We start from the raw sequence: 43,952 nt of genomic DNA on the forward strand, positions 1-43,952 counted from the left end.
GTCATCGAGCTGCTCCAACCAGGTGTACCTAGCCCGCTGATCTTTCCAGTGCGTAACCCGCTCGGAGAAATTGTCACCATCAACCTGGGCCTCGTCCCTTACCTGCCAGGCTGGTCCGTCCAGCTGTCCCAGACTGCCCTGACAGATATGGCTCCCTTCGAAACCCGGCTTGTCACGCTGACGGTCACCCCACCCGCTGGACAGCCCTTGCCCCCCGACAATACACCAGTCGTCGATGTGGAGGGATATATTAAAGGTAACCTTCTGGGTGGCATCGAATTGCTAAAACTAACCTCAAAAAACCATACTTTTTTAGCGGTTGTCTTAAAATGATATCAGGATATACCCAGGTGAAGATGGTGCATGGGTCTCTCGAACGAGTAGGTCTGAGAAAATTTTTCTAAGGTGTAGCTGACCTCCTCTTCTTCTTTTTTTTGCTCATTGGTTTCCTTATCCTTTATCGAGCTTTAATCACCCACATCTTGACACAACCAGGATAAGCCCCTAAAATACTACTATTCGGATGAAATACATCTACATAAGTCCGTTGTTGAAGATGCAAGTGCAGTCCAATTATTTGACATGTAGGAGTTATTTATGAACCAAACCGGAGCCACCACAAGTAAAAAGTCCTCCTCAGGATTCACCGCCGATGAAAAAGCTGCAATGAAGGCACGCGCCAGGGAGCAGAAAGCCCAGGCAGATGAAACGCAAGCGGAAACAGATGCGTTGGAGGCAATCGCCGCGTTGCTAGAACCGGATCGCAGCTTGGCCAGGCGCCTGCATGAGCTCATTAAGGCCAACACACCAGAACTTAAAGCGCGGACCTGGTATGGCATGCCCGCCTACGCCAAGGACGGCAACGTGGTATGCTTCTTCCAGAGTGCACAGAAATTTAAGACCAGGTACGCCACCCTCGGCTTTAGCGACAAGGCCAATTTCGACGAAGGGAACATGTGGCCGGTTGCCTACGCGCTGCACGAGCTGACCCCAGCTGAAGAGGCCAAGATAAGTGCCCTTGTAAGGAAAGCAGTAAGCTGAGTTGTGTAGGTGGGAAGTTGAATCCGCCTGCTTAATTAATTCCTCCACAGCGAGTAAGGCGGCTTCCGTGGTGAAACCCGTTCCCACCCTCCAATAAAATTCCCTAATAATTGTGAATAGCCGGATGAGTTTCGTGTAAACCGATAAGCTAGACCAGCTAGGATTCGAGGACGGTCTGCACATAGCGGATTACTAACCCCATCACGAACGCCACCGCTAATTTCAGCTGCTTGGTTCATACACCTAAAACTTTGCTGGCTTATCTCTGAGTATAAACCACTCACAATAATGTGTAATTTAGTTTATAATCCTTTCTGATAATTATTATTTTCACAAACTGGCTGTGATTGGATGGGATTAATTTATGCATCAGAGACATATATATAGAAAAATATTATTGTTGACTTTCCTGGCAATCGATTTTCTTATCCTATTTTCTGATTCTCACTTTATTTTAGCGAAAACAAATCCAGCATCTAATAACCTCATATACCTACCTCTCTTGTCAAAGCCTTATCCCACTGCACCTGCGAACGGGTTGCTGATTGCATATTCCTCGCAAATGACGGGAGAGCTCAAACAATACAATGTGGATACGGGTGCAGTGACTCAACTATTACCCGATCATTTTATGAGTGAGGGCTGTAATAAATTCTCACCAGACATAATCCATCCAAAGCTTCTCTACCTGCTCCAAAATCCTGCCAGTGGAGACCTGGAGGTAAAAATAAAGGATCTGTTTGGCGGCAACAATATTATCACCTTGCCGAACTCCTATCGCAATTCTTGCTCCATGTATTGGTATCCGAACGGTTCGGCGTTTGCGATCCGTAATCTTAATACGGATGTCTATGATTTGCTTTCCCCGGATGGCACTAAGCTCACATCTTTCTGGGGAGACTTAGGATGGAAGTTAGCATTCTCCCCGGATGGCAATCGGGCAGTGTTTGTTTCACCATTTCGCAGTAATGTACTACGCTTTTTCACTATCCTAAAAGATGGCAATGGCAATATCATTGGGCTAAATCAGGACCCTTCTGATTTTGTTACTGTTGATATTGGTGATCACTTTATTGCAGATATCGAATGGTCCCCGGAAGGTACTACTCTGGCCATTCTTATTGAGAACAATTGGGACTTAGAAGATGCAGATCTTCTTCTCATCGAACCAAATGGCACAGTCGTGGCCAACTTGACAAATGGATTTAACAGACAGGCTGGCAAACAACAAAACTACTGGGAGATTCAATGGTCACCCGCAGGAAAAAATATCGCTTTTTGGGTATACAACTTAGTGGGTGACACCTATGTGAACCCACAGGTGTATGTGATTAATATCTACACCAAACGTATCATCGAGCTGACCGGAGATGAATTTCAAACCGGTGAAACCCCGGCTTTCTCTCCGGATGGCAATAAGCTAATTTTCACTGCTGGACCTCAATTTGGCCGCACTATTGTGATGTGCAATCCAGATGGTTCCGATAAAATTTCGCTACCCATCGAGAATTCTGCATTCAATGCGATTTTTCGTCCATAATTTGCAGGTAGCTTAGTCAGGTTGAGAAATCTAGTTATTTTGACTATTTTTCTAATAATTTGTTGACCAAACTAACTCTACAGCCAAAGATAATCAATATCTACCCCCTATCGATAAACTCCCATCGATTGTTAGGTTAAAACTGGACACACCTCTTCACGCGCCGAATCGTAGCCTCGGTAAGTTTTATCAGCTCTTACATGAAGTCTTCAGATACCGTCTCATTCGTATTGCCGTGGACACTATTTACTTTACCTAGGCATTTACTGTGGTTAGTTTCTGTAATAAAACGTCAAGTCAGTCGGAAGCCTATGCCTGTCAAGTCAACGCGATGAGGAGATTGAATTACAAGGTCTTCGTAGCCAAACTCGACACCAACCCAACCTCCCCCATTAAAAAATGGGGGAGGTTGGGTCACTTAGTCACCTGCCGTATTAGGCGGCACTGTTTTTATGCGAAGGGGGTCAGCGAAATCCAATCCACAACGGTCTAAATCGTTGACCAATTCACGTAAATGGGCTTACGCTGCAAGCAATCGGTTGCGATGGAAGCTTCGGCTTCCCAGCCAGATGAATAAAATGCTGATGAGCCAGACGATCAACCCGATGAGAAGCATGATGCCTATATTGAGGAATATTGCTCCCGCCATCTGGGCATAGAAGAGTGCCACGATGGGCAGCACCACCACTCCAGCCGCCTGGTTGGCGTCCTGGAACCCTTGGGCCCGAGCCGAGGCCACCACCATGATACTCACCCCTAATGCAGATAGGGCTGGTACCACCCAGATGACCATCACCAACCACAAGGCATTGGGGAAGAATAAGCGCTGCATTTGAGACCAGGCTGCCACATTCACGGTAATGGCGTATATCACAAATCCGCCCAGGGCAATCGCATTGGCTGCCAGCCAACCCGAGAGCATCTTGGCGATAAGTAATTCCCGGTCGGTGGTGGGTGTATACAGCAGGGCTTCAAGCGTCTTGCGCTCCTTCTCGCCCGCAAAACTATCCGCAGCAATCATCGAGGCAACCATCAGGGGCAGAAGCAAGAAGAAGGGCAGCAGCATAATCTCAAGGGAAAATACGATGAACTTCTGGATGGTGGTATACCTGGCAAATTCCAGTTGCATTCCAGCGGGCATCTTCGCCAGGAAGGCCTCGGTGATGGGTAATTTCGTGACCAGCTCAGGGAATAATGAAAAGATCAGGCCGATCCCTAGTGGGACGAGGATAAAGAAGGTCACAAATATGATGATGATCGGGATAAGCACATTCTTATTCTGTCTGACTACTTTCAGATCCTTACGGACGATCGCCATGATTGCGCGTGTATTCATTTCATGCCTTCACTTTCTTCGTGAATCGTAAAGTACACCTGTTCAAGGTCGGCTTCCTGTGGGGCAATCCGGTACACCTTCACCTGGTTCTGGATCATGCAAGCCAGGACTTCGGGGATGGATTCGCGCTGGTTAACTGTCACCACCAGGGCACCGTTGGGTTTGGACGGTTCGCCCACTACCAGCTGTGGCATATTCCGCAGGACCTTCAGCGCTACTTCGGTCTGTGACTCCTCCACCTCGAGTTCAACTTCCAGACGCCGGACGTACTGGCGGGTCAACTCGGCAGGTGTGCCCAATGCCACCAGGCGGCCGTGCTCCAGGATGGCCACCCGGTCACACAGGCGCTGAGCCTCAACCAGGTTGTGCGTGCACATAAAGACTGTGCAGCCTTCCCGGCGAGCCATCCGCTCGATCAGCTCGTTCACATGGTGGGCAGATACCGGGTCGAGCCCGGAAGTAGCTTCATCCAGGAAGATCAGCTCAGGCTTGTGTAGCAGAGCGCGTGCCAGGGCCAGGCGTTGTTTCATACCCTTGCTGTAGCCACCCACTTTTTCATTCGCCCGCTCGGCCAGATCGAATTCATCCAGCAGGTCAAAGATTCGCTGCTTTACTTCCATGCGAGGTACAGCATACAGGTCTGCATAGATGCCGAGGATATCCTGGGCGGTTAAGCGCTCGTCCAGGGATGGTGTTTCAGTTAAGACACCCGTGCAAGCACGCAAGGCGGTACCTTCGACCTGTGGATCGAGGCCGAGCACGCGCATGCTGCCGGAGGTTGGCTCGATCACCCCATTCAGCAGGCGCACGGTGGTCGTTTTCCCGGCGCCATTATGACCCAGGAAACCGAAGATCTCACCCGCTTGCACTTCCAGCGAAAGCTGGTTTACCGCGATGGTATCCTTGAAATGTCGGGTGAGCTGGTTGATACTGATGACGGCGTTCATATTTTCCTCCTAGGCTCCTCGCCCTCAGCAGTCATGAGGGCGGGGATTGTGAGAAGAAGTCCATTATCCCGGGTTTAAAACTCCCTGCGCTGAAAGCGCCAGAGTGCTACCACGATGAATACGATGCTTAAGATAGCGGCGGAGATGATTTCCGAGATGAACATTGCCGGTAGGGTTATGCCCAAAACGACCAGCTGGGCAACCTTATCCATGGTCACCGGCAAGATATAGCTGATCTGTGGGATCATACCGCCGATAGCCAGCCCAGCCAGCACAAGCCCAAAGGATATCCCCAACACCGGCCCGCGTGTCTCAAACAAGACACCCAGCATGATCACCAGGCTGATGTAGAACAGCATGGTCAGCATGAACACCCCCAGACCAGCCAGGAATGACAGAATAGGCACTCCCTGATGGGTATCCAGGTAAACCTCGCTTACAAAGATCACTGCGGGTATGGCAATAATAAAGACCAGTGCACCGATGACATTCGATAGTAGCTTGGTGATGATAAAAGACTGGCGTGCCGAAGGCTTGGAAAGGATCCAGGCCGCCGTCCCCGTTTGAACCTCTTGAATGATCTCATCCTGTGCCAGGATGATCACACCAATCGCGCCAGCCATCACAGCAAAAGCGAAGTAATAATAGGAGCCCTTGGCGGAAGGCGGCATCCCTACGAAAGCCTGATTGATCGAAGCATTAAGCCCAGGAAGTATTCGTTCCAGCCGCGGTACAACAAACAGGATTAAAGCAACCATCCCGTCCAGGATACCAATCCAGATCAACATCTGCCCCAGCCAGCGGCGGGTGTGGAACCATTCGCCCATCTCTTTACTGAGCATGTTGCCAAAGCCGGCCAGCCAGCCACCACCCCTGCTGGGTAACAAGCCCTGGCGGGCTGCCAGGCGCAGATCGGTGGATACTTGTGTACTCGTTTGTGCGGTCATTTCGAATTCTCCTTTTCAACAAGACTTATGAATACTTCTTCGAGGTTGTATGACTTACGGCCGTAGTGGGTCACCTTTAGGCTGCGGTCATCAAGGATCAAGCGTAGAAGCAGGTCTTCCGCTGCGGCTTCATCGGTCACACTGATTTGCCAGCTCATATGGCCATTTTCCGGTGCCATGCTCAGGTTTTTGACCCATGGCTGGTCAGCTACGCGAACGCGTGCCTGTGCCATGGCTTCGGTTTGCTCACCCTTTACGGAAATGCTAAAAATGGTAGAACCGCCATCGCCAGCAAGCAGCTCATTAATCGGAGCTTCAGCGATCAGGCTACCCCGATTGAGAATGGCAACGGTATCACTCACCCGCTGCACATCCTCAAGAATGTGTGTTGAATAAAAGATGGTGGTGTATTTGCGTAGCCTTTCCATGACGTCCAGGACATCATGCCGGCCCATGGGGTCAAGCGAAGCAGCTGGCTCATCGAGAATAAGCAGGTCAGGGTAGTTCACCTGGGCCTGGGCAATCCCCAGGCGCTGGCGCTCACCGCCTGAAAAGCCGCGCACCGGTCGATCGGCTTTGTCGTCTATGCCAACCAGCTCGAGCATTTCCTGTACACGTGCTTCGAGAAGATCTTTTGGCCCGCGGTAGAAGAAGCGGGCAGTATAGTCGACAATCTGGCGAGCGGTCATGTGCTCGTAGTAGCGCGGGTCCTGGGCCAGATAGCCAACCCGCTTACGGATCTCCACACTCTCGCGCTGTATATCATGCCCGAAGATAGTCGCCTGCCCCCCACTGGGCTGGATCAACCCGAGCAGAAGCTTGATGGTGGTGCTCTTGCCAGCCCCATTAGGTCCAAGGAAGCCAAAGATCGAATTCTGTTTTACCGTCAGGCTTAGGTCTTTGAGGGCTTGCGTATCCTTATAGATCTTGCTCAGGTGGTGGGTTTCGATTACCAGAGAATTGTTAGTTGACATGTTGCCTCCTTTTTATTTATGGCTTCTAATTATTGCAACATCCCAGACGTAAGGACACTGAACGCCTGGAATGCAATCCAATCCGATTGACCTTTGATTTCATCCAAGTCCAGGTGGATCATTCCGATCTTTTGAGCACACTCAAACTCAACCAGCAACACCTGCTTTTTTGTGCACCAGTACATGAACTGTGCTTCAGTCAGCTGCAGCTTGGGCTGCATCTCTTTAAGTTGGTGTGATATATCCTCAGCTGATCCGCTTGAAACAACCTGGATGCTTTTTATCGTAGCTTTTACACGAATATCCCTTTCAGCATTGTTTCGAAGGAAATACAGGTTGTCGCCCAGCAATAAAGGCATACCCGAGGTATCTGCTGATTTACTCTCTTTGATAACCATGCTTTTTACTCCGCTAAGGATCTTCTCAAGCTCGCCTGCATCTGCATCTAAAATAACAAGATAATTCATGGAACCAGTCCTCTGATCAATGTGTTGTTGCTTGCATCCAATATATAAAAAATACTCCCCGGGCACATCCATCGGCCGAGGAGTTATTGATTATGCTTTAGATTGAATTTTATACTTATACTAAAGGAGTTACATCCTTATACCAAAGTATTAGGTCGACTCAAATTGAGACTAGTTTATGTTTAATGGCGAATGCGATCGCCTCTGACCGGCTGGATACCTGCAGCTTGGAGAGGATGTTGCTGATGTGGGCTTTAACGGTCGCCAGGGTGATTACCAGCGCATCAGCGATCTGCTGGTTGCTGTAGCCTTTAACCACCAGCGCCAACACTTCATGCTCGCGCTCCGTTAGGTCGAAGTTGGCGTGCGGCGCAGGTCGAGTAGCCTGGACCAGCACCCGGGCGGCTTCAGGAGAAAGGGTCGACCTGCCTGAGGTTGCATCGCGGATGGCCTTCGCCAGCTCATCTGAAGTGACATTTTTGATCAAATAGCTGATCGCCCCAGCGGCCAGAACGCCCTGTACCAGCTGCTCATCCTCGAAGCTGGTCATGGCGATGATCTTGATCTCCGGGTGTTCTGCTAGGATCGCCTTTGTGGCTGCAATGCCGTCCATCTCCGGCATCATCAAGTCCATCAAGATCACGTCTGGAGTTTTGTGCTGGCAGGCCATGATCGCCTCCCGCCCATTACTTGCTTCAGCGACCAGCTCCAGGTCATCATAGGCGCGGAGAAAGGTAGCCAGGCCGCTGCGGACCACATTGTGGTCATCGACCAACATCACGCGGATGATATGTGTGTCACACAGGTCATTCATTGTTGATTACCCTCCGGGTTAAGCTTCCAGCTAAGAGTCACAGATGTCCCCTGGCTTACCACACTTTCAATTTTAAGAATGGCGCCGATCGAATTAGCCCTTTCGCGCATAATGGCGATTCCCAGGTGTTCTGCTGTGATCGCGCCTGGATCAAAGCCAAGCCCATCATCCTTGATCAACAAGTTCAGCTGCCATGGCTGACACTCCAAGCGCATGCTAACCTGACGGGCTCCGGCATGTTTGGCGATGTTATTCATCGCTTCCTGAGCCACACGGTAGAACACCAGCTTAACCTCATGGGTCAGCTTGCAATCCCCCTGGATATCCAACGCAACTGGAACCCGAACCCGGCCGATAAATGCATCCGCCAGCTGGGTGAGCAGGGTTCTGATATCTGCACGTTCCAAAGATTCAGGGCGCATCTCTAAGAGCATTGTACGCATCTCAGCCAGGGCACCGCGCGTGAGCTGGCGCAGTTCCTCCAGGTTTTTCATGCCTTCTTCAGGGTCGCGCTTCCAAATGCGGGGGAGCACATCAGCAATAAGATTGGCAGAGAATAGGGTTTGGGTGACGGCATCATGCAGCTCGCGCGCCAGGCGGCTGCGTTCAGCCGTGATGGCTGCCTGTTCCGCTTGTTCATACAAACGGGCATTTTCAACCGCCACGCCAATCTGCTGCCCAACAGTTTTCAAGAGCGCGATCTGCTCCGGAGGATAGGTTCGGCTCTGGTTCGTGCTGAGATTAAGCGATCCAACAAAGCGTCCTTTGGCCATCAGTGGAATCGCAATCACTTGCTCGACTCCTAGGGTCACCAATCTCTGTTTAACTGTGCCATCCGTCGGCAATTCCTCGAGAGTCCAGATCACTGGCTCGCCGCGGCGGCCAGCCACGCCAGCAGCACTGTGTTTCAGGGGTAGCTTTTCGCCCAGGTCAGCATAGGTAGATGGCATTCCACGGAGTGCCATCACCCGTAGATAAGCTTTCTCCACCTCTGTTCCGTTATTCACTGCCCTGTCATCGCCACTCTCAACTCGATAAGCAATGCCATACTCCATCCCAGTCAGGTCCATAATTCGGTCCAGAGCGTCCGACATGATCTCGTTGAGATTGAGCGAGCTGCTCACCTGGACCGCAATGGCGTTGAGGGTAGCTAATTCTTTGGTTCGGGCAGTAACTTTTTTCTCAAGCGAGGAATATGAGTCATCTAATTCAACCGACATCGTGTTGAACTGGTCGGCCAGTGTCTCAATTTCATCCCCCGTGTTCACCTCGATGCGGTGCTTAAAGTCACCTGCAGTCACCTGCTCGGACGCATGGATCAGCTCCTGGATCGGGTTGGTGATGTGCCTGACCCCATAAGCAGTCACCAACATCGGCACGATCACACCCAGTGCCAGCAGGCCATACAGAAGATACCGGTAGGGTAGCGTTGGACGCATAATCTCGGACCAGCTCTCCTCTTTTATGACATTCCATTGCACATAATTCCCTGCATAAGGGTAAAAAGGAGCATAGGAGACCAGCAAGTCCTCGGCTCCTTTGCGGAACCGCCCACTCATACTCTGCCCTTGAAGAAGCTGTTGGATGTACGCTTCTCCTGATAAATCCTTACCCATTTCGGATGGATCCGTGGAGAATATGATGTGTTGGTTCCCATCTACGATGTATATATTCGCATCCAAAGCGTTTTTGGAATATGCATTGCTAAATGATTCATAAAAGGTATTTTGAGTGGCCGGGAAGATCGTAAAGCAATAATAATCCGCGCCGATAAATTCGCCCTGTGATCCATTCATTGAGGCAGATATACAAAGGATTTCCTTCCCGCTCGGCTCAATGGTCCTGAGATTGCTATATGCAGCTTTGCCTGGATGATCAACCATATAGCGAAACTGGGCATCTGACCAATCCTGGCCTAGAACTTCAGGCTGGTCGGGGTATGTTTTTACAACCTTTCCCTGCGCATCCACAAAATAGATACCGCCATCAAAAATATCTATACCTTCAGCATGGTCAATGATATTCTGAGCTCTGTCCTCCAGTGGCGCTCCTCTTTGAGTATCAACTTGCAGGATGATCTTGACGATAAGGGGATTGGTGATGTCGAAGAATGCCTGGAAGAGAGGTGGGGTTTTCGATTGGACAATCCCCCAATCTTGCTTAATCGCCAGGTCTCCGATCACCTTCTGGTATGAATAGAAAGTGAACCAGGCTACCGCAGAAAGGATGATCACTGTTGGCACGAATGACCAGCCGATAATTTTAATCCGCAGGCTTTTCCACCAGTGTGTTTTCATATGGATCCCTTTCCAGTCAATAAAAATGAGAAAGGAAGGTGTGAGGTTAAGCCAATATCGATGAAGATCGTTAATTAATAATAGCACAAATTGGAGTTCAGGCAACTTTATAATTCTTCCCCTGCTCTGCCTGGTTTTCCTAACCATAATTTTGTCCGATCGGTGAATAATGATTGAGGGATTTCTAGTATTGTTTATTGTAAACCTGACCCTGGTAGCTTACAGACAGCCATGAATAAGCCATCAAGTTGCCATCTTATTCGTGATACTCCTGACCGACTTCCATGCTGCTAGCGGAAATGAGCTCCAGGCCCAAATCGCGCAGATGGGAGATAATGCCATATAAAGCAGCTTGATCGGTTACAAAGCCAGTAAGAATGGTCTCATTACCATTGAGGTTCAGAATGGTTAAATTATCAAACCAGCCTGACCATTGCTGGTCAATTCTACCTTTTAGATGGATTTCTATTTGTTGCATTGTATGCTTTCCGTGAATCACACGATATGAATTCTTGGATGGGTGCTGAGCGTATCACACAGTGCGCCCAGCACCCATTAGTATAGTAGCAGATCTACGCCCTTGGCTTCCGATATTTAATAGTGCGGAAGATCGCCCATCCTGCCATGCCGATGAAACCGATTACCATCAACCAGCCGAACCAGTCACCCAGGCTCCCAAACAGGGTTTGAATATGATGAATGGGAACTTGAGCTACCATCACGCGGTCATTGGTATTGTAATAATCCAAAGAAGCCAGGGTACGGCCATACGGATCGGTGGCAAGTGACACACCTTCCATCGCCGAGCGCACCAGTGAAAATCCATTCTCAACTGCCCTGAAAGCAGCCAGCCGAAAATGCCAGAAACTGTTCTCTGGACCATCAGCGGCAGGAACCAGCATGATATCGACACCTTTACGCCCAGCTTGTTTTATGATTCCCGGATTATCCAGATCACCACACAAGACTCCCGAAAGCCTGCCATAAGGAGTGTCAACAGCCTGCAGCTCCACCTGGCTTAGGTCTACTCCCAGGTTGTAAGCATATTTATAATGATCCAGGACGATCTCTCCTGATGGACCAACGATGATCATGTATATGCCAGCCCGATCTGTATCCATCAGTATCTTCCCAAAGGCGATATAAATACTCTCTGTCCTGGCTATTTGCTTGATCTGAGCAATCAACGGATCCAGGTCTTCCTTGATGCCCACAAAGGCAGTCTCCGGCAGCACGACAATCTGAGCGCCAGCCTGGGCTTCATGGTTGATAGCCGTCAGGTTGGGTGCATAACTATCCGTGGTTCGTTTGCGGAATGTCGCAAGATCGGATTTATAAAGCTCAGGTAAAGTTTCCAGAGCGTTTTCTGCTGTTTCTGCTCCAGCACTTAGCGCATGAATTCGCACTGTGCCAACCTGTGGCTCAAAGAAGCGGGTGCGGATGGTTCCAAAGAGCAGGATGACCAGCAGGAAGGCAGTGTAAATGATGGTCCCGTTGCGGATGACTGGCCAGTCGAACTTCCGCTCCCAGGCCCAATTAACCGTCGAGGCGAACCAGGTGGTGAGAAAGGTTAACCCCCACAGTCCGGTCATCGAGATCATTTGCATGAGGATGATATTACCTGATTGGCTGTAAGCTGCGGAACCGCTGCTGCCGAAGGGAAATTTATTCAACAACAAGAATTCATAGCCCGTCATAAGCAATGGGAAGACAAGTGTTGTGCTGAATCCAGCCAAACCATGCTGTGGTAACCTGCCCACCAGGATCCGATCAATCAGGTAAATTAATGCGTAGCTTAGTCCTAATATCACTCCAAAAATCAGGGGAGGAATGGCACCAGGACCAGCTCCCCCCATATAGGCGATTGAGCAGGCGATACTCAACCCCACTGCCATCAGCAAGTACCCCCAGAGTTTTCTTTGCGATCGCATGAAGCGGATTAAGAATACGGGTGCCAACCAACCTGCCAACGATAATGGCCAATTCCCGGCCAGAAAGACCATCAACACACAGCCGAGGACCAACCAGAGCAATGACCAGCGATCAGATTTTGGATAGGGTGTGGAAATTTGGTTGTTCATGAGAATACTCCTCTTGATATAAAATTCCTTGGTTACGCAGCGACCCGGGCTTTACCTCATAACCACTCCTGCCTCTCCTGATCATAAAGAGGAGAGGCAGGGAACGAAATTAGGATAGCTTCTTTAGGGTGGTGGACACCATCTTTAGCACAATACTGATGGCGATACCAAAACCAAGTGCAATGCCCAGCAAGCTGATTAGCAGGCGCAATAGTTCATCATTGGCAGCTACTGTTCCATATGCCATCATTACCCAGAATGCGGCATAGGACAGCCCACCCATGATCAACCCCACACCAATCCACATCGCTTTGACGCCAGTGACGAACTTGCTGGCTTTACTGGGCAGGATGCTGATCGGAAATGCACCCAGGACGGCAGTGTGTACCCCATTGAGGATAAACAGCAAAGAACCGCAGGCTGCGAATGTAAACCAGGCGAGCGGAATGCTCACAGGATTGACGGTTTTCCAGGCCACAGAAAAATACAGCGCGAATAGAAAGGCAATCACGATAATCCCCATCCCAAGCACTTCGAGATAGTTCATTACTTTATGAAACGCCTTATGTGATCCTGGCAACCCATCGATATAACGATCGGTCTCTGACTTCAATTCATTGCGTGTCTCCCTCATTTTTACCTTCCTTCTTTTTTTGATTTGTGCTTTTAATTTAGCAGATAAGGGGATAGATTGTCATCTATCAAAAGGTAGATTCAGGGATATAAAAAGCGGTGTGCAGGATTTGAATATCTCTGCACACCGCCTGAAACTAACTCAGGGTTTATTACAATAGATTTAGCTGGCGGGCCTTTGCAACGGCCTGGGTGCGGCTGGTGCACCCCAGCTTCTCAATGATATGATGAACATGCGATTTTGCCGTGCCAACACCGATCACCAAGCGCCTGGCGATCTGCATGTTTGACAGGCCATCCGCAAGCAGCCGCAGGATCTCCAGCTCACGCTCACTTAATGGCTCAACCAGTGGTTGTGCGCCTGGTGCAGATTTTTCCGGCCCAAATGCTGCCAGGATGGAACTGATACATGCTTTGAGATGCGGGGCTTGAGACCTCAACCGCTCCAGCATCAGCTTCAACGCTTCACCTTTATCTACGAAGGTACGGATAAATCCCTCCGGCTGGGCGTTTTCCAATGCCTCCCGGACGAATCGTAAGGAATCCTCCTGAGATTCAGCTGCCAAGGCCTGTAGCAGCTGAACCTCGATGAGCCCAGAGCGACAGTCTTTTTGTAAGGCAACTTCATAAATCCCAGACAACCTTTTTGCTGCTTCTGCTTTTTCATCAAGGGCAAGGAGAATGCGAATTGGGGTCAGCCTAAAACAAGGAAAAAGAAAAGAAGAATCGGTAGGCGCAGTGACTCTTTCCGCCCAGTATTGCGCTGAGGGGAGATTTCCCTGTGCCAGGGCAATTTGAACATGGCAGGCTGCGATGCGGGTGCTGGCAAGAGCTGAAATATTGTGGCTATTCACCAGCTGGTCAGCTTTTTGTAGCGTGGCAAGAGCAGCCTGTGGCTGGCCATACGCTTGTTGAATGACCGCCAGGGTGCGGTAAGCATCATTCTGTAGCAGCGGGTTCCCCGTTTGCAAGCTTTGTTCAACCCCAACCTGAGCCTCGGTGAGGGCCTGGTCCAGTTGGTTCCACTCGTAGTACAGGGTGGCTAATTCGATGTGGGCAGACGAAACCGTCGGAGATGGCCCGCCAAGTTGAATGACCTTCTGGCACAGCTCCATGGCATGGTGAAGCCGCCCAAACACGGCCTGGATCATTGCCAGGTAAGTAAGGCCGATCATGCGGGCGTACTGGTTACCAGATTGCTGGGCAGCCCGGTCAACTTCCAGGAAGATTTGTTCGGATGCCCTGAAATTTCCATCATTCCAGTGCGCCAGGCCCAGGGTAAGCGCTGCCAGGCCCTTGGAAAGCGTATCCGCCTGGTCGAGGATCGTTAATGCCCGTGTGGCATATTCAATTGCCCGCGGATTATCCCCCGAGACGCGCAAGTGGTAGGCCCTGGCGACTAAGATGGGACCCAAGAGCGCCTGGTCGTTACTGGCCAGCACCTCCGCCTGCTGTAAGTACGCGTTCGCAGCCTCCAGCTGCCCCGTGAGGGTCAATGCCCAGCCATAATTCTGACATAGACCAGGATACTGATAGATCACCTCGTCTGGAACGCGCTTCAGCCAGCCGATCAAGGTCATTAATTCGCCCTGCCCCAGCATAGATTCAACACAATCCTGTATGAGCATGGCTGACATTTCCCAATCTTTAGCTGATAAGGCATGCTGGATAGCTTCAGGCAGATAACCCTGTTGACCAAACCATTGGCTGGCGCTCCTGTGGAGCTCAATTTCAGAGATTGAGCTGGAAGCATGCAAACGCTGTTTTAGCAAATCAGCAAATAACAGGTGATAGCGATACCAGCTACGGGTTTGGTCTAACGGGACGATGAACAGGTTGGTGTGTTCCAGGTTTCCGAGCAGGTCCCCGCTGCCTGGCTGCCCTACTACAGCGTCACATAACGGGCCTGATAACCTGCTCAGGATTGAGGTCTTCAACAGGAAGTCTTGAATATGGGATGGCTGCCGGGTGAATACCTCTTCGATCAGGTAGTCCAGCACATAATGGCTGCTGCCGGTGAATGCCCGGATGAATCCCGACAGGTCATCCTGACCCAGCATGGATAAGATCGCCAGCTGTAGACCAGCAATCCAACCCTCAGTACGTTGTTCCAGGGCTGAGACGTCAGTTGATGACAGATTCAAGCCCATCACCCGATTGAGTAATGTAACACACTCATCCGGTGAAAAACGCAGGTCATTCTGACGCACCTCGACCATCTGACCACGCGCCCGCAAGCGTGCCAGGGGCAACGGTGGGTCTTCACGCGTGATGATCACCAGATGCATAAGGGCAGGTTGGTGCTCTACCAAAAAACACAGCTGTTGATGGATGGGTAAGCTATTAATGACATGATAATCATCCAGCACCAGGATAAATGGCTGGTTGACAATGGAGATTTCGTTGATCAGGGATGTCAGAACCACCTCAGCAGGTAGCGGCTGAGGAGATTGGAGCAGCGCAGCAGTGCTTTTTCCAAGGCGAGGATCAACCTGTTGCAAAGCAGCAATCAGATATGAAATGAACCGGACGGGATCATTATCGCCACCATCCAATGAAAACCAGGCTGCTTTGGCTGGTTGGCTGTGGATCCATTCAGCCACCAGTGTGGTTTTACCATAGCCTGCCGGCGCCGAGGCTAAAACCAAATTTTTGTTTTGTTGCCAGGCATCATCCAGGAGCTGATTCAGCGGATGTCGTTCAACCAGATTCTTACGCGTTATGGGGATATTGAGTTTGGTCGCTAACAGGCTCGATGGCATATCAGCCTCACTTGTCAACCCTTGGGTAACCCCACAATTAGTGAATACCTTAGCTATAGTATAGCAAAAATCTTAACGAATTTGTACTCCTCCCTGCACGATTGATAGTTGGCAATCAGGCCAACCATGTTAGCTTAACGGGTCTACTGCTGTTGAAATATGAGTATGAAAATCAGCAGCCTGATGATAACTGCAAACGGTACCTTTGATTATTGCTCCCCTTGTTTCTTTTCGATTTCTCGCTGTTCCTTCTGCCTCTTAATGCGGTCTTTTTCCTGCTCTGTGTCCAACTCTTCTCGTGCCGCCCGTTGAGGTTCTCCCTGTTGGTTTTGCTCACGTTCCAGTCGCAACTGAACCTGCTGGCGTTGCTTACGTTCTGCTTCCTGCTGCTTTTCCAGCTGTAGACGTTCCTGCTGGCGTTTTTTCCGTTCTTCTTCCTGCTGTTGCTCTAACTGTTGGCGCTGTTGCTGGCGCTGCAATTGTTCTTCAGCTTGCTTTTTCTCGAGCTCACGCTCTTGGCGGTGTTTCAGGTCAAGCTGATCCTTATCGGATGATTTATCATCAGGTGTCATCATGGGTTCCTCTACCAACAAGTATAGCCTAAATTACGATCTTCAAATAATTTATCATTATCAGATAACTACGTTCGTCTTGTTTATTAACGACAAATCCATCGCTGGATGACAGTATGGGATGGCATCGGTTGAATATGATTTCTCCTGCTCATCCTTGTCGTAAAGATGCTCAGCTGCGTAATGGCGATCGTGGAAGATTCATCAGGGGATCACCGCACGGGATTTTATTGAATTGAATAGTTGAATGAATATTGCGTGGTGAGAAATTATTCTGTATACTGAATGTAATTAATGCGCTGCCAGCGCCATATCCGCTCATATCCGTTAATCAGTACGGTTCTTTCGGTTCGTAATACAAGACTTCAATGGGGTAAAACATGATCATGCGAATGAAATTATCGTGTGTTGCACTCGTCTTTATTTGTTTTGCTACCGCATGTGAGCCACTTCAAACACCTGCGGCTACACCTGCCTCATCAAGCACCTTGATCATACCGCCCACGCGCGAACCGACATCGACCATACTTCCCACCCAGACCCTCGTTTTTCTCCCTGAACCAACCAGCACTGCCACGCCACAGCCTCAGGAGATACCATTTTTCCAGCGCGTAACTTCACTGACCGATCATCCACTGAACCCTTACATGGATTTGCAAGTGCGTGCCCTGGCGGAAGGTTCTTTATGGATCATCACTAACCAATCAGTCCTGCGTTGGTACGACCAGAAATGGGAGGAAATACTATCAGAAAGTAAGGATTTCCTTGCTGCAGTGGATGATAGCGGCCGCTTATGGGTTTTACGTCAAGACATGAGCAAGATTGATGCCTGGCAAGCTGGGAAGTGGATGACCTATGGCGCTGAAAGCGGTTGGACGGATCCGGTTAGTTCACCGACGAACTGGTGGGCACCTATACCCTGGAGTTTGTATAACGATGCTGAAGGCACCCTTTGGGCACCGATGGCTAGAGACGTCAGGGCATTTGATGGTAATAGATGGACTGTTTACTCCCTGACAGATATGGGGTTTGCACAGCCAGATATGGAAGACATCAGTATCGTTCATAGCCTCGCCACGGCTAAAGCTGGTGCAGAAGTGTGGGTAGGCGAGTGCTATTATTCAGGACCAGGCCCAATGGGTGGCGGTGGGGTGCGCTGGTTCGATGGAAAAATCTGGCAAGCAGGGAATATCCCAGATGGCGCCACGTGCGTCTCTACTTTACAAGAGGACCTTGCTGAGAACGTTTGGCTTGGATCTTACGGAAGTATCTGGCGCTTCGAACACACCACACAATCTTGGACTGAATATCGCCTGCCAAAAGAGTTGCTATTCGATTACAACTTCGCTTACCCTCAACAACTCATCATCGACCGGGTCGGTGATGTGTGGGTGATTATGCAAATGTGTGGCGGGGCAAGCTGCAGCGGTCTATCTAATCTTTACCGGGTGCACAATGGGGAATGGTCGTTGGTCATTGATGCACAGTCGTGGTCCTCGCAGAAAATGCAACTGGCACTGGATAGTGGAGGACAGGGTTGGCTTTTTGGAGATGGAAATGTATTTCAGCTTGAAGGAGGATCCGCAATACCTGTTGCTTCCATTGAGACGCGTGGCATTGGCGTCGATCCTGACGGTAGGGTATGGGTAATCGCACAGATCGGAAATGACCTCGCTCTGTTGTTCTTAAATCCTCAGGGGGAGGAGTGACGATCTGCCGACAAAGTTTATTACTGTAAACACCGCAGATTTTCGCAATATAGCCCCAGTATGGGTTTAGCTGGCTGCATCAGCTCGGTTGGACGATCAAGGCGTGGCCTGGATGCATAAGTCTCCACGAAGGTCCATTCGGATTCAGCTTTGCAATCCTCGCTTATCAACGACTGCAAACTCCTTATGACATTCGGGAGTACATGCGGGATCATATTAGACTGAGCACAAGATAACGCCCAACTATATCATCTGGGAAGTGGCCTGCTGTATGTCTGACTCCACAGTAGTGCAGGTGTTTTACCTTAATCTTCTCTACTAATCGACTTGAGAGTTTTCGTATCCGTGTCATCTTCAATATCTATAAATACTATGCATAATAGCTGACATATAGAATATCAGTCGATCTTATACTTCTCGCTTTATGATATTTGGCGAACTCCCCACTTTTTGGATTGGAAAATCATGTCGTGTCCGACCTGAGGACCTGATTCAATATATTGAAACCAATAAATATAAGATGAATCAATATTTTGAGTAAAAGTGTAAACCAACCCACAGCCCTTTCTTCATAATTTCACTCAGAAAGGGCTGTGGTACGAAGTGACAGGTACATACCAAGATTTGATTAGGAAAGGATATTTCAATTTTTGTATTAAGCTTTTTTCTTTATGATTCGATTCTATTCCGAACCTGATTTCATTGCTATCATGTCCTTTATGCTTACTGTTACCTATCAACCTCGATACGCTCCACAAGAACCTGCGAGCCATTGCAATCAGGTACATTGCTGAGAAGTGTGCCATAAAGATGCACGACCTTACCACTGTCGCGCAGTTCTACAATCTGGGATTCGATTACTGGATCTCTAGAATCGATGCCAAAATAAATGACCTGCCCCAGATCCTGCCGCTCGAAGCAATCATCATACTCCGCGCCTGGTGCGTTGCTCTTGATGACGCCCCACCAATCTGCTAACTCTTCAGTAGTACCGGGTGGCATGTAACCGCCCGAGGCATTTCCTCCTGAACCGCCACCACCTGCTTCTGTGGTTACCTCAAGGGTTGTAGTAGGTGTTGGTCTATTTTCCACTGCAGGACCGCACTCTCCTCGGTAATAGGCCCACTCGTCGCAGCTGCTGCCATCCGGAAAAATACATACTCCGCTTTGGCTACCATCGGCTGCCGTTTGAATCTCAAGTTCGTTGCCGTTTTGCTCGCAATAGACCGAAGCAGGATTCGGCATATTCACCTGAGGCATGTCCGTCGCTGTAGGTGCAGGTATCTGGACCTGCGGCGCCGTGCAGGCTGCCAGTGCTAACAAAATGATTGTGAATGAACAGATTCTTTTCATTTTTTCCTTCTTTCTGTTGTTTCAGGTTTGGTGTAACTTGTCTTTTAGCTAATGCTGCACACTGATGACGACATTTCCCTTTTTGTGTCCTTTTTCGACATACCTGTGCGCCTCAACCATCTGGTCCAACGGATAGAGTCTATCAATGACCGGTTTTATCTTTCCCGCTTCAATCAGCTCTTTGACAGAAATTAAATCTTCAATATATAACTTTGGTGTCCCCTCATCGACTGATATGTATTTCCCGGCTGGGGTTAGCGCTTTTTTATACTGTAGTTTTGAGCTATATCTTTTTCCAACGGCATCAAAGATAAAATCATAAGATTCTCCTCTATTCGTAAAATCCTCTTTTGTGTAATCAATTACCTTATCGGCTCCCAGAGATTTCACGAATTCTAAATTTGTGGTACTGCATACCCCGGTAACTTCCGCCCCAAAGTACCTGGCAAGCTGTACCGCAAAAGTACCTACCCCTCCAGAAGCTCCATAGATGAGAACTTTTTGTCCTTTCAGGATATTTCCTTTCTTCTTGAGAAAATTCAATGCTAAAGTTCCTCGGGAAGGAACAGCAGCAGCTTCCTCATAGGTTACATTGGACGGTTTTAATGCCATAATACTGTCTTGTGGCATGCACACTCCGTCTTCTGGCAGACAAGCGTACTCGGCATAAGCACCAAAACGCTTGCCGGTAAGTGCAAAAATTTGGTCACCTTTTTTAAATCGTTTTACATCTTTGCCTATTGCATAAATTTCTCCGGCTAACTCTAACCCTAGTACAGGTTTTCTTGGTCTTCTGAAACCAATAAATATGCGCATGGGGATCCATAGCAAGATATTTACTTTACCACTTCGAACTATACAGTCAGAAACTGTCACTGCTGCTGCATGAATTTTTATCAATACTTCATTGTCCTTGGGAGTAGGTTTTTCCACCTCTTTGAGCTGAAGAACCTCCGGCGGTCCGTATTTTGTGCATACAATTGCTTTCATTTTTGTACCTTTCCTTTTTACTTGATAGTACTCATTTTTATTTCTGACCATCAGCTAGGGTTGGTTTCTGATCCTTTACACCCTTAATCAAAAGCCACAAAGTTAGAGAGAGTTCCGCAATAAAACTAACCACCATACATGGGTACGATATTACTTCGTAGCCCGGCAAAAGGAAACGCTGAAAAACATATATCAAAAGACCAAAACCATCGGCAATCAACAGTATGCCCAAGATCTTAGGAAGAAAGCCCGACTTGAAAACTAGATAACCAAGAGGAAAGAGCCAGAAACCATAGGGTATCTGGGCGACAATATATCCATTTTTGTATAAATAGACAAATAATATCGCTAGCGCTTGTAGCTGATCTGGCTGGAATACTTTCAAATAGTCAGCTCCGCTCAAAAGCAACAGGCTGGCAAATAGATAAAGCATACCAAAACACCATATAGCAAACCCACCCAAGTTTAATAACAGGAACAGTAAAGCTATGTTTTTGTCCACCGGTTTTAATAACACGTACAAATACCAGGCCGCCATAAGAAAAAACACAACTGAGAATAGACTGATTACAAATCCGATACGAAATAGCGATTCATGAGCCATTATGTGATTGACCGTTACTGGGGCATCCACGGATACAAAGCGACCAAACTCATTTCCAATGATCGAAGTTACAATATACATGAAATAGAGGATACCTGCGATTCTTGCGGTCTTATTGATTGAATTCATTTTTTATCACCTTTAAATAGTGAATAGCCCGACAGGCCTATGCCTACCAGATATAGAACGCTCTGAAGGACATTCACTTGCCATCTCACATTTCCGACTTCTGCGGAAGCGATGAAGGCCATCACTTCCACGAAGCCGATCACGAACAGCAATACCCAGAAAGCCCATTTTTGGCTGGCGATCAGGCTTTTTCGGATGATCAACCACACCAGCACCGAGAGACCCACCGAGCAAGAGTTGTACAGGATCGTCAGAGCATTGAGCGATGCAATGACCTTGGCATCCAGGCTGGCGATTTCAGATTTATCAAACACCATCACCAAAAGTGGAGAGTTTGCGTTGAAAATGACGACACTGGACAATATCGCGGCGGCAAGAAGAAAATTGATACCGCTCCAGATTGAGAGAACTATCGAACCTCTTTTTAGCATTTTGCTTTCTCCTTATGATGTGTGGTCTCCGCTATTTAAGGTCTATTCCACAAGCTTTATCATTGTGCGTAACGGTGAGAGGGAGGGCTGAAGATCCTCCCTCTCCCCTATAGTGCAGATCTATGCCACGCTCAACAGCTCGTTCGTTTCTGATTTCCCATACTTTGAAGCAATTACAGACGGATTGAATCCCTTAACGATCAGCCAAACTGCCAGAACCATTTCCTGCAGAAAAATAGGAGCCGCCAGGGGAATGTAGCTGGTAATCCGGTTTCCGCTGAACAAGGCCAACACGCAAGCCACCATCATCAGGATGATCGCGACGATACCAAAGCCCGACAGCCATCGGGGAATGAGCCGTGATTGGAAGAACAGGTAGTAGTACATAAATGCACCCAGGCAGAAGGCGAACACCGCCACCAGCGCGGCGTTGTCGCGTACGCTCACCAACAAATTGCCGATAGCCTGAAGCGACGTACGATCGGCAGCTCCCGCTGTTGTGAACTGCTGGCCGAGTGTCAGCAAAGACTGCAGACTCACGAGGCCGACCACGTAAAAGGCTGTCTCAATTGTCCTGAAGACGACAGATCCGATGGCCAGACCCGCATTCCGCTCCTTCAAGACCGTATACATCACGACGGCTGTGCCAGCACATGCGAAGTACCCGATGAGCATGAGCAGCACTCCTGCAGCCACCTGGTTCGTAGGCGCAGATAACGGAGTGAGGTTATCCGCACCAGTGAGGTCAGGTACGAGCGACGAGGCTAGCATGGGCGCGACAGTTGCAATGATGAAAATCACGCCTGTAAACACGGCAATCTTTCGAGTTGAATTCATTTTGTATCTCCTTTTTCACTGTGCTCAAATAGGTTCAACTACTGGTTTCCACTTCCAGGCAAACCAGATAATTAGCAACATACACGCCACTTCCACTGTTGCAAAAAACACATAATAAGGACCGTGTCCGCCAGTTACAACACCAAAAATATTTATTGCAGCAATAATGCTGGTTACCCAGCGGATTATTTTATAGTTCAATACCCAGGACAGGATAACCATCGCAATCGCAGTTTCCATTATTATTGCGCCTAGCACCAAACCTCCCGAAGGCAATGGAGCTCCGCCCATTACTTCGCGGATCGCGGATGTGGGATCCATTAAAGAAAGAATATCCGCATAAGCCATATTGAGTAATACAAATATCCATAACAATGAAAGTTTTATTTTTGGATCTAATCCGGTGGTAGATTTGATTGTCTTCATTTATTTCTCCTTGTTTTTTAAAGATATGGATGGGTTCCATTAATTTGGACTTGAATAAAATTGTGGTCGTCACCCGGTTACCGGGGGTTGAAATAGGCTGGAAATGTTTTCAAAGGCAAACTCCTTTCCAATGCGCTACTATCCATTTACGATTTGATGTCTGACCTATCAGCCTGGACTGTCTCGAGCGTTGTCGAGGGACCGTGTTCGAGAGGATTGACCGAAATTAACGGCAAACCTAAATCCCGCACTTTTTTCAGCAATCCATGCAACGCGGCTTGGTCAATTACCGGTCCAGTTAAAAGCGTATCGCCATTGTCCTCGAGTGTGATGGTCAGGCCTTCAAACCAGGCGGCCCACTTGCCATCAAGGTGTCCCTTGAGGCGAATTTCATAAATACCAGGCCCGTAATGATCTTTGGTTGATGCATGTGCCTTATACATTCTGCGCCTCTTGATTTTTTTATGTATGAATCTCCACTCATTGCATTCACTCTTATCTTCGCAAAATATATCAATCAATATGGGGAGATGTATTCCCCATGTGTGGGGATTTATGTAGGGATGTATATGGGGATATGTGGGAGAGGATGCCAGGGAATCAAAAGCCCTGCCAGGCCAGTATTAAAATGCTGGTTTATCTGGCAGGGCTGTGTGAAGCCTGATGGGATAATGCTTTAGCGTGGCTAAATCAAATGCAGCTCTTCGGCTCGTTTAACTGCTTCTTGGCGATTATTGACGTTGAGTTTACTGTAGATACTCTTGGTATGCGTGCGGACAGTGCTCACGGCTATCACGAGTTCACGGGCAATCTCCGGCCCGGAAAGTTCGCTTTTTAATAATCGGAGAACTTCAAGCTCGCGCCGGCTTATTGGCTCGATTAGGGGTTGCGAAGCGGGGGCCGTGGGAAGAGAAGATTTGCCCGCACTCATGAATTGCTCTTCTTCAAATGCTGACAGTAGCTTGTCTGTGTAGATTGGCATGATCTCACGCGCAGAAGCTTCACGAAGCAGTCGGAGCATGCTTGAGCCTTCGTCAAGGAACATACGGATGTAGCCCTCCGGCTCTGCCAACATCAGAGCCTGTTTCAGCGGCTCGAGAGCGGCAGGGATGTCACTCTGCGCGGAATAAGCCATCGCCTGCAGTACCATGATTTCAATTACGCTTCCCTTCCCACCGCGTTCTTCTGCGGCTTTCAACAGGCGCTCCAACAGTCCCAGTATCGCAGAAATGGTACAATCTTCACGGTCATTCAGGTAGCGGGTTAGGAGCATTCTTGCCAGGGTGATGTGATCGAATTCGTGTAGGTAGCTAAGATCGTCTTCGACAGACAGTCCCTGCTCGCGCGCCCAGTCCAAGGCTTCACCCAACCGACCTTGGGCCAGCCACACCCGTACCTTCCGCGTCGCAATGGGACGTACATTCGGAGCAAAGGCACCATCGTATAGGCGCTCTGCCTGGCTGAGCAGGACGACTGCGTCGTCTAGATCGCCTTGGGCTACACGTATACGCGCCATCATTGCGCACCAGCGATACCGGTTTGGCGGTAGCCCACCAAGCTCACCAAGTGCCTCGCTTGTGAGTAGGAGCTTCATGGCGGCCTTTAGATCGTTATACTCGTACTGAAGGTTGCTCATACCCACGTACATATCTGCCGCTCCCCGCTGTACTGGCATGCCTGGCTCAGTTGCCCACTGCAACGCCTGCTTATAGGTGTTCATGGCCTCGCGGAGTCGACCTTGCGCAATCTGGATATCCGCCAGGACTCTGGCAGCGCCGATGGAGGCAGAGATATACCCAGCCTGTCGCACATGGACCATGCCATCGGCAGTCATCCGGCGGGCAGTTTCGAGATCCCCGCTTGTCCATGCGGCAAGCCCAAGCTGCGAGGCTGCCCCACCCAACATCAGATGGGCATCCGCAGGTGCGAGATCGAGCACCCTTCGGGCATTTTTCACAGCCTCAAGCATATCGCCCCGGACCAAAGCGTGCGCAGCACGGAGAAGGGCGATCATACCCGGCAGACGTTGAAATTCCTCCTGGTCGACAACGACCATCCCCGCCGTGTCGGCTGCCGTGTCCATCCACCTTTCGGCGTCCCTCAATCGAGCCTCAACAGCCTCAAGCTCTCCGCCACCAAATAATGCATAAGCATAGTCAACGCAGAGCACCGGCCTGAAGTGGACCAGCTCGTCGGGTAGCGCCTTTAGCCAGCCAAGCTCCGTGACCGTGGCTCCCTGTCTATTCCTGCGCATTTCTGGCACTGCCAGTTCGACCAGGGTCGCCGCTCGCTCGAAATCCTTTGCCGCCAGCGCGTGGCGGATCGCATCGGCCGCCGAACCATTGTGCTCGTACCACTCGCTCGCCCGTTGGTGCAGGCTGAATACTTGATCCGGCTTCTCGTCTAGTAAACGCGCTTGCAATACTTCAGCAAAGAGGGGATGATAGCGGTACCACTGGCGCTGGTCGTCGAGTGGAATGATAAACAGGTTGCCACGCTCGAGTGTTTCCAACATTCCTTTGCCGTCTTCTCGACCTGTAACGGCATCACACAGAGAACCGCATAGCCGATCGAGAATGGCGGTTTTCAGTAAGAAGCTGTGAATACCTTCTGGCTGGGCCCGGAAGACCTCCTCAACCAAATAATCCAGCACAAACCGATGGCTGCCGGTGAAGGCCTGGATAAAACTGGCAATGTCTGACCGCCCCTGCATGGAGAGCGCTGCCAGTTGCAGGCCGGCGATCCAGCCTTCGGTGCGAGTTTCCAGGGCGGCGATATCTTCTGCCGAGAGATTCAGCCCCATTACCCGGTTGAGAAATTCAGCAGCCTCTTCGGGGGTAAAACGCAAGTCGGCGGCGCGCAGCTCGGTCAGTTGGCCCCGGGCGCGCAGCCGGGCCAGGGGCAGCTGGGGATCCTCACGGGTGGCGATGACCAGGTGCATCTGGGGCGGCAGGTGCTCGAGCAGAAAGGCGAGGGCATTGTCAACCGGTTTGGAATCAATGATGTGATAGTCGTCAAGAACGAAGATGAAGTTGTCTGGGATGGTGGCGATTTCATTGAGCAGGGCCGTCAGAATCGCTTCGGTGGATGGTGGCTGAGGGGATTGGAGCGCAGCCAACGCCCCTGCTCCAATATTTGCCGCAATCGTCTGCAAAGCCGCGACGAGGTAAGTCAGAAAGCGTGTGGGATCGTTATCCCCTTCGTCCAGTGATAGCCAGGCAACCGGTCGTGCGCAACCAGCAATCCATTCGCTTACTAGCGTGGTTTTTCCAAAACCGGCGGGAGCTGAGATGAGACTCAGCTTTTCATCTAATCCTAGATTAAGCCGTTGTATAAGGCGTGGGCGCGGGACAAGGTTTTTTCGGACAGGAGGAGTGAATAATTTTGTCGATAATAATTCAGGAGACATACCGCTCAATTATAGCAACGAACTAATCTACTTAATCAACAAGTCTCAGGCAATTGTCCAGTAAAATTCTTATTTGCTTATCATCGACAGGGGAATCTGATTGAAAATAAGGGTATTTATGCCATGCAATTGGGATTTTTATATATATTCCACCTGCTTAGAAACTATTCAGACTAAAAGAATATGTTACTAGAACCGTTCATTTTTATTACTATAGCAAGAGAAAAATACGGCTGTTCTGGATAACCAATTTTATGGAAATTACTCATACCATGAATCTGATGGGACGCAAACCCTCGCCCTCTACTATATCTAAAAAGATCAATGCATAAACGTGGGTAATCAAATCGACCTGGCGGTGCCGGCAGATTCGAACCCGCGCCTTCTTTAGCGCGATTACTCCGCCTAAGCTGTGTAGCATCCCTTTCAACCGACAGGCCTCGATCACTGTCATACTATTATTGATGTGCTGGAAAACCTGGAGGTTGTTATTCTTACGGGATGCTTTTGCAAAACCTTCAAGTGGGCATGGAATCAGTGCTGATTCTCAAAGCGAATCCTCACTCTGTTCCCAACTGCTAGGCTTACGAATTATTGGTTTTTCATAGACGAGTACATCAAATACTTGTCACTGTCCTCCTAGTCTATGTGGCATAGATGAAGACTATGCCTGATAATATTGATGCGGATTAATGCTGGGAAATTGAGTCACGAAACCCGGTCTCCGATTGTCGTGGAGACCGGTTATTTTTTTGATGAGATCAATAGATTGGCGCTTTTTGTCTTGGTCTCTCCGAATATTTATAATAAACTGGCAACATATGGCAATATTGGCAGTTCCATTTCCTAGATATTGGCGCCCCCAGGGCTATCTGACTTCAATCAATGGTATATACACATCTATAGTAAAATTATTCACATTCGTGCAATCAGGTACAAAGTAAATAAAATATTCTGCCCAGCCGAAATTGGGTGGACCAATCTTAGAGGAAATTTGTTTTCCATACACATTCCATTACTGCAAAAATTTCTTTCCTTGCTCCACGTCACCCTCACCACCACCCACTGTATGGCAGCTCCGGCATCTATCCAATCAGAGTCAGAACCCGCATCGACCATCCCTGCCGGCACAGATGCTGAGGCTGCGAACCTGAACACTCCCCAGCTGACCCACGCGGGTGAAGGTAATATTGGGGATGTCCTGGAAATGCCGGTTCCCCTTCATACCACCAATCTAGCCTTCCTGGGCAGCTCACAAAACTGCTGGCAAGGTATCTACGGAGGATAAGCCTATGCGATTGATCCAGCGTAGCTTTTTGACTATCGTCTTATTCATCACCCTTTTTCTCTCTGGTTCACCCCAAACCTCCCAGGCGCAGTCGACAGTTTTAAGCCCGGGAATATATGCAGGTAGGTTTCAATTTACTTCTAAAGATCTCCTGGATGATTGGGCGCAGGAAGATGACGTCGAGGTAAAAACTGAATACCATAGTTCAGTACAAATCAAGGGAAAACTCTCTTTCCAAATTGATACCGATGGGCAAACGATATCCAATGTCAGCATCCAATTAAGTCCAACTGTAGCTGACTATCATCACACATTATTCATCAACAAAATGGCTTGCGACGTTGTAATCGACTTGTATGCTAAGGCTTCAGGTACGCTAAAGCCTGTCACCTCCGGATCTGCAGGAAATATCATAATGGCAGATATTAATCTCTCCAATGTCTCGCCAGTCTTGTTTAATATCGCTGGAATTTCAAAAGATTGCAAAACCCTTGGTAATGAGAACTCTGCTGAAGAAGGTATGAACAAACATATCAGCTCGCTCAATCAACGCAAATCCATGCAATTTGTGATCACTCGAGCATCCGAGATGGCAATCAGTGGATTTATCCAAATCCCTGGATTGAATTATTTGCAACAGACCCCGCATGGCAGAATTCAACTATCAGGAACAGGTTACTTTAATGTGAAAAAAATCGGTCCTCCGATAGATCCATCCGAAGGAACTTCTACTTATCCTTTAGGCGAGTGGAGGGGAAAATGAAAGCGTTGAAGCCCAGCTGCGCGCTTATCGCCTGCCTGCTCGTAATCATCCTCAGCTCTTGTAGTAGTGCTCCTGAAACACCCGTCATAATGCCATCTGAATCCAGTGCCCTTCCTCAGGCGTCTCAGCCATCCGCCTCTCAAGCCCAAGAGTCACCCGCAACCTCTTCACCCGTCGCTACCACCACGCAGGACGCCCCACAGCCAGCAGCGAGCGAGATCCCCGACCCGTTGAACCGGCTGTTGGACCTGCGCGGAATCAGCTTCAGCCTGAGCGGAGCGCGCCCCGATGGCAGCACCCAATCCATCCGCGGAGAAATTGACGCAACAGGAAACATGCATCTCACCTATACCCAAACACCGGTCACAGTAGAAAGAGATCCTGCAGCAGGTACGGTTGTGCTGGAAGAAATCACCTACGAGGTTTACGTCATCAGTGGCAAAGCCTACATGCCCTCCACTGGTGATCCCAGCTGGGCGAATGTCCCAGCCGAGGAGGACTATCTTCCTACATTATCAAACCAGCTGCATGATTTGGAAGGCTTCAGCTTGTGGCTTGACCTTCTGCCCAAAGGTAGCCTCACCAGCGCGGGTAGTGAGCAGTCAGGCGGGTTTTCGGTGGATAAATATACTGTGAACGGCCTCATCGGTGACCAGGTTATCACTGGCGCTCTGTCGTATGACCAGGCTTCCCATGCGCTGGTGAAATCCGAGCTGCGCGTGCCGGCTGTGCTGGACAGTGACCCTGAGGCACCCGAGGCAGGTGAGATTGTCATCACTCTGTCAGCCAGTAAAGCCGATATCCCGCCAATCACCATCCCTTCTGATGGCCAGGCAGCCCCCCTGTCTACCGCCCTCACTGGTGCGCTGACTACCCCCACAGGTCAGGCACCCCTTTCCGATGAGCCGGTGGTAATTAACACGTTTACTATCTCCGATATGCCCTACCACCCGGGTGGAGCAGGTGGGGTTGTCTTAGCCCTGCCCGGGCAGCTGTGGACTGCCGACATGTTCTCAGGCCTGCAGCTGCTTGATCCGCAAACCGGTGCAGTAGTGCAGGCAGTCCCGCTGGAAGCAAGGCTTTATCATGACCTGAAAATGATCGATCAACGATTGTGGGTTTTGGCAACCAGGGGTGAAGACGAAAACCATGCCGATGTTCTTTACTTACTTGACCTGCCCAGCGGTGAGGTTGTAGAAACCATCCCGATTACAAATCTAGGTTCTTATGGATTTGAGCCTGCCCAGCTTGGCGTCTCTCCCGGTAAGGTGTGGGTGAATTCTGGCATCGTGGATACCGGGACGCTTGAATTTACTGCCTTACCAGATGGGCTACCCAGCGGCGCACGTTTTGCGTATGATGGCGCAAGCTGGATGTGGATCACCGGCAGCTGGTGCTATGCCTGTGAACATGACCTGTGGATTATGGATGCGGTGAACCCTCCGGCGCATAAAGACGGTCATAACTCTGGCGTCCTGGGCACCGGCACATTGGGTTCGCCTCTCGCTTTGGCTGGCGGTCGCATGTGGGTGCTCACCATATATTATGTTGGCAACAATCCGACCTATTACCTGGATGCATATGATCTGGCTAAAACCGATCGGCCAGCACTCCATATTGATGTAACCGATGAAATTGGCGATGCAAACCGGGAAAGACTACTGGTCACCGATGATCACATGCTCTGGATGGAAGTCAAAGGCAAGCTGTATTATTACGATAACCTTACCGGTGAAAAGAAAGGCGAGCTAACCCTGCCGGGTGAATATGTGGAAAGCATGAGCTTCGATGGAACCAGCCTGTGGGTATTAAGCTCCGACACCGGGCTGCACCAGGTCTACCTCCCCTGGCAGGATTGACCGGCTGAGAGCTCAGCTGCAGGCTGTTGATGAGTAACGTAAAAAGGCCGGATTGCCAATAACCCGTTTTCATGACTGCCGGCACATAACCGCGACGATCATGCTCAGCCATTGAATTGCTCTGATCATCGTGGCTGGGATGTTGGGTCATTCACTATCAATTTTAATGACTACTTATGCTCACTATATTCCAGGAACTCAGGATGAAGCAGCTCGTCTGATGGATGAAATTCTCACCCCAATCCCGATCGATATAAAATCTCTACAAACATAACGAAATTAATTAACCAATTCCAATCAGAACAGCCTTCCCATGTAAATGCTCGTAAAGTCAACGGCTAGCTCAATTCATTTGCTCTGCTCTAACAACCAGGTATACAAATTCTGATTTTCGAAGACAGTCAGGTAGATTTCATAGCTTGCATCGGGGTAGATGGTGAATTGGATAGTTTTGCTACCACAGGCTTTAAGGGCATCAACGAGCATCTGTTCAGCGTTGAGGGGAACTTCTGTTTCGTCTTCACCGTGAAAAGCCCATATAGGCATGTCTTTAAGGTCGCAAATATTTTCAGGAACTGCGAAAGGATAGCCCATATATCCACTAACAGGCGCGAGGGCAGCGAACACCTCTGGATGGGCAAGACCAAGCTCCCAAGTGCCATTGGCACCTTCAAGTATCCCGGAGAGGTAGATCTGCTTGGGATTTATATTGAAATCAGCCTGTAATTCTGCAAGAAGAGTGAGTAGTGCATCCATTACTTCAGGTTGTGACCAGTGTTGGTATTCTCCTGTATGTAGAGGTGAGGCGACGATGAAAGGAAATTCAAGCTGGTTATCCAATCGGGCAGCAATCGGTTTGATGCGCATCCAGTCCAGTTTGGTAACGTTAGGAAATGCATGCAGGAATAGGATCAGGGGCCAGGTTTGTTGTGGGTCCTTACCATACTCCCCGGGAAGGTAAAGCAGCAGCTCGAAATTGGTGGTTTCAGAGGTATAGGGGTGCTGACCTAGGCGGTCAACCGCTGTGGACAGTGGCTGAATGGGATCTTCCTCCGCAGGTTTGAATGCAACAAGGAAAGTATATTCAGTGGTTTCGCCACTGACCGTGAGGACATCATGGATGGTAAGGGTTACCGGCTCAGTGCTGGTGAGGACAACATTAGGAGCGCGCATATATAACTGCGTCCGGTCATGGACGAAATCGATGGTTCCAAAAGCGGCAATATCGACGGGTCGCCCTTCGATACTGAAGGTTTCGGTATAAGTTTCCCAAGTTTCATCGAGTTCTTCAGAGGTAGGGGCAGCAATAGACCCGATGACGTTGTAAGGATTACCTAATGTGACAGTACATAAGTCAATGCCATCCTTCTTTGTCCAGGGGAGGTCAAACAAGAAGGTGCTGTCCTCATTACCAGTGGTAACGAGTACACCATTGATGGAATCTCCAGGTTGGATCATGTCAATAGAGGTTGGTGTAGCTACTACATCTGGCACTTGAGTTGACTTGGCACAACCTGCCTGGATGGCAATCAAGAAAAGGACATACAACATCAACCGAAAAGGTTTACGAATCACAATCCCTCCTTGTGATTTGGGAATCCCCCAAATCATTCATCTAATAATACTATAGCACTTTTATGGGTCGATTACAACAGGTTGGGAAAACTAATATTTATTATGCCGATAGTTATTTGTTCACGAAATCGGTTATCAGGCTAATCTGGAGACCAATCTGTATCACGGACAATTTCTGGAGGTTATTAATGGCGCTAAAATGGCGCTAAAATATTTCTTAACATGTCCAATTATGTCTAAATATGAAGGACTATCGAGCGAACACCCCCATATATAGGCGCCCCCGGCGGGATTCGAACCGTCAATTTGCTTTATGAACCAGGGCTTGCCCTGGCTGCCTTCAGGCGGCACAACCGTCTGATCCGAAGTTCTAGAAACGACGTTCTTTAGCTTATATCTGGTATTCTATAGTCCACAGAATCCAATTTTAGGCGCTATATTTCTCCAACATGTCTTCTGAATCCACTGCGTAACACCCCATCTGCATCGCATCTGCATCGTTTTTGATAATTGCGAAGAACAATTATTACTAATTATCGAAGAGGGAAGGCAGCCTGTAGACCTGTCCAAAGGGGGAATAACACTTGAACCACTGTCAAGCGATCAGGTATTATTTGGCTATCGATTATATCCACTCCATCTTTGAGGGGCTAAATTTTTACAAAACTGCAACGAAATTAATGATGATCTAGTCCCGTAAATCCACAATTTCCATACTCTGTCGGGATATTACACCCAAACTGCCCACAGTACGAAGCAAGGAGAGGCGACCCGCATATGAGATTTAATTTATAAAAAAATGTGTAATTTACTTTTGGGAAACCTGGCAGGGCTCGAACGCTCAACCAATGGCTTAAAAAGGCGATGCCGAAAAAACTCATCTCCCAACCAATGTCCTGCTCTTTTTGCCCAGTCCATCGGACACAAAGCAAGGACGAATATTGGATTGGTTATTAGTTTCCAGTCAATACTTCTATATATTGCGAAGGCGTCCCGTGGATTTTCTTCACCTGCATGAAGATAACAATGGATAAAACTAGATAAAATTTTGTATTGCCGGGAAAGGACGTAGTAGAAGCACTTAAAATATTTATATCATTTTACGTTTCCAAAATACCCGTTGCCTTCCGAGAGAATTATGTAACCTACAAAACATCTTGCACCGCTTTATAAAGCAAGAATATGCAAATTACGACTGCGATCAGTGGGGACATAAATTGCCTGGTAACTTACTAATATAATGCCGCTTTGTTGAGATCAACATAATCAATAAAGCCACGCTTCACCTGCGAGTGAGAAAACCATTTATATACTTCTTTTCCGCATCCGCGTTTGACAAAAAGATTCCTTTTACCTATAATTAAAACAACCTAAAAGGCACAGCGGAAATCATCTCGGTAGGAAATTTCTCCTTTTCATATTTCGTTCCCTTGCCTTTTTCTTATAAACCGATCACTCTTCGATAACATCTTCACCTTAACGGTTTCAATTCAGTACATTTCCAGGCGATGCACGGCTGAGGTCCCTCCACCACAGCGCTCCTCGTGGGTGGATTAAAGTACCATACACCATGACTGCCTCTTATTCCTACACTCCCTATATCTGGCCGATGCTGGCTTCAGCATTGTTCTTTGCATTGCTGGGAATCTATAGCTACCGCCATAGGGCCGTTCCTTGCGCATTGTCCTTTACGGCTATGATGATCTTTCCGACCTTCTGGTCAATTGGGGCTGCCTTGATGCTGTCAGCCAATGATCTACCGACCCAGATCTTTTGGTTTAAATTCCTGAATTTATTCAAGATCCCGACCGCGACGGCTGAATTATGCTTTGTGCTTCAATATTGTGGGCTTGGCCGCTTTTTAACCCGCCGCAACCTGATCCTACTATCGATCCCTATTCTCCTTTCCACCATATTTATCTTAACCGATAACACATTTCACCTGATCTGGACTGATCTGCAATACAACGGCCGGATCGATCCGGTCCATACCAATGTGACCAACCTGCTCTTTGTTTATTTTTTCTGCTTGTTCTTGGTAGAAATCTTCGTCCTGGTGCGTTTTTTTATTAGATCACCCCAACAGCGCTGGCCTGTCGGCCTCATCCTTTTGGTCTTCATCATCTCACACGCCGTTTTTATCACCGATTACTTTCATGTCAATCCTTTTCAGCCGATGGATCCGGTGATCCTGTTCTGGAATGCTGGCGCAGCCATATACGCCCTGGCGATCTTCGTGTTCCGCATATTCGATCCCATTCCACTCGCGCGGGCAGTGGCGGTCAGGCAGATGCAGGATGGTATGCTCGTGGTCGATAGCGAGCATATCATTGTGTACTCCAATCCTGCGGCCGAAAAGATCTTAAGTGGTCATTCGATGCATTTAAAAGGGAAGGATTTCACCACTGTTGTGGATATTTTCCAAAAGGCGCGCGATCACCCAGGTGACCCGACTGCTGTCACCACCGAGATCAGCCTTGGAGACGAGCCAGATATCCGCGAGGTATCGCTCCGGATATCCTCCATCATGGATGATAACAACCAGGCACTTGGCTCCCTGGTGCTCCTCCACGACGTCACGGATGAGAAGCTTTCCCAGGCCCAGCTCATCGAACAGCAGCAGGTATTGGCTACCCTGCGTGAGCGTGAGCGGCTGGCCGGCGAGCTCCACGATAACGCCGGGCAACTGCTTGGCTACGTCAACCTGCAAGCCCAGGCGATTCGCAAGCTGGTCCACGATGGAGAAAATGAAAAAGCTGAAGCCCAGCTATCCCGCCTGGCAAGTGCTGCCCAGGAAGCCCACACCGACCTGCGTGAGTCGATCTCGAACCTGAAGGTGGGCTCGCTGGAAGCCTGGTCGTTCCTTGGGACTCTCCAGCAGCATCTTGCCAGTTACCAAAATATATATGCGATCAATACCGAGCTGGTCATCCCCGGTGGCCTGGATATCAATGCCTTAAAGCCAGGCACCAGCGTTCAGCTTTATCGGGTGATCCAGGAAGCCCTGACCAATGCCCGTAAGCATGGGCAAGCGCATCTAATCCGCATCACTTTTGAGCATCAGGACAACAGGATACGGATTGTCATCACCGATGATGGTGTGGGGTTCGACCATACTCAGGTAAAATCAGATACTGCGAAACATTACGGGATGGAATTTATGACTGCGCGTATACAGCAGATCGGCGGAAGCATGCAGATCGCTTCCCAACCCGGTTCAGGCACACAGGTCGTGCTTGACGCGCCCTATGAGTAAAGCGAGGTAAAGATGAAAGTACTACTTGCGGATGACCACCGCCTGCTCCTGGAAGGCTTACAGAATCTGCTGACGGCGCATGGGATCGAGGTAGTGGGCCTGGCTTATGATGGCAATGAAGCGGTCAGCTTGGCGCGCCAGCTAAAGCCCGACGTGGTCCTGATGGACATCCGCATGCCGCTCTGTGATGGTCTGTGTGCCACGAAACAGATCTGCGCCGAGATGCCTGAGATTAAGATCATTATCCTGACCACCTCAACCGAGGAGCAGGATCTGTTCGAGGCAATAAAAAGTGGCGCATGCGGTTACCTGTTAAAGAACATGGATGCTGATGAGCTGGTAGAATGCCTTAACCAGGCGCAGCAGGGTTTGCCACCCTTCTCGCCCGGCTTGGCGAATAAGATTCTCAGCGAATTTACCCGCCTCGGGGCGGATAAGATCGCCGCAGAAGACGCGCTTAAGGCACAATCCGAAGTTGACCTGACGCCCCGGCAGCGCCAGGTCCTATCCCTGCTGGCCCAGGGATACTCCTACAAGGAAGCTGGCCAAAAATTGGGATTGAGCCCACGCACGATCAAATATCACATGTCTGAGATCATTGAGCGCCTGCACCTGGAAAACCGGTCGCAGGTGTTGGCTGCTGCCGGGCGGCTGGGCCTCAATGGAACGGGCCCCGACCGCGAAAACCAACCCCTGTAGAATAATAGGACATTCACCCACTGTCTTAAAGGACAGTCTTATTCTATTGAAGGCTGTCCTTTTATTGTCCCGCCAGACATTGTGAACGGTGCTGCTCTTTGATATTGTTAAGCTTGGCCACGCATGGATAAAAACAGAAGAGTATTTCTATACGGGAAATCAATCCTGCTAAGTACCATGGGGGAAAGCCTTAAACGTTTCCAGAATCTGGAGGTCATCCAGCTCTCCCCGCCTCTACCAGATGTCCAGGAGCTTGGAAAATTAGCTCCCGATGTGATCATTTTCGATGTCCAGGCTTCCCACCCCGATCCGGGGTTCACCTTATTAAGAACGCTACCTGACCTGGTCTTGATCAGTGTCGATTCGGGTAGCGATCGCGTCAGCCTGTGGTCAGGGCAGCAGCTACGAATATTCTCGATGGAGGAGCTTGTGCAGCTGATCAGTGGCTCCCCATCAGACTCAATATTAGGATATATAACCAAGGAGTAAAGACCATGCGAAAAACGATCGTTTTCATGATCATCCTGCCTCTCTTGCTGATTGCGTGTAAACCCACTGCCACAACCCAGCCAGTCAGTGAATGGCAGACTTTCACAAACGCCGAGGCTGGCTATACCCTCCAAGCTCCAACGGCCTGGGTCCAGGCTGCCCTGCCCGACCAGGGTAATGGATCCATTCACGGGATGGCTTATACGGGCTCAGAAGGCGGTGTGGAGGTGTACTGGGGTGCGGCTTTCGGGGGGGCTTGCACCACCGGTACTGAAATGGTGAAGCTGGCAGCCGGGGAGGTGAGCGCCTGCCATGCCACCAAGAGCGATGGGACCGAGGAATGGAGCCAGATCGCTTACCAGAACAGCGGTATCGATTACTCACTACGGGCCTACACCAGCAACAAGCAGTCGACCAGCCATGACCTGATCCTCCAGGTACTGTCGACGGTAAATTTCATTCCCACTGAGGCCTCCCAGCAGATCAGCGAGTGGCAAACCTTCGCCAACACCGATGTGGGCTATAGCCTTAAAGCACCCACCAGTTGGACGGAGCAAGCCCTGCCTGACCAGAACGATGGGGCATTGCACGGGATGGCATACATCGGTTCGGAAGGCGGTGTGGAGATCTATTGGGGCACCGGTTTTGGCGGCGCCTGCCCAACAGGGACTGAATCGATCCAGCTTGCTATCGGAACGGTCCCTGCCTGCCACACAACAAAGGCTGATGGCACCGAGGAATGGGCCCAGATTGATTACCAGGTGCCTGAAGGGAACGATTTCTCAGTCCGAGCATATACCAGCAACAACCTGACCTCCAGTCACGACCTGGTGCTGCAGGTGCTATCCACCATGATGTTCACCACCCCCCAGGCCTCCCAGCTCGGGGCAGGGACCGCCAATCCGGCTTCGCAATACTGTATCGACCAGGGCGGCACTCTGGAAATCGAGGACCGTGGTGACCTGGGCCAGATCGGGGTGTGCTACTTTGAGGATAACTACCAATGTGAAGAATGGGCCCTGATGCGGGGAGATTGCCCGGTGGGCGGGGTCAAGGTCACCGGCTATGCCACCGAAGCCGCCCGCTACTGTGCCATCACGGGTGGTACCTATGCCATCACAGGCAATTCCGGGGCTGCCGATGAGCAGGGTACCTGCACCTTCAAGGACGGCTCGCAGTGTGATGCCTGGGATTATTACAATGGGGTCTGCTCACCTTCGGGTACGACGACCCCTGCATCGGGTTTGGCCATCCAGCCTTTATCAATGGAGGTGTGTAACGGGATGGCCCAGGCCATGTCGCATACCCTCAATGACATGATCCCCACGCAATCTGAAGAACCTCTTAGTGATTCGGTCAATAACGCAACTGGCACAGGCTGCCAGTCGACCATCACCGGGACGGGCGTGGATTTCGAAAGCCCTTCAGCTGTGGTTTCTGAGCTGGAGTCCATGCTTACCGATGAGGGCTACATGATGGACCCATTGCTCGGGGCGGATGGGCCGACAGGCCATTACATGGGGTATCGCAAGGATAACCAGCTCTGTTATGCAGGTGCAATGTGGACTCACGATCCCAAGGTGAACTGTCCGACCGATCAGCCCATCACTGTTTGCCCACTGACCCCCGAACAGAAGCTCTATACGGTCACTCTTAATTGCGGTGAAGAGGTCGAGGCATCTGCTTCATCTTCTGGTACCGCCTTAGGGGGTGGAGGGAGCCAGATGGTGTTCGATTCAAACCGAGGTGGCGATTACCGCGACCTGTACTTAATGAGTACCGAAGGCATGGACCTCAGTCGCCTCACACGTGGGGATTCCAACAATTTCGCCGGTCCATGGTCACCCGATGGGAAGCAGATCATTTTCACTTCCTTCGGATTGACCAACAGTTTCATCGCCGCCATCAATGCGGATGGCTCTAACCAGGTGACCCTGGATGCGGTCGATGGTTCCGATGAAGCCTTCCCAGCCTGGTCACCCGATGGGAAGCTGATCGCCTTCACCTCCCGGCGGGATGGGAACAATGAGATCTATACCATGAATGCCGATGGCTCAAGCGCCGTACGACTCACCAACAGCCCGACGGATGATTTTTCACCCAGCTGGTCTCCGGATGGTAAACAAATAGTTTTCGTGTCTGATCGCGATCAGAAACTCGGCATCTATGACCTATATCTCATGAATGCCGATGGCAGTGGCGTGACGCACTTGACCAACGATACGTTCATCGACTACTCGCCAGCTTGGTCACCGGATGGAAAGCAAATCGTCTTCCGCTCTATCCGCGATGGACAGTCAGATATCTTCGTCATCAACATCGATGGCAATGGACTGACCAACCTCACCAATAACGCGGCTGAGGATTGGGCACCCACCTGGTCACCCGATGGAAAATATATTGCCTTCCAAACCAACCGGGACGGCAACTGGGAGATCTATATCATGGCCGCCGACGGCTCAGGTCCCGTGAACTTAACCAACGACCCAGGTGATGACCAGCTGCCCTACTGGCAGCCGTAAGATCGCTTATGCAAGAAAGAAGAACGAGCTTCGCTTCCCACTCCTTCACTCCCGAGGTCTGTGGGTTTACCGGAAAGATCAACTGGATCCAACCTGACCTGGATATTGATGTTCATAATCACCTGATCAGCCCTGAAGAACGTTTACACCTGGCTATGTCAAGACAATAAAGGAGGAGAAAAAATGAGCGTGAAAGAAAATATCCAGCGGGAGATCCTTCCCATCCCCGACATCCCATACGTCGGGTTAACCACATACGATTCCAAAGATCCAGACACGAAGTACCCGCCGATCGTGCCACTCCGCCCTCCAGCAGGAGCACCGAATATATTAATCATTCTGCTGGATGATTTGGGTTTTGGTGCGCCCAGTGTCTTTGGCGGACCATGCTACACGCCAACGGCCGAGCATTTGGCAGCCAATGGGTTGAAGTACACCCGCTTTCACACCTGTGCCTTGTGTGCGCCCTCCCGTCAGGCATTGCTCACCGGTCGCAACCACCACACAGTCGGGATGGGTTGCCTTCCCGAGCTGGCAACTTCTGCCCCGGGCTACAATTCGATTCGCCCCAACACCTGTGCTCCCCTGGCTGAGACGCTCAAGCTCAATGGCTACGCCACAGCACAGTTTGGCAAGTGCCATGAAGTGCCGGTTTGGCAAACCAGCCCGATGGGACCTTACACGGGCTGGCCCACCGGTAGTGGGTTCGAGTATTTCTACGGTTTCATCGGCGGGGAGACCAACCAGTATTACCCTGCGTTATATGAAGGCACCAGGCCGATCGAGCCAGAAAAAACACCCGAAGAAGGCTACCATTTCACTGAGGACATGACCGATAAGGCCATCAGCTGGGTGCGCCAGCAGAAGGCGCTAATGCCCGACAAACCCTTCTTCATGTACTTTGCACCAGGAGCGACCCACGCCCCTCACCACGTACCAAAAGAATGGTCGGATAAATATAAAGGCAAATTCGATCAAGGCTGGGATAATTTGCGCGAAGAGACCTTCGCCCGCCAGAAGCAGCTGGGCGTGATCCCCCCCGAGGCGGAGCTGACCAAACGTCACGCCGGTATCCCTGCCTGGGATGAGATCCCCGCTCCATTGCGACCGATACTGGCGCGCCAGATGGAAGTGTACGCGGGCTTTCTGGAGCACACCGATTATCACATCGGGCGGCTGATCGATGCGTTGGAAGATCTGGAGGTCTTCGACGACACATTGATCTACTACATCACCGGTGATAATGGTGCCAGCGCGGAAGGCAATCTGCAAGGTGCTCTCAATGAAATGATCGCCATGAATACGACCGAAGCCACCATGGGCCTTTTACAGTCATTTTCGTCGCCCCAGTACATTACGGAACACATCGATGAATTTGGCTCACCCAAGGCATTTAATATTTACGCGGTGGGTTGGGCGCATGCCATGGATACGCCATACCAATGGACCAAGCAGGTGGCCAGCCATTGGGGCGGCACCCGTAATGGCACGGTCGTCCACTGGCCAAATGGAATAAAGGCGAAAGCTGAGATCCGAAACCAGTTCCATCATATGATCGATGTAGCGCCTACCATCCTGGAAGCTGCAGGATTACCTCAACCTGTATTTGTTAATGGTGTCCAGCAGAAGCCTTACGAAGGGGTTAGTATGCTCTACTCCTTCGACGAACCCCAGGCAGCTGAGCGTCACGAGACCCAGTATTTTGAAATGTTTGTCAACCGCGGTATCTATCACTCGGGCTGGACAGCCGTCACCAGGCACAGCACCCCATGGCCTACTCCGGGTGGCTTCATTTTACCGGCGTACGATGATGACCAGTGGGAATTATACAGCCCAGAAGATTGGACGCAGGCTCACGATCTGTCCAAGGAGATGCCGGAAAAGCTGCACCAGTTACAGCGTTTGTTTCTGATCGAAGCAGCCAAGTACAATGTCCTACCGCTGGATGATCGCCGCGTGGAGCGCTTTAACGCCGAGCTGGTCGGCCGGCCGACGTTAATCCGTGGCAAGACACAGCTGCTATTCAGCGGCATGGGGCGTCTCGGTGAAAACGTGGCGCTCAATACCAAGAATAAATCTTATGCCGTGACAGCCGCAGTCGTGCTCCCCGAAGGAAACGTCAATGGGGTGATCGTCACCATGGGCGGGGGTAGTGGTGGCTGGTCGGTCTATGTAAAAGACGGGCGGCTGAAGTACTGCTACAACTGGCTAGGCTTACAACACTACTATGCCGAAGCCAGCTCATTATTACCAGCAGGGAAACACCAGGTTCGCATGGAGTTCGCCTATGATGGCGGTGGGCTGGGCAAGGGCGGTGGAGTCACGCTCTACCTGGACGGTAACCCGATCGGAAGTGGGCGAGTGGAGTATACCCAGCCGATGATTTTCAGTATCGATGAAACCCTGGATATTGGCTGCGATTATGGAACGATGGTAGCTGAAGACTACTCCAGCAGCACCAGCAAGTTCAACGGCAAGATCGAATGGGTGCAGCTCGACCAGGGCCTGGATGACCACGATCATCTGATCAGTCCGGAGGAGCGCCTACGCCTGGCCATGAGCAGACAATGATCAATAATAGAGGTGTTGTGCACTATAGTACATACCATAAGATCCCATAAATCCGATGAACGATCGAGAATCGAAAAAGGAGTAAAGAAAATGAGCGTTTAGGACCAAATCCATCGGGAGATCCTTCCCATCCACGACCCCCAGCATGTCAGGTTGACTATTCATGGTGCCAAGGGTCAAAATGCGAAGTTTTCACCGACCAAGTTAGCTCAGGATAGCTTGATTGATAAACCTGTTAGCCAACATTGATAATAAAAAGGAATACTGCTATGCCAACACACACCCAACCTGAACAAGCTCGACTAGCCGCCAATCCAGAGGACTACGAGCGTTTCAAAATTGTAAAGCACCAGATCCAACCATGGGAAGACGGCCTCCGTCTCGATACCGCAGCACCGAATATTGAGTGGTGGTACTTCGATTCGATTCTTGATGACGGCGCTAAACTGGCGATAATCTTCTGCACCAAGGATGCCTCCCGGCCCCACCAGCCCCTTGAGCCGCTTATCGAGATCGACCTTGACCTACCGGACGGGCGAAAGTTTATGAAGTTCGGCAGGTTCAAAGCAGCCGAGTTCGACGCATCCAAGGATAGCTGCAACGTCCGCATAGGGAAGCATCGCTTCACCGGTGACCTGCACAAGTACACGATCACGGGCGCGGCTGAGGATCTCTCAGCGGAGGTTGAGCTTGAAGGAACGAGCGAGCCTTGGCGCCCTGAGACAGGCCACATGGTTTTCGGGCAAGAAGGTCAAACGATCTTCGCCTGGACGCCTTTCGTGCCCATGGGAAATGTGAAGGCCACCTACCGGATCGGCTCGGAGGTCCACGAAGCAATGGGTACTGGCTACCATGATCACAACTGGATGAACAAGGAGATGGCGCATCTGGTTGACCACTGGTACTGGGGGCGTGGGCAGGTTGGTCCCTACTCATTTGTCACCGCCTACATCACATCCGCCAAGCACTATGGTTATGTGCCCTTTCCCATTTATATGCTCGCCCGCGACGGCAAGGTGATCGCGGACGATGGCACGAAGCTGGTATTCTCGAGAAGTGGAAACCAGGTCGACGAACACACCGGCAAGACAATTCCGGATGCGATCTGCTTTGATTATCGCGATACCGACGCACGCTACGTACTGACCTACTCACGCCAGAAGACCCTTGTGAGTCAGAAATTCCTGGATTTGACCACAGGCGTGCAAAAGCTCGTAGCCGAGCTCGTAAGGTACCCTGGGGGATACCTGCGCTTCTCAGGACCGGTGAGCCTGGATTGCTATCAGGGTGGTGAGCTAGTCGAGCACGCTGAAGCTACAGGCTCTTTTGAAGAGTGTTACCACGCATCCGAGATCCACGGCGACCAGTAGTACGGTTAGCCAGATGCCTAACTCAACTTATTTGGAAGAAATGAGGATTGATGATCATGAAAACACAGGATAAGATCCAACGGGAGATCCTACCCATCCCCGACCCCCAACACGTCGGGGTGACCACTTTCGATGCCAAAGACCCGGATACATATTATCCGCCCATCACGCCCCTGCGCCCACCTAAGGGTGCACCCAATGTGCTGATCGTGTTGATCGATGATGTGGGCTTTGGCGCCTCATCCGCCTTTGGTGGCCCCTGCTACACCCCCAATGCCGAACGCCTGGCTGCCGGTGGGCTAAAGTACAACCGCTTTCACACCACTGCCCTGTGCTCACCCACCCGCCAGGCATTGCTCACCGGGCGCAACCACCACACGGTGGGTATGGGTGGCATCACTGAGATGGCCACCTCAGCCCCGGGAAACTGCTCAATTCGTCCCAAGAGCTGTGCCCCGCTGGCGGAGACGCTCAAGCTGAATGGCTACGCTACTGCCCAGTTCGGTAAGTGCCATGAAGTCTCTGCCTGGGAAACCAGTCCCGCAGGTCCATATAGCGCCTGGCCAATTGGCAGCGGATTCGAGTATTTTTACGGTTTCATCTGCGCTGAGACCAACCAATACTTCCCCTCGCTTTATGAAGGCACCACGCCCGTCGAGCTGAAAAAGACCCCTGAAGAAGGCTATCACCTCACTGAAGACCTGGCTGACCATGCCATCAGCTGGGTCCGCAGGCAGAAGGCGTTGATGCCCGATAAGCCCGTGTTTATGTATTTCGCCCCTGGCGCAACCCACGCCCCACACCATGTGCCGAGCGAATGGTCGGCCAAGTATAAAGGCAAGTTCGACCAGGGCTGGGACAAGCTACGTGAAGAGACATTCGCCCGGCAGAAGCAGCTGGGGGTCATCCCACCTGACTGTGAATTGACTAAGCGCCATCCGGAGATCCCTGCCTGGGATGAGATGCCGGATGAGCTGAAACCGATCCTGGCCCGCCAGATGGAGATCTATGCTGGCTTCCTGGAACATACCGATCACCAGGTCGGTCGGCTGATCGATGCCTTGGCAGACCTGGAAATCCTCGACGATACCCTGGTCTACTACATCATCGGTGATAATGGCGCTTCTGCTGAAGGCACATTACAAGGCACATTTAACGAGATGGTGCCCCTCAACGGGTTCGGCCAGCTGGAAACCCTTGATTTCATGCAGGCCAATATTGATAAGTTCGGGACGCCCGCTGCCTACAACCATTATGCTGT

The 43,952-nt window shown here is 50.3% G+C and carries 35 protein-coding genes; 14 read left to right on the forward strand and 21 right to left on the reverse strand.

From position 1 onward, the window contains the following. The 3 genes from C3F13_11035 to C3F13_11045 form a co-directional block, all read left to right on the forward strand. The coding region (locus C3F13_11035; GenBank protein ID PWB52669.1) for a hypothetical protein at nt 1-333 on the forward strand (333 nt) is incomplete at its 5' end. 264 nt (nt 334-597) lie between these two features. Next, nucleotides 598-1,041 (forward strand): hypothetical protein, encoded by a 444-nt coding sequence (locus C3F13_11040; GenBank protein PWB52670.1) that lies wholly within the window; start codon nt 598-600, stop codon nt 1,039-1,041. 364 nt (nt 1,042-1,405) lie between these two features. Then, nucleotides 1,406-2,581 (forward strand): hypothetical protein, encoded by a 1,176-nt coding sequence (locus tag C3F13_11045; protein PWB52671.1) that lies wholly within the window; start codon nt 1,406-1,408, stop codon nt 2,579-2,581. Nucleotides 2,582-3,101: 520 nt separating this feature from the next. Here C3F13_11045 and C3F13_11050 read toward each other — a convergent pair. The 12 genes from C3F13_11050 to C3F13_11105 form a co-directional block, all read right to left on the reverse strand. Continuing rightward, complete coding sequence (locus tag C3F13_11050; protein PWB52672.1) at nt 3,102-3,917, reverse strand: hypothetical protein; 816 nt, start codon at nt 3,915-3,917, stop codon at nt 3,102-3,104. Beyond that, nucleotides 3,914-4,864 (reverse strand): ABC transporter ATP-binding protein, encoded by a 951-nt coding sequence (locus tag C3F13_11055; GenBank protein PWB52673.1) that lies wholly within the window; start codon nt 4,862-4,864, stop codon nt 3,914-3,916. Before C3F13_11055 ends, C3F13_11050 begins: the two co-directional genes overlap by 4 nt. A 74-nt stretch (nt 4,865-4,938) precedes the next feature. Then, on the reverse strand, nt 4,939-5,811 hold the full coding sequence (locus C3F13_11060) for a hypothetical protein (GenBank protein PWB52674.1): 873 nt from the start codon (nt 5,809-5,811) through the stop codon (nt 4,939-4,941). After that, entirely contained in the window at nt 5,808-6,785 is a 978-nt protein-coding gene (locus tag C3F13_11065) for an ABC transporter ATP-binding protein (protein PWB52675.1), read from the reverse strand. Before C3F13_11065 ends, C3F13_11060 begins: the two co-directional genes overlap by 4 nt. Nucleotides 6,786-6,814: 29 nt before the next feature. Beyond that, nucleotides 6,815-7,252, reverse strand: a complete 438-nt coding sequence (locus C3F13_11070; GenBank protein ID PWB52676.1) for a hypothetical protein — start codon at nt 7,250-7,252, stop codon at nt 6,815-6,817. A gap of 160 nt (nt 7,253-7,412) precedes the next feature. Next, complete coding sequence (locus C3F13_11075) at nt 7,413-8,030, reverse strand: DNA-binding response regulator (protein ID PWB52702.1); 618 nt, start codon at nt 8,028-8,030, stop codon at nt 7,413-7,415. A 32-nt stretch (nt 8,031-8,062) separates the two neighbouring features. Continuing rightward, the gene (locus C3F13_11080; GenBank protein ID PWB52677.1) at nt 8,063-10,510 is read right to left on the reverse strand and encodes a hypothetical protein; all 2,448 of its coding nucleotides are present in this window, start codon (nt 10,508-10,510) and stop codon (nt 8,063-8,065) included. A 109-nt stretch (nt 10,511-10,619) separates the two neighbouring features. Next, nucleotides 10,620-10,841, reverse strand: a complete 222-nt coding sequence (locus tag C3F13_11085; protein PWB52678.1) for a hypothetical protein — start codon at nt 10,839-10,841, stop codon at nt 10,620-10,622. Between the two features lie 94 nt (nt 10,842-10,935). Continuing rightward, complete coding sequence (locus tag C3F13_11090) at nt 10,936-12,444, reverse strand: hypothetical protein (GenBank protein ID PWB52679.1); 1,509 nt, start codon at nt 12,442-12,444, stop codon at nt 10,936-10,938. 109 nt (nt 12,445-12,553) lie between these two features. Next, the gene (locus tag C3F13_11095; protein PWB52680.1) at nt 12,554-13,078 is read right to left on the reverse strand and encodes a hypothetical protein; all 525 of its coding nucleotides are present in this window, start codon (nt 13,076-13,078) and stop codon (nt 12,554-12,556) included. A 151-nt stretch (nt 13,079-13,229) separates the two neighbouring features. Beyond that, nucleotides 13,230-15,839, reverse strand: coding sequence for a hypothetical protein (locus C3F13_11100; protein ID PWB52681.1), 2,610 nt, complete (start codon nt 15,837-15,839; stop codon nt 13,230-13,232). Nucleotides 15,840-16,048: 209 nt separating this feature from the next. After that, on the reverse strand, nt 16,049-16,411 hold the full coding sequence (locus C3F13_11105) for a hypothetical protein (protein ID PWB52682.1): 363 nt from the start codon (nt 16,409-16,411) through the stop codon (nt 16,049-16,051). A 380-nt stretch (nt 16,412-16,791) separates the two neighbouring features. On the opposite strand from C3F13_11105, the gene C3F13_11110 reads away from it, so the two are divergent. Next, complete coding sequence (locus C3F13_11110) at nt 16,792-18,120, forward strand: hypothetical protein (GenBank protein ID PWB52683.1); 1,329 nt, start codon at nt 16,792-16,794, stop codon at nt 18,118-18,120. A 729-nt stretch (nt 18,121-18,849) separates the two neighbouring features. Here C3F13_11110 and C3F13_11115 read toward each other — a convergent pair. The 8 genes from C3F13_11115 to C3F13_11150 all read right to left on the reverse strand — a co-directional run bounded on the left by C3F13_11115 (nt 18,850) and on the right by C3F13_11150 (nt 26,299). Beyond that, a complete protein-coding gene (locus C3F13_11115; protein ID PWB52684.1) occupies nt 18,850-19,473 on the reverse strand; it encodes a hypothetical protein in 624 nt (207 codons plus the stop codon). A 48-nt stretch (nt 19,474-19,521) separates the two neighbouring features. Further along, complete coding sequence (locus C3F13_11120) at nt 19,522-20,463, reverse strand: NAD(P)-dependent alcohol dehydrogenase (protein PWB52703.1); 942 nt, start codon at nt 20,461-20,463, stop codon at nt 19,522-19,524. 37 nt (nt 20,464-20,500) lie between these two features. Next, entirely contained in the window at nt 20,501-21,196 is a 696-nt protein-coding gene (locus C3F13_11125) for a DUF4386 domain-containing protein (protein ID PWB52685.1), read from the reverse strand. Next, nucleotides 21,193-21,627, reverse strand: coding sequence for a hypothetical protein (locus C3F13_11130; GenBank protein ID PWB52686.1), 435 nt, complete (start codon nt 21,625-21,627; stop codon nt 21,193-21,195). The genes C3F13_11125 and C3F13_11130 overlap by 4 nt, the downstream gene beginning before the upstream one ends. Before the next feature lie 120 nt (nt 21,628-21,747). Then, nucleotides 21,748-22,464 carry a DUF4386 domain-containing protein gene (locus C3F13_11135; GenBank protein ID PWB52687.1) on the reverse strand — a complete coding sequence of 239 codons (717 nt, stop codon included), beginning with the start codon at nt 22,462-22,464 and terminating at the stop codon, nt 21,748-21,750. Nucleotides 22,465-22,488: 24 nt separating this feature from the next. Beyond that, nucleotides 22,489-22,890: a hypothetical protein gene (locus C3F13_11140; GenBank protein ID PWB52688.1), complete on the reverse strand. Its 402-nt coding sequence runs from the start codon at nt 22,888-22,890 to the stop codon at nt 22,489-22,491. Between the two features lie 146 nt (nt 22,891-23,036). Next, nucleotides 23,037-23,333, reverse strand: a complete 297-nt coding sequence (locus tag C3F13_11145) for a hypothetical protein (GenBank protein ID PWB52689.1) — start codon at nt 23,331-23,333, stop codon at nt 23,037-23,039. A gap of 242 nt (nt 23,334-23,575) precedes the next feature. After that, entirely contained in the window at nt 23,576-26,299 is a 2,724-nt protein-coding gene (locus tag C3F13_11150) for a helix-turn-helix transcriptional regulator (GenBank protein PWB52690.1), read from the reverse strand. A gap of 994 nt (nt 26,300-27,293) precedes the next feature. Here C3F13_11150 and C3F13_11155 point away from each other — a divergent pair. The 3 genes from C3F13_11155 to C3F13_11165 are packed head-to-tail and all read left to right on the forward strand — an operon-like array spanning nt 27,294 to nt 30,209. Then, nucleotides 27,294-27,587 (forward strand): hypothetical protein, encoded by a 294-nt coding sequence (locus tag C3F13_11155; GenBank protein PWB52691.1) that lies wholly within the window; start codon nt 27,294-27,296, stop codon nt 27,585-27,587. 4 nt (nt 27,588-27,591) lie between these two features. After that, complete coding sequence (locus C3F13_11160) at nt 27,592-28,350, forward strand: hypothetical protein (protein PWB52692.1); 759 nt, start codon at nt 27,592-27,594, stop codon at nt 28,348-28,350. Continuing rightward, nucleotides 28,347-30,209, forward strand: a complete 1,863-nt coding sequence (locus C3F13_11165; GenBank protein ID PWB52693.1) for a hypothetical protein — start codon at nt 28,347-28,349, stop codon at nt 30,207-30,209. Before C3F13_11160 ends, C3F13_11165 begins: the two co-directional genes overlap by 4 nt. A 348-nt stretch (nt 30,210-30,557) precedes the next feature. On the opposite strand, the gene C3F13_11170 is transcribed toward C3F13_11165, so the two are convergent. Further along, nucleotides 30,558-31,760, reverse strand: coding sequence for a hypothetical protein (locus C3F13_11170; GenBank protein ID PWB52694.1), 1,203 nt, complete (start codon nt 31,758-31,760; stop codon nt 30,558-30,560). Between the two features lie 1,594 nt (nt 31,761-33,354). Here C3F13_11170 and C3F13_11175 point away from each other — a divergent pair. The 7 genes from C3F13_11175 to C3F13_11205 all read left to right on the forward strand — a co-directional run. Beyond that, the gene (locus tag C3F13_11175) at nt 33,355-35,040 is read left to right on the forward strand and encodes a hypothetical protein (protein ID PWB52695.1); all 1,686 of its coding nucleotides are present in this window, start codon (nt 33,355-33,357) and stop codon (nt 35,038-35,040) included. Nucleotides 35,041-35,052: 12 nt separating this feature from the next. Next, a complete protein-coding gene (locus tag C3F13_11180; GenBank protein PWB52696.1) occupies nt 35,053-35,739 on the forward strand; it encodes a DNA-binding response regulator in 687 nt (228 codons plus the stop codon). Nucleotides 35,740-35,916: 177 nt separating this feature from the next. Further along, a complete protein-coding gene (locus tag C3F13_11185) occupies nt 35,917-36,228 on the forward strand; it encodes a hypothetical protein (GenBank protein PWB52697.1) in 312 nt (103 codons plus the stop codon). Nucleotides 36,229-36,233: 5 nt separating this feature from the next. Then, nucleotides 36,234-38,750, forward strand: coding sequence for a hypothetical protein (locus C3F13_11190; protein PWB52698.1), 2,517 nt, complete (start codon nt 36,234-36,236; stop codon nt 38,748-38,750). A gap of 183 nt (nt 38,751-38,933) precedes the next feature. Further along, complete coding sequence (locus C3F13_11195) at nt 38,934-41,321, forward strand: arylsulfatase (GenBank protein PWB52699.1); 2,388 nt, start codon at nt 38,934-38,936, stop codon at nt 41,319-41,321. 269 nt (nt 41,322-41,590) lie between these two features. Further along, the gene (locus C3F13_11200; GenBank protein PWB52700.1) at nt 41,591-42,691 is read left to right on the forward strand and encodes a hydroxyneurosporene dehydrogenase; all 1,101 of its coding nucleotides are present in this window, start codon (nt 41,591-41,593) and stop codon (nt 42,689-42,691) included. Nucleotides 42,692-42,741: 50 nt separating this feature from the next. Continuing rightward, a partial coding sequence (locus C3F13_11205) for an arylsulfatase (GenBank protein ID PWB52701.1) occupies nt 42,742-43,952 on the forward strand: 1,211 nt, incomplete at its 3' end.

This window comes from Anaerolineales bacterium (assembly GCA_003105035.1).
Lineage (GTDB): Bacteria > Chloroflexota > Anaerolineae > Anaerolineales > UBA4823 > FEB-25.

Bases quoted from the DNA above. Each gene is read 5' to 3' on its own strand.
- C3F13_11040 (PWB52670.1), top strand. From the start codon at position 598: ATGAACCAAACCGGAGCCACCACAAGTAAAAAGTCCTCCTCAGGATTC.
- C3F13_11045 (PWB52671.1), top strand. From the start codon at position 1,406: ATGCATCAGAGACATATATATAGAAAAATATTATTGTTGACTTTCCTG.
- C3F13_11050 (PWB52672.1), bottom strand. From the start codon at position 3,917: ATGAATACACGCGCAATCATGGCGATCGTCCGTAAGGATCTGAAAGTA.
- C3F13_11055 (PWB52673.1), bottom strand. From the start codon at position 4,864: ATGAACGCCGTCATCAGTATCAACCAGCTCACCCGACATTTCAAGGAT.
- C3F13_11060 (PWB52674.1), bottom strand. From the start codon at position 5,811: ATGACCGCACAAACGAGTACACAAGTATCCACCGATCTGCGCCTGGCA.
- C3F13_11065 (PWB52675.1), bottom strand. From the start codon at position 6,785: ATGTCAACTAACAATTCTCTGGTAATCGAAACCCACCACCTGAGCAAG.
- C3F13_11070 (PWB52676.1), bottom strand. From the start codon at position 7,252: ATGAATTATCTTGTTATTTTAGATGCAGATGCAGGCGAGCTTGAGAAG.
- C3F13_11075 (PWB52702.1), bottom strand. From the start codon at position 8,030: ATGTTGGTCGATGACCACAATGTGGTCCGCAGCGGCCTGGCTACCTTT.
- C3F13_11080 (PWB52677.1), bottom strand. From the start codon at position 10,510: ATGGTTAGGAAAACCAGGCAGAGCAGGGGAAGAATTATAAAGTTGCCT.
- C3F13_11085 (PWB52678.1), bottom strand. From the start codon at position 10,841: ATGCAACAAATAGAAATCCATCTAAAAGGTAGAATTGACCAGCAATGG.
- C3F13_11090 (PWB52679.1), bottom strand. From the start codon at position 12,444: ATGAACAACCAAATTTCCACACCCTATCCAAAATCTGATCGCTGGTCA.
- C3F13_11095 (PWB52680.1), bottom strand. From the start codon at position 13,078: ATGAGGGAGACACGCAATGAATTGAAGTCAGAGACCGATCGTTATATC.
- C3F13_11100 (PWB52681.1), bottom strand. From the start codon at position 15,839: ATGCCATCGAGCCTGTTAGCGACCAAACTCAATATCCCCATAACGCGT.
- C3F13_11105 (PWB52682.1), bottom strand. From the start codon at position 16,411: ATGACACCTGATGATAAATCATCCGATAAGGATCAGCTTGACCTGAAA.
- C3F13_11110 (PWB52683.1), top strand. From the start codon at position 16,792: ATGATCATGCGAATGAAATTATCGTGTGTTGCACTCGTCTTTATTTGT.
- C3F13_11115 (PWB52684.1), bottom strand. From the start codon at position 19,473: ATGAAAAGAATCTGTTCATTCACAATCATTTTGTTAGCACTGGCAGCC.
- C3F13_11120 (PWB52703.1), bottom strand. From the start codon at position 20,463: ATGAAAGCAATTGTATGCACAAAATACGGACCGCCGGAGGTTCTTCAG.
- C3F13_11125 (PWB52685.1), bottom strand. From the start codon at position 21,196: ATGAATTCAATCAATAAGACCGCAAGAATCGCAGGTATCCTCTATTTC.
- C3F13_11130 (PWB52686.1), bottom strand. From the start codon at position 21,627: ATGCTAAAAAGAGGTTCGATAGTTCTCTCAATCTGGAGCGGTATCAAT.
- C3F13_11135 (PWB52687.1), bottom strand. From the start codon at position 22,464: ATGAATTCAACTCGAAAGATTGCCGTGTTTACAGGCGTGATTTTCATC.
- C3F13_11140 (PWB52688.1), bottom strand. From the start codon at position 22,890: ATGAAGACAATCAAATCTACCACCGGATTAGATCCAAAAATAAAACTT.
- C3F13_11145 (PWB52689.1), bottom strand. From the start codon at position 23,333: ATGTATAAGGCACATGCATCAACCAAAGATCATTACGGGCCTGGTATT.
- C3F13_11150 (PWB52690.1), bottom strand. From the start codon at position 26,299: ATGTCTCCTGAATTATTATCGACAAAATTATTCACTCCTCCTGTCCGA.
- C3F13_11160 (PWB52692.1), top strand. From the start codon at position 27,592: ATGCGATTGATCCAGCGTAGCTTTTTGACTATCGTCTTATTCATCACC.
- C3F13_11165 (PWB52693.1), top strand. From the start codon at position 28,347: ATGAAAGCGTTGAAGCCCAGCTGCGCGCTTATCGCCTGCCTGCTCGTA.
- C3F13_11170 (PWB52694.1), bottom strand. From the start codon at position 31,760: ATGTTGTATGTCCTTTTCTTGATTGCCATCCAGGCAGGTTGTGCCAAG.
- C3F13_11175 (PWB52695.1), top strand. From the start codon at position 33,355: ATGACTGCCTCTTATTCCTACACTCCCTATATCTGGCCGATGCTGGCT.
- C3F13_11180 (PWB52696.1), top strand. From the start codon at position 35,053: ATGAAAGTACTACTTGCGGATGACCACCGCCTGCTCCTGGAAGGCTTA.
- C3F13_11185 (PWB52697.1), top strand. From the start codon at position 35,917: ATGGGGGAAAGCCTTAAACGTTTCCAGAATCTGGAGGTCATCCAGCTC.
- C3F13_11190 (PWB52698.1), top strand. From the start codon at position 36,234: ATGCGAAAAACGATCGTTTTCATGATCATCCTGCCTCTCTTGCTGATT.
- C3F13_11195 (PWB52699.1), top strand. From the start codon at position 38,934: ATGAGCGTGAAAGAAAATATCCAGCGGGAGATCCTTCCCATCCCCGAC.
- C3F13_11200 (PWB52700.1), top strand. From the start codon at position 41,591: ATGCCAACACACACCCAACCTGAACAAGCTCGACTAGCCGCCAATCCA.